We start from the raw sequence: 55,467 nt of genomic DNA on the forward strand, positions 1-55,467 counted from the left end.
CTGCTCGAGCGAAGCCGAGAGCTTGGGGGAGGGTGGGCACACGGGACGGCGCCTTCTCGCGGCGCCTCCGCGTTCCGCGCCTGGACCCGCACCACCAGGTGCCGTCACCAGCGGTGCGGGTTCAGGCGGTACAGCCTCTGGCGCCGGCAAAGGGCGCCGTCCGTTGTGCCCACCCGTTCCGCCCCAGCGGAACGATTGCCCACAACGGGGCGGGCGCGGGGTCAGACGTGCCCCGTCATGCGGACCCCGTTCCGCGCGGTACCTTCGGGCCCCGGGCACCGACGTCCGGGAACGACCGCCCGCAGAGTGGAGTCAGACGTGAGCGTCAGCGTCCGGACGACGACCGACGGAACCGACCCCTTCGGCACCGCACGGCTGCGCAGGGGCGTGCTCGACGCCTGGGGTGCGAGTCCCGCCCGGTTCCGTGAGGACGCCAACGCCGAGGAGGACCTGGCCCTCGGCGGCTACCGCGACCGCCTCGTCGTGGAGCTGGCCCAGAACGCCTCCGACGCCGCCCACCGCGCCGGCGTCACCGGCCGCCTCCGCCTGACCCTGCACCCGGCGGACCACGAGGGCCCCGCGGTCCTCGCCGCCGCGAACACCGGCGCCCCGCTGGACGCCGCGGGCGCCGAGTCGCTGTCCACGCTCCGCGCGTCCGCGAAGCGCGAGCAGACCCAGGGCGCGGTGGGCCGCTTCGGTGTCGGTTTCGCCGCGGTCCTCGCCGTCACCGACGAGCCCGCGGTCCTGGGCCGGCACGGCGGCGTCCGCTGGTCGCTGGCGGAGGCGCGCGAACTGGCCGCCGAGGCCGCCCGGTACAGCCCGGGCCTCGGCGACGAACTGCGCCGCCGCGACGGCCACGTACCGCTGCTGCGTCTCCCGCTGCCCGCCGAGGGCACGGCTCCCGACGGGTACGACACCGTCGTCGTCCTCCCGCTGCGGGACACCGCCGCCGAGGACCTGGCCGAGCGGCTGCTCACGTCCGTCGACGACGCGCTGCTCCTCACCCTTCCGGGTCTCGCCGAGATCGTCGTGGAGACCCCCGGGGGAGGCGTACGGACCCTCCGCCGCTCCGAGGACGACGGCTACGTCCGCATCGACGACACGGCCACCGGCGGCCACCGCTGGCGGACCGTCACGCACGGCGGCCCGCTCGACGCCGGGCTCCTGAAGGACCGTCCGGTCGAGGAGCGGCTCCGCCCGCACTGGTCGGTGACCTGGGCCGTACCGGTGGACGCGGAGGGGGCCCCGAAGTACCCCCGTACGACCCCCGTCGTGCACGCCCCGACGCCCACCGACGAGCCGCTGGGGATCCCCGCCCTGCTCATCGCGTCCCTCCCGCTCGACACGGCCCGGCGGCATCCGGCGCCGGGGCCGCTCACCGACTTCCTGGTGCAGCGGGCGGCCGACGCGTACGCCGAACTCCTCGCGGAGTGGCACCCGGTGACGACCGCGACGCTCGACCTCGTGCCGGGGCCGCTCGGCAAGGGCCCGCTCGACGGGGCGCTGCGCGAGGCGATCCTGGACCGGCTGCCGAGGGTCGCGTTCCTGGCGCCGGCCGCGCCGTCCGAGGAGCTGCCCGCGCTCCGCCCGATCGAGGCGGAGGTCGCGGAGGGCGCGGGCGCGGAGACCGTCGACGTCCTCGCGGAGGTCTTCCCGACGCTCCTCCCCGCCGGTCTGGAGCGCCGTCCCGAGCTCCGCACCCTGGGCGTGGGCCGCGTCCCCCTGACGGAGGCGATCGACCGCCTGGCCGGTGTGGACAGGGCGCCGACGTGGTGGTGGCGGCTCTACGACTCGCTGGCCGGCGTCGACCCGGACCGTCTCACGGGCCTCCCGGTGCCGCTCGCGGACCCTGCCGACGGCACCCGGGTCCGGGCGACGATCGGCCCCCGCCAGGTCCTCCTCCCGCAGGACCGCACGCCCGCCGAACTGACCCGGCTCGGCCTGAAGGTGGCGCACCCGGAGGCGGCCCACCCGCTCCTGGAGAAGCTGGGCGCCCTCCCGGCCACGCCGCGCGCGGTCCTGACGACCCCGCAGGTCAGGGCGGCGGTCGCGGCGTCGCTGGACGCGGGGGAGATCTGGGACGAGGACGCGGACGCGCTGGACGCGGAGGAGCTCGCGGACACGGTCCTCGCGCTGGTCCGGGACGCGGAGCTCGACCCGGGCGAGGAGCCGTGGCTGGGTGCGCTGGCGCTCCCCGACGAGGACGGCGAGCTCTCCCCGGCGGGCGAGCTGGTCCTCCCGGGCTCGGCGTTCGCGGCGGTGATGCGCGAGGACGAACTGGCCTTCGTGGACGCGGAACTGGCGGCCCGCTGGGGCGAGCAGCCGCTCGCCGCGTGCGGGGTCCTGGCGAACTTCGCCCTGGTCCGGGCGACCGACCTGGTGCTCGACCCGGACGAGGTGGAGCCCCGCGAGGGCGACTACCCGGAGCCGGACGACGCGGGGCTGCTCGACGCGGTCGACGTGTGGTGCGAGGACGTCCTGGACCGCCTCCCGGAGACCCCGGTGCCGCCGGTGGCGACGGAGATCGTGGCGGTGCGGGACCTGGACCTGGTCGACGACGGCGCCTGGCCGCAGGCCCTCGCGCTCCTCGCGCAGCCGCCGCTCAGGGACGCCCTGACCCAGCCCGTGCGGATCCTCCTCCCGGACGGCACGACGGAGACCGTCCGTTCGTACACGGCGTGGTGGCTGCGCGACCACCCGGTCCTGGACGGCCGCCGCCCGGCGGGCCTGCGCGCGGAGGGGTCGGACCCGCTCCTCGCCGGCCTGTACGACTCCGCCGACGCGACCGGCTTCGAGGACGAGCAGGTCCTCCGGGCCCTGGGCGTCCGCACCTCGGTCGCGGCGCTCCTCGACGAGCCGGGCGGGGCGGCGGAGCTCCTGACCCGCCTGGCGGACCCGTCGCGGGAGGTGACGGCGGTCCAGCTGCACGCCCTGTACACGGCGCTCGCGGACCTGGATCCCGAGCAGGTGACGCTCCCCGACGAACTGCGTGCGGTGGTGGACGGCACCCTGGTCGTGGTCGACGCGGCGGAGGCGCTGGTGGCGGACGCGCCCGACCTCCTGCCGCTGGCGGGCGGCCTCCCGCTGCTGCCGGTGTCCCCGTCGCGCGCGGCGGACCTGGCCGAGCTCTTCCAGGTGCGCCGGTTGAGCGAGGCCGTCGAGGCCGAGGTGACGACGGTCGGCGAGGAGCACGAGGTCCCGCCGTCGGTCCACGCGCTCCTGGGCCCGGCGACCCCCGCCTCGTACGTCGAGCACGAGGAACTCCACGCGGGCGGCACCGAACTCGACTGGCGCCGCACTCCGGACGGCGTCGTCCACGCCGCCACCCTGGAGGGCGTGGCGGCGGGCCTGGCCTGGGCGGCCGCGCAGTGGCCCCGCCGCTTCGAGGTCGCGGCCCTCCTGGAGGATCCGTCCCGCACGGCGGAACTGGCCCGGGACCGCTGGTTCGACTGAGCCCTGGGCCGTCTCTTTCGGATCTTGCCGGGCTGATCCGAAGGTAACGGCCTAGTCCTCCGGCGCGGCCGGCGCCAGGCAGAGCGCGCGATGCGCGAGCCAGAGCTCGTGGCGGTCCGACGGCGAGCGGAGCAGGGAGCGTTGGAGGAGCGTCTCCGCGCGGGCCAGTCGTTTGCGGACGGCGGTGGTCGACAGGGACAGGGCGGCCGCGGTGGCTTCGACGTGGGCGTCGTGGTGAAGCCACACGGCCAGTGTCCGCGCGAGGGGGGACGCCTGAGCGCTCGCGGTCAGGGGCTGGAGCTGGGTGCCGGCCCACCGCGAGACGGCCGGTTGCGCGAGGAGGTCGTCGAGGCGGTGGCGCGGGCTCGTGCCGTGCTCCGGTGCCGCGCCGGGTGTTCGGCCGGTGTGCCCGGTGAGGTAGGGCGAGTCGAGGGCGCGCAGGGCGAGGGCGAGGGCGGACTGGTCGGCGAGCCGGTCGAGGTCGAGGTCGAGCCGGCGGGCGATGTGCCGGAGGCGTGCGGACAGGGTGTTGCGGTGGATCCCGAGGTGTTCCGTGGCCTGGGAGGGGGCGCTGAGCCAGGACGCCGCGGTGGCGAGCAGCTCCACGCTGCCCGGGTCCTGAGGCCTTCGGGCGCTGTGGGCGCGCAGCGGGGCCAGGAAGTGTTCGGCCCAGTCGCCGACGGCGGCGCCGATCGCGAGGACCAGGTCCGGGTTCGTGGCGAAGGCGGCGCTGCCGTTGGTGCGATGGCGGGCGGCGACCAGGGCGTGGAAGGCCTGTGCGTATCCCGTGGCCGCGTCCTCCAGTGCCACGACGTCGCTCACGCCCACCCGGCACACGCCCGTGGCCGTCCCGGCGCACTCCGGGGGCGGCGGGCCCGCGGTGGCCACCTGGGCGGGGGCCGGAGCGAGGACGATCAGCAGTCCGTCGTACCTCGTGCAGGGCACGACCCACGCGTTCGGGGAGGTGGCCCTCAGGCGGCGGGCGATCTCGCCGCGTGAGGCGGGTGATCCCTCGACGGCCCAGACGCGGATGGTCTCGGGCAGTTGGGGCTGCAGCGTCCCTGAAGCCTGCCGCGCCGCCGCGATGTGGCCGTGCGTCAGCAGGTGCAGGGCGGCCTCGCGCGCCCGCCCTTCGGCGAATTCGGCCCGGTCGCAGAGCCGTTCGGCGTTCTCGGCCTTCCAGCACAGGCTCAGCGTGGACACGGCGTCCGCGAGCAGCGACGCCAGCCCGGCCGTGGCCGACCGGGGTGCCACCGAGACGAGTACGGGTGTGGTCGGCCCCGACGGCTGGTCCAGGGGGTAGAGGAAGACCCTGTGCCCGTGCACGTCGAGGGCCATGGATCCCACCCGGCGTCGGACGAGCTCGCGCACCCCGCTCCGGACGGCCTCCAGGACGGCCCTGTCTGCCGTGTACCGCGGGCGCCGGCCCGAGGGCACGACCGCTCCGGTGCCGTCGATCAGCAGCGCCTCCGCGCCGCTGCGCTCGGCCAGCCAGCCGAGCACCGCGTCGGAACCCCCCTTGCGGGCCGCGCGCTGCAGGGCCAGTACGTCGTCGGCCCGCCGGGTCCGCCCCGGCGGGCCCCCCGCCGTGTGCGCCGTCCGGTCGGCCGCCGTTGCCGTCATGCATGTCCCGCCGGTCACGCCGGACACCCCCGTCCCCGTAAGAAAGCCGGATCCCGCCCGGGGAGCCCACCACCGGTCGGGCGGTCTGTTGCGCGCGTACCGGGCCAGCGTACCGATCCGGTCGGGGCCGATCGTCAGAGATTTCAGGGCCGTCCGTCCCGTTGGCCGCATGGCCCGCTGTGCGTTCGTCCACCGGAACCCCGCCGTCACTGTGCAGCGCGGCACCGGCCGCCGGGACGCCCTGTCCTACGTTCGTCGACGTGGCGACACCCGGTCCGTGGGCGGCGGACGCCGGTCACGGATCCGGGGCGGCTGCCGCACCGTTCCCCGTATGCGTTCCACGTCCCGACAAGGAAATGGCATGCCCATGCAAAAGAATGCGATAGCCAGGATGGTCGCGGTCGCCGTGGCCGCGCCGGCCCTCGCCCTGACGATGTCGACGTCGGCGTCGGCGGCGCCCCAGAGCAACACCGTCAGCTGGCAGAACGCGGCGACCGGCAAGTGCCTCAACTGGGGCAACGACGTCTTCGGCAACTACCGGCTGGACCCGCCGGGAGGCTGCGACAGGTCCTACCACGGCTGGTCGCAGTGGAAGGAGACGTCGGTGGACGGCACGTACTGGACGTTCCGGCCCGACGACACGGTGAACGGCCACCAGGCCAACCTGTGCCTCACGTCCTACAACACCCTCGTCTACCTGGAGACCTGCCAGGACGGCAACTGGTGGCAGCAGTGGGAGGAGGTCTGGACGTCCGCCGGCTGGAAGCTCAAGCACCGGGGCGCGGGCAACGTGGCCGGCTACTTCCTCGACAGCGACGGCAGGAGCACGTACACGGAGTCGCCCAACTCCGGCCCGTACCAGCTGTGGCACTGACCCACCGGCCGCACACCGACAGACGTCCGTACCGGAAGGAAATCCCATGAGCATCACGACCCTGTCCGCCCGGATCGGCGCCGTGGCCGCCGCCGGCGCGGCCCTCGCCGTCCTCGGCTCCGGCTCCGCGTTCGCCGGAGGCAACGGCCAGCAGCTGCGCTTCTACGACACGGCGGGCCGGACCTACTCCATCCAGGTCGCCGGATGGAACCAGAACGGCGAGTACACCACGGCCTGCTTCGGCACCCCCGTCAAGGACAACTACCTGGGCGGCTGGTGGTGGAAGGGGGACCTGCACTGGGTCGGCTACCGCAACGCGGGCTGCTCCGGCGAGGTCACGGTGTCGGAGCGGCAGGACTACGTCGAGCCGAACCAGGCCGACGACTGGTGGTTCCTCCACAGCTAGCACCGCACGGCGCCTCCGTGGTCCGGTGGCCGTCTACGCCGGGAACCGCCGGTCCACCCAGCGCCACGCGACCTCCAGGACCGCGGCGCCCGCGGCCGCGATGGCGACCGCCGCCCACGGCATCGTCACGCCCACCAGCTTCAGGGCGAAGAAGTCCTGGAGCCAGGGGACGGCGAGGACCAGGAGGAACGCGCCTCCCATGGCGGCCACCAGGGTCAGGCGCCACCACGTGTAGGGGCGGGCGATGATCGCGAGGACCCACATCGAGACGAGGAACAGCGTGAGGGTGGCCGCGCTGGTCTCGGCGGCCAGGGCGTCCTGGCCCGTGTAGTGGTGGCGGGCCAGCAGGTACGTGGTGAAGGTGGCCGCGCCCGCGACGACGCCGCCGGGGATGGCGTACCGCATGACCCGGCGGACGAAGTTCGGCCTCGCGCGTTCCTTGTTGGGGGCCAGCGCGAGGAAGAAGGCGGGGATGCCGATCGTGAGGGTGGACAGCAGCGTCAGGTGGCGGGGCAGGAACGGGTACTCCACCTGGGAGCAGACCACCAGCACGGCCAGGAGCACCGAGTAGACCGTCTTCACGAGGAAGAGGGTGGCCACCCGCGTGATGTTGCCGATCACCCGGCGGCCCTCGGCCACCACCGACGGGAGGGTGGCGAAGCTGTTGTTCAGCAGGACGATCTGGGCCACCGCCCGCGTCGCCTCCGAGCCGGAGCCCATCGAGACGCCGATGTCCGCGTCCTTCAGGGCCAGGACGTCGTTGACGCCGTCGCCGGTCATGGCGACGGTGTGGCCGTGGGACTGGAGCGCCGCGACCATGTCCCGCTTCTGCTGCGGGGTGACCCGGCCGAAGACCGCGTTCTCGTCGAGGACCTTCGCCATCTCCTCCCGGTCCGTGGGGAGCCGGCGGGCGTCCACCGTGTTCTCGGCGCCCGCCATGTCGAGCTTTGCGGCCACCGCGCCGACCGAGACCGCGTTGTCGCCCGAGATGACCTTGGTGGCGACGTTCTGGTCGGCGAAGTACGCGAGGGTGTCGGCCGCGTCGGGGCGCAGCCGCTGTTCGAGGACGACGAGGGCGGTGGGGTGCGCCCCGGCGGTGAGGTCGGCGGAGTCGAGGTCGTGGGCCGTACGGGCGAGGAGGAGGACCCGCAGGCCGTCCTCGTTGAGGTGGTCGATCTCGGGCAGGACCGGGTCGCCGGCCTTCAGGAGGACGTCCGGGGCGCCGAGGAGCCACGTCGAGTTCTCCCCGTTGCCCTCGCTGAACGACGCCCCGCTGTACTTGCGCGCCGAGGAGAACGGCAGGCTCTCCGTGCAGCGCCACTCCACCGTCTCCGGGTAGGCGTCGATGATCGCCTGGAGGGAGGCGTTGGGGCGCGGGTCGGACTCGCCCAGGGCGCCGAGGACCTTCCGTACGTACGTCTCGTCCGCGCCGTTCAGCGTGCGCAGACCGGTGACGTCCATGCCGCCTTCGGTGAGCGTGCCCGTCTTGTCGAGGCAGACCACGTCCACCCGGGCCAGGCCCTCGATCGCGGGGAGCTCCTGCACGAGGCACTGCTTGCGGCCGAGCCGGATCACGCCGATCGCGAAGGCGACGGAGGTGAGGAGGACGAGGCCCTCGGGGATCATCGGGACGATGCCGCCGACGGTGCGGGCGATCGCGTCCTTGACGTTGTCGTCCTTGACCACGAGCTGGCTGATGACGAGCCCGAGGGCGGTCGGGATCATCATCCACGTCACGTACTTGAGGATCGTGGAGATGCCGGTGCGCAGCTCGGAGTGGACCAGGGTGAAGCGGGACGCCTCCTCGGCGAGCTGGGCGGCGTAGGCCTCGCGGCCGACCTTGGTGGCGGTGAACGCGCCGCCGCCGGCGACCACGAACGAGCCGGACATCATGCGGTCGCCCGGCTTCTTCACCACGGGGTCCGCCTCGCCGGTGAGGAGCGATTCGTCGATCTCCAGGCTGTCGGCCTCGGCGACCTCGCCGTCGACGACGACCTTGTCGCCGGGGCCCAGCTCGATGAGGTCGCCGAGGACGATCTCGGAGGTGGAGATCTCGGCGGCCGTGCCGTCGCGCCGCACGGTGGGTTTCGCCTCGCCGATGACGGCGAGCCCGTCGAGGGTCTTCTTGGCGCGGAGCTCCTGGACGATGCCGATGCCGGTGTTCGCGACGATCACGAAGCCGAAGAGGCTGTCCTGGATCGGCGCGACGACGAGCATGATCACCCAGAGCACGCCGATGATCGCGTTGAAGCGGGTGAAGACGTTCGCGCGGACGATCTCCCTGGTCGAGCGGGAGCTCCGTACGGGGACGTCGTTGACCTCGCCGCGCGCGACGCGTTCGGCGACCTCGGCGGAGGTCAGTCCGGCGGGGCGGTGCACGACGGGTGGCCCGGTCGTCCCCGTTCCGCCGCCGTCCGTGTCGATCTGCGCCCGCTGAGTCATGGTTTCGACGGTACGGCCGGATTCGGCCGTTCACCTGCCGAGAAGGGCGAAGATCAGACCGGGGGAGGAGGGGAATCGTCCCCTGGTCCCACCTGCCCGGACGGTGTCGTCCACCGGGACGGTGTCACGTGCCCGGACGCGCCTCGGGGGTCCCCGGGGCCTGCGCCGGCCCGGCCGCCTGCGCCGCCGCGTGCCGCTTGATCGCCGCGTCCCGCTTCCGTACGTACCAGATGCCGATCAGGCCGAGTCCCGCTCCGGCCAGGCAGGTCCACACCCACCAGGTGAGGTCCCGGTCGTCGAACCAGCCGTAGAAGGGGACCTGGACGAGGAAGAGGACGAACCAGAGGATCGTTCCGCCGGTGATGGTGGCGACGACGGGCCCTTCGAGGGGCTCGGGTGCCTCGTGCTTCGGTGTCCACTTCGCCATGGGGCCCAGTCTAGGTGGCGTGTTTTCGGGTCTACGCGCGGAGATGGACTCCCGCTCGTTCATGTGTTCATACTGAAACGGTTTGCCTCTGGCGGGTTCCATTCGTATGAACCGCCAAAAAGGACTTCTCAGAACCTCCGAAGAGGAACCCCCATGAGCACGACGGCCACCGCCAAGGCCACGCCCCCGGAGAGCCCGATACACCCGGTCTCCGGCCTCGACCGCTACTTCAAGATCTCCGAGCGCGGCTCGACCGTCGCCCGCGAGGTCCGCGGCGGCTTCGCCACCTTCTTCGCGATGGCCTACATCATCGTGCTGAACCCGATCATCCTCGGCAGCGCCAAGGACATGTACGGGCACCAGCTCGACGGCGGCCAGCTCGTCACCGCGACCGTCCTCACGGCGGCGTTCTCGACGCTCCTCATGGGCGTCATCGGCAACGTCCCGATCGCCCTCGCCGCCGGCCTCGGCGTCAACACGGTCGTCGCGCTCCAGCTCGCGCCGAAGATGTCCTGGCCGGACGCCATGGGCATGGTCGTCCTCGCCGGCCTCGTCGTCATGCTGCTCGTCGCCACCGGCCTGCGCGAGCGCGTCATGAACGCGGTCCCGGTCGGCCTGCGCAAGGGCATCGCGATCGGCATCGGCCTCTTCATCATGCTGATCGGCCTCGTCGACTCGGGCTTCGTCTCCCGCATCCCCGACGCCGCGCACACCACCGTCCCGCTCCAGCTCGGCGGCTCGGGTCACCTCACCGGCTGGCCGGTCCTCGTCTTCATCCTGGGCACGCTCCTCACCCTCGCCCTGATCATCCGCAAGGTGCCGGGCGCGATCCTGATCTCGATCGTCGTCATGACGATCGTCGCCATGGTGATCAACGCGGTCGCGACCGTCCCGTCCTGGGGCCTCACGACCCCGGAGTGGCCCGGCAACCCCGTCGCCTCGCCCGACTTCGGCCTCGTCGGCCAGGTCAGCCTCTTCGGCGGCTTCGACAAGGTCGGCATGCTGACCGGCGTCCTCTTCGTCTTCACCGTCCTGCTGTCCTGCTTCTTCGACGCGATGGGCACGATCCTCGGCGTCGGCGACGAGGCCAAGCTGATGGACAAGGACGGCAACTTCCCCGGCATCAACAAGGTCCTCCTCGTCGACGGCCTCGCGGTCGCCTCCGGCGGCGCGACCTCCTCCTCCGCCACCACCTGCTTCGTGGAGTCCACGGCCGGTGTCGGCGAGGGCGCGCGCACGGGTCTCGCCTCGGTCGTGACCGGTGCCCTGTTCTCGGTGGCGCTGTTCCTCACGCCGCTCGCGACCATGGTGCCGTCGCAGGCGGCGACCCCCGCGCTGCTCGCGGTGGGCTTCCTGATCCTGGCCGGGTCGGTCAAGGAGATCGACTGGAGCGACTACACCATCGCGGTGCCGGCGTTCCTGGCCATGGTGATGATGCCGTTCACGTACTCGATCACGAACGGCATCGGCATCGGCTTCATCGCCTTCAGCGTGCTGCGTCTCGCGGCCGGCCGGGGCCGTGAGGTCCCGGTGGCCATGTACATCGTGTCGGCGGTCTTCGTCTTCTACTACGCGATGCCGGCGCTCGGCCTCACGTGATCGCCGGGTTCGGCCGCGGGGGAACCGCAGGCCGGACCGTAGAACCTCTCCGTCTCGTCGACCGCGGTCTTGAACCGCTCGTCGAAATCCTCGCGAATGAGCGTCCGGGCCACGTAGTCCTGGACGCTCATTCCTCTTTTCGCGGCGTGACTCCTGAGCCGGTCGAGCAGCTCACCGTCGATGCGCAGGCTGAGCACTGTCGATCCCATGCCGTTCAGGGTCGGGGCAGCCGGGGCTCCTTTGCGTCACTTTCCGGATCCGCCTCACTCGTTTGGGTGATACATGGATGCCGAAGCGTGATCTGGCGCGTGCCGTGCTGCCGCCCCGCACGGGAGGGAGGGGTGTGATGCGCGTGACGTCCGCCCGTTCCTGTTGGTATTTAGACAGAGTAATGAGTTAGGCTAACAAACATGCCAGATCTGTCCCACGGCACCGCCGACGACGCCGCGGCCGTGAACGCGCTCCGCTCCTCCGTCATGCGACTGGGCCGACGCCTCAAGCACCAGCGCGTCGACGAGTCGCTCAGCCCGACCGAGATGTCGGTGCTCGGCACCCTGTCGCTCTGCGGCTCCGCCACCCCCGGCGAGCTGGCGCGCAAGGAGCACGTCCAGCCGCCGTCGATGACCCGCATCGTCGCGCTGCTCGAAGCCAAGGGACTGGTCCGGCTGGAGCCGCACCCCGACGACCGCCGGCAGAAGGTCGTCAGCCAGACGGAGCAGGCCGAGGCCATGCTCGAGGAATCCCGCCGCAAGCGGAACGCCTGGCTGGCCACCCTCGCCGAAGGGCTGGACGAGGACGAATGGGCGAAGCTGCGCGCGGCCGCCCCGGTCCTGGAGAAGCTCGCCCACCTGTAATCCATGCGCCAAGGAGGCGACGCACTTTGAGTACGGGACCCGGAGCAGACTCCGCACCCGTCCACAAACCCACCCTCGACACCCGTGGGCGGGGGGGAACCTTCTCCTCGCTCAGGATCCGGAACTACCGGCTGTTCTTCACCGGAGCCATCGTCTCCAACACCGGTACGTGGATGGCCCGGATCACCCAGGACTGGCTGGTCCTGAGCCTCACCGGCTCGGCGGCCGCCGTCGGCATCACCACGGCCCTGCAGTTCCTGCCGATGCTGCTCTTCGGGCTGTACGGCGGCGTCATCGCCGACCGCTACCCGAAGCGGCGCCTGCTGCTCGTCAGCCAGGCCGCCCTCGGACTGTGCGGCCTCGCGCTCGCCGTCCTCACGCTCTCCGGGTCGATCCAGGTCTGGCACGTGTACCTGATCGCCTTCCTGCTGGGCATGGTCACCGTCGTCGACAACCCCGCCCGGCAGTCGTTCGTCTCCGAGATGGTCGGCCCCGACCAGCTCCGCAACGCCGTCTCCCTGAACTCCGCGAACTTCCAGTCCGCGCGGCTCATCGGTCCCGCCGTGGCCGGTGTCCTCATCGCCGGGGTCGGCAGCGGGTGGGCCTTCCTGCTCAACGGGCTCTTCTTCCTCGGCCCCATCGTCGGCCTGCTGCGCATGCGTCCCGCCGAGTTCCACCGGGTCGAGCGCGCACCGCGCGGCAAGGGCCAGCTGCGGGAGGGCCTGCGGTACGTGGCGGGGCGGCCCGATCTGATCTGGCCGATCGTCCTCGTGGGCTTCGTCGGGACCTTCGGGTTCAACTTCCCGATCTGGCTCACCGCCTTCTCCGGCGACGTCTTCCACGTCGGCGCCGGCGCGTACGGCTTCCTCAACACGCTCATGGCGGCCGGCTCCCTGGTGGGCGCCCTCGCCGCGGCCCGCCGCGGCTCCACCCGGCTGCGGATGCTGGTGATCGCCGCGGCCGTCTTCGGCGTCCTGGAGATCGCGGCGGCCCTGTCGCCCGCGTTCTGGCTGTTCGCGCTGCTGCTCGTGCCCATCGGCATGATCGGCCTCACGGTGAACATCACGGCGAACTCGGCCGTCCAGATGGCCACCGACCCGGCCATGCGGGGGCGCGTCATGAGCCTCTACATGATGGTCTTCGCCGGTGGCACGCCCATCGGCGCCCCGCTCCTCGGCTGGGTCACCGACACCTACGGCGCGCGCGTCGGCTTCGCCACGGGTGGCGTGATCTCGCTCGCGGCGGCGGTCGTGGTGGGCCTGGTCCTGGCCCGGGTCGGCGGCCTGAAGGTCGCGATGGGCTGGCACCGCGGACACCCGCAGGTCCGGTTCGTGGCGCGCGAACGGCTCGTGACCGCGGCCTGACGGCCGGGGCGGTGCGGGTACGGGGCGCGGCGAGCGCCCCGTACCCCCTCAGAACCGCCGTTCCAGCACCTGCCCCGGCCAGTCGCCGACCCGGAACGGTTCGGTGCGCGTGAAGCCCTGGCCCTCGTAGTACGCGATCAGGCGGCCCTCGCTGCCCGCGAAGCAGTCCACCCGGAGGAGCGAGACCCCCTGGCGCCGGGTCTCCGCCTCCGCGTGGGCCAGGAGGGCCGCGCCCACCCCGTGGCCGTGGAAGCGGGCGTCCGTCGCCAGGAGCCGGACGTACACCTCCGGCTCCCCGGCCGGTGCGACGTACTGGCCGGGGTGCGGCGTCAGCGTCATCGTGCCCGCCGGCACGCCGTCGATCTCGACGATCCACGGATCGCCCTCGGACATCGTCCGCTCGACCTGCTCCACCGCCTTGGCCCGCCCGGAGAACGGCTCCGTGCCCCACTGGGCGGTGATCCCCTTGCCGTTGAGCCACACCACGGCGCTGTCGAGTATCGCGAGTATCGCGGGGAGGTCCTCCGCCCCGCCCTTCCGGATCTTCATCCCGGTGAGATTAGTCGTACAACCCTTCGGCGCGAGCGGGAGTCGTAGAGGGCGCAAAGGGATCGTCAAGGGATCGCTGGGGGAGGACCACACCGTGCGTACCGCTCTGTCTCGTCGTCGTGTCCCGCTGGCGGTGGGGGTCGTCCTGGCCGTCGTCGCCTCCGGCCCGTTCCTCGTCCCGGCCGCCGCCGCCGCCGCGGCGCCCACGGCCGTGACCGCTCCGGCCGCCGCGGCCCCGGTCTCCGTCCCGTTCCTGGCTTCGGGCGGCCGGCTGGTCAACGCCGGGAAGACCGGCTTCCTCTCGGAGGACGCCGACGGCCGTGCCCGCTGGACCCGGTACGCGGACGGGGTGTCGAAGGTCATCGAGGAGCGCGCGGGCGACTACGTCCTCGGCGGCGGACCCGGCTCGGACGTCGTCGTGGTCGCGCACGAGGTGAACAACCCCGGGGACGAGGTGATCTACACCTCCACCGTGCAGGTGCACGACATGGCGACCGGCGCCGCGCCCGTCGTCCTCGACCTGTCGGCGGGCCGGGAGACGTTCGGGTTCCTCGGTGGCGCCGTGGGGTCGACGCTCCTGGTGTCGGACGGCCGGAAGCTGAAGCTGGTCGATGTGACCGGCGGGAGGAACACCGTCCGCGTGGTGGGCGACGGCTACTACGATCCCGCGTGGCTGCCCGGCACCCTGCCCGGCACGGCGCTCGCGCTGAGCTACCAGGAGTACGTGGTCGTCGACGTCGCCACCGGGCGGGAGACGGGCCGCTATCCGGTCGACCCCGGCTCCCGCTGGCCGTATGCCGGCTTCCTCTCCCCGACCCGGGTGGCCTGGACGGAGCGCACCGGCGGCGCGCTGCTCCTCGCCACGGCCGTGCGGGGGCAGGCCGACGTCGTGCGGACACCGCTCGGCGCCGACGACGCGGCCTCGATCACCGGCGGTCTGCTCGGTGACTGGTTCCTGTGGGGCGCCACCACCGGAAACGCGACTCCGTGGCACGCGTTCTCGGCCCGCTCCCTGAAGGACGGGTCGACGGTGAAGCTCCTCGACCACGCGACCGACGCCGTCCAGGGCCCCGACGGCACCTTCCTCGTCCTCGGTACCAGCGCCGCCCACGGGGCGGGCGTCTACCGGGTCGCGGCCTCCGCCGACGGGCAGCCGTCGGCGGAGCTGATCGCCTCCACCGGCGAACCCGGCGACGGCGCCACCCCCCTGGCGTACGTCGGGGGCGCCCCGGTCACCGTCGACCTGGACGGCGTCGCCAGGACGCGCCTGTCCTGGAAGTTCTCCACGGCGCGGGCGGACCTCACCGTCCGGCTGAAGCGGAAGGGCTCGTGGGAGGCGTTCGAGACGGTCGTCCGGCCCGCGTCCGGCTCCGGCGCCTTCCCGGACGGATCCCTCGGTCTCGACTGGGCCGGCGAGCTGGAGAAGTGGAGCCCGAGGCCCGCCCCCAACGGCGCGTACGACTGGACGGTCACCGCCCGGCCGTGGAACGGGATGCCGTCGGTCACCGTCTCCGGCACCCTCACCGTCACCCGGTCCCCCAAGGCGCACGACTTCGACGACGACGGCGCGCCCGACCTGGTCGCGCGGGACGGGAACGGCTACCTCGATCCGATCGGCACGCGCTGGGACGACGCCACGGCACGGCTCGTCCCCCTGGACAGGAACGTCTCCGGACTGCGCGGCTGGAACATCTACGACCAGGTGGAGGCCGTCGGCGACATCGCCGGTTCGAACGCCGCCGACCTGGTCGCCCGCGACCGTGACGGGGCCCTCTGGCTCCACCGCGGCACCGGCAGCCAGACCCGCGTCGGCTACGAGTCCCGGGTGCGGATCGGCGGTGGCTGGAACACGTACGTCCAGCTCACCGGCGGCAGCGACCTGACCGGTGACGGACGTCCCGATCTGGTCGCCACGGACAAGGCCGGCGACCTGTGGCTGTACAGGGCGACGGGTTCCACGACGGCGCCCTTCGAGGGGCGGAGGAAGATCGGTCACGGGTGGGGGATCTACAACCAGCTCACGGCCACGGGCGACATCGGCGGCGGCGCGGCCGGTGACCTCGTCGCCCGCGACAAGGGCGGGAAGCTCTGGCTGTACCTGGGCAAGGGCGACGGCACGTTCGCGCCCCGGACGGCGATCGGCGGCGGCTGGAACGTGTACGCCGACATCGTCGGCATCGGCGACGGCAACAAGGACGGCCGTCCGGACGTGTACGCCCGGACGGCGACGGGAGCGGCCTACTTCTACGCGGGTACGGGCGACTGGAAGGTGCCGCTCAGGCCCCGCTCCTCCACCGAGGCGGGCACGGGGCAGAGCTGGGGCGGCGGCACCGTCCGGCAGGTCTCCTGATCCGCCCGGCCGCCCCGCCCCCTGCCACACTGCTCCCATGAGGCTCTTCGCCGCCGTCGTGCCGCCCGGGGACCGTCTCGACGAGCTCGGACGCGTCGTCGACCGGCTGCACCGGCTGCCCGGCGCGGACGGGATCCGCTGGACCTCGCGGCCCGGCTGGCACCTCACCCTGGCCTTCATGGGGGAGGTGGGGGACGAGCTGCTGCCCGAGCTGCGGGTGCGTCTGGAGCGGGCCGCGCACCGGACGCCGGCGTTCTCGCTGCGGCTGCACGGGGGTGGTCACTTCGGGCGGCGGGCGCTGTGGGCCGGGGTCGCCGGGGACCTGGACACGCTGCGGCTGCTCGCCGAGCGGTCGGACGCCGCCGCGCGCCGGGCCGGGGTCCCGATGGACGAGCACCGCGGCTACCGGGCGCACCTGACCGTCGGCCGGGCGCGGGGCGAGGGCGTGCCGCTGGGCTCCTTCGTGGAGGAGCTGGATGCCGTCGAGGGCGCGCGCTGGCAGGTGACCGAGCTGGCGCTCGTCCGGTCGAACCTCCCGGTGAGCGGGGTGCGGGGCGAGCGGCCCCGGTACGAGACGGTCGCCGCCTGGCCCCTTGAGGGGCGGGAGGGGCGCTCGGGTTAACCTCGTGGGGTGGACCCGAAGACCCGAAACCGGATCATGGCCGGTGTGCTCGTACTGATGTTCGCGATCATCGCGGTGGCCTCGCTGGCAGGCCAGTAACCCCCAGTACCCGCCCAGCCCATGCTGTGGGAAGCCTCTTGCTTCGAGTGCGCTCGAAGCAGTTGGCTTGACGTCCATGGAGTACACGCAGCTCGGACGCACCGGACTCAAGGTCAGCCGACTCGTCCTCGGGACGATGAACTTCGGACCGCAGACGGACGAAGCCACCAGTCACGCCATCATGGACACCGCCCTCGACGCGGGGCTCAACTTCTTCGACACCGCCAATGTGTACGGCTGGGCGGAGAACAAGGGGCGGACGGAGTCGATCATCGGCTCCTGGTTCGCCCAGGGCGACGGCCGTCGTGACCGCACGGTCCTCGCCACCAAGGTCTACGGGAACATGGGCCCCGACGGTGAGGCCTGGCCCAACCACGACAAGCTCTCGGCGCTCAACATCCGCCGGGCCGTCGAGGCCAGCCTGAAGCGGCTGGGGACGGACTACATCGACGTCTACCAGTTCCACCACGTCGACCGGGCCACTCCCTTCGAGGAGATCTGGCAGGCCGTCGACGTGCTGATCCAGCAGGGCAAGGTCCTGTACGCCGGTTCCTCCAACTTCCCCGGCTACAAGATCGCCCAGGCCAACGAGATCGCCGCCCGCCGCGGCTCGGTCGGGCTGGTCAGCGAGCAGTGCCTCTACAACCTCTTCGAGCGGCGCGCGGAGATGGAGGTCGTTCCGGCCGCGCAGGAGTACGGCCTCGGGGTCATCCCCTGGTCGCCGCTGCACGGCGGTCTGCTCGGCGGCGTCCTGAAGAAGGAGGCCGAGGGCAAGCGGCGCACCGAGGGGCGCGCGGCGGCCACGCTCGCCGACCCGGCGGCGCGGGCGCAGCTCCAGGCGTACGAGGACCTGCTCGACAAGCACGGTCTCCAGCCGGGCGAGACGGCGCTGGCCTGGCTGCTCACCCGTCCGGGTGTCACGGGTCCGATCGTCGGGCCGCGCACCCCGGAGCAGCTGGCCGGGGCGCTGCGCGCGCTGGAGCTGGAGCTGAGCGAGGAGCTGCTCGCCGGCCTGGACGAGATCTTCCCCGGGCCGGGTCCGTCCCCGGAGGCCTTCGCCTGGTGACGGGCGGCCGCGGCGGGCCGGTCGCGGTCCGCCGACGGCGGGCGGGGCGGCGCCCGGTCAGGGTCCGCCCAGCCAGCTGGTGGCGTCCAGGCGGAACGCCGTCTCCGCGGGGACGACGTTCCGCAGGGCCGCCTCCATGTCCCGGACGCGGTCCGCGCCGAGGGCCGCGGCCCATTCCGCCCGCAGCTCGTCGAAGATCGCCGCGGAGCGGGCGAGGGCGTCGTGTCCGCGCGGGGTGAGGCGGACGAGTTTGCGGCGGGCGTCCTCGGGGTCGTCGGTGCGTTCGGCGTAGCCGGCGGCGAGCAGCCGGTCGACGGTCTTGCCGGCGGCCTGCTTGGAGACGCCGAGGCGGCGTCCGATGTCGCTGGCGGTGGCGCCCCGGGCGCCGACGGCCTGCATGGCGAAGCCGAAGGCGGGGCGCAGGTCGGGGTGGCCCTCGTCGGCGAGGCGGGCGTGGAGCCGGTCGATGAGGGTGCGGAAGCCGCCGAAGAGGAGCAGGGGGAGTTCGTACCCGGGCGTGTCGTGCACGGGCACCCCCTTGCCCATATCGACAACCTGGTTTACGTTTTCCCCCACGACATGGTCAACCATGTTGTCCATTCTAGTCCGTCCGTACCGGGGGAATCGCCTTGTCCGCACCGCTCGACATGTCCAGCCGCACCGCCGCCGCCGTCGCCCTCCTCAAGGAGTCCCCGGAGACCCTCGACGGCTTCCTCAGGCTCAGCGCGATCTTCGAGTCCACCACCCTCGACCCGCACTCCCGCGAGACCGTCGTCCTCACCGTCGCCGAGCGCCACCAGTGCCACCTCTGCGTCGACATGCACGAGGCGAAGCTCGCCGGCCTCGGCCCGGCCCCCGACGCCGAACGCCTCGCCGCAGTAAGGACGTTCACCCTCCGGGTGCTCGCCTCCTCCGGCGCCGTGAGCGACGAGGACCTCGCCGCCTTCGAGAAGGCCGGACACACCCGCCGCAACGCCCTGGAAGTCGTCCTCGGCATCGGCGCGTACACCCTGTCGACCTTCGCGAACCGCCTCACCCGCGCCGCCTGACCCGTCACACGGCGCAGGCGTACGGGCCGCCCAGCCCCCACGCCTGGTGCATCGCGCCGGCGAACGCGGCGGCCAGCTTCCGCTCCCCGGACGGACCGGGGTGCGTGCCGTCGTAGGTGTCCGCCCGGAGGTCGTACGACTCCGGAACGGACGCGAGCAGCAGCGGCGAGGCGGCCGTGTCCAGGTCCGCGACCGCCTTCGCGAGGAGTTCGTTGAAGCGGGCGCACTCGGCGGCGAACGCGGCGTCGTAACCGGCCCGGACGTTCGGGATGACCGGCAGGAGGACGGCCCGGACGCGGGGGTTCGCGGCCCGGGCCGCCGCCACGAACGCCCGGACGTTCTCCTCGGTCTGGTCGCAGTTCGTGTAGAAGCCCAGGTCGATCAGGCCCAGCGAGACCAGGAGGACCTCCGCCCCCGTGGCCGCCACCGTCTCCCCGATCACCGGCGCCATGTGCAGCCAGCCCTCGCCCCAGCCCGCCAGATGCCGCCGGGCCGCGGCGGGGAACGCCGGGTCCGGATACGCCTCCGAGGCCGGCGCGTCGACGGCCGGGTCGTACAGGCCGGAGCGCGGGCCGACGATCTCGTACCCGCCGGGAAGCGTCGCCTCCAGGTGCTCCCACATGCGGTAACGCCAGGTCCAGTCGCCGGCGCGTCCGATGGTCATGCTGTCGCCGACGAACAGAAAACGCATGGTCATATCATCGCGGACCGGGTCCCGGACCTGCGACGTGATCCGGGACACGGGACACCGTCAGCGGTCCAGGAACGCGCCGACCGTCGACGTGACCCACTCCGCGTCGTCGTGCCACGGGAAGTGCCCCGCGCCCGCCAGGACCGCGCACTCGGCCTCCGGGAACAGACCCGCGTACGCGGTGGCCGTCGGCACCGGCGTGTTCGCGTCGCCCTCCCCGGCCACCACGAGCACCGGACGGCCGAACTCCGCGAACACCGCGCGCGTGGCCTCCGGTTCGAAGGCGCCCTCGCTCGCGTAGACCCCGGCGGCCTCCACGTTCCGCTGCCGGTCCATCTCCGCGTTCCGCTCCCGCGCGGCCTCGTCCCAGGTCCCGTGGAAGAACGGCGCCACCGCCTTGAACGTCTCCGCCGTCCCCCGGCCCGCCGTCAGGTCCTCCAGGGCCACGTACGCCTCCGCGAACCACGGCTCCCCGGTCCGCAGCCGTGCCGCCGCGAGCCGCTCCTCCCCGTCCGTCTCCAGGCCGACCGCCGCCGTGCCCGGCGTCAGCAGCACGAGCCGGGCCACCCGCTCCGGATGCCGGGCCGTGTACAGCGCGGCCAGGTTCGCGCCCGCCGAGTGCCCGAGGAGGTCGACCGTGTCCAGACCGAGGTGCGCGCGGAGCGCCTCCACGTCCTCCACGAGCCGGTCGCAGCGGTACGAGGCCGGGTCCTCCGGCACCGCCGAGGCACCCGTGCCCCGCAGGTCCAGCCGGATCAGGGTGCGGTGCGCGTCGAGCCCCCCGAGGTCGCCGAGGTAGACGGAGTCCTGCATGGGGCCGCCGGGCAGGCAGACCAGCGGATCGCCGGAACCGGACACGTGGTACGCGAGCAGGGTCCCGTCGGGAGCGGAGAAAGAAGGCATGGGCGCGACCATGGCAGCGCCTTCCCCGCAGGTCAAGCGGGATTCCCTCGGGCCGTGGCGCGCTCGGTCCCCGGCGTTTCCGGGGGCCGTGGCACGCTTGATCCCATGCGATCTGCTCTGTGCGCCCTCGGCGCGGCCGCCGCCCTGGTGCTGCTCCCGGCCGCCCACGCCCATGCCGAAGGACAGCAGCCCGACCGGGACTTCACGATCGAGGACTCCCGGATCACCGAGTCCAGCGGCCTCGCCGCGAGCCGCGCCCACCCGGGGATCTACTGGACGCACAACGACCAGGACGCGCCCCTGATCTACGGCATCGACTCCCGTACGGGAAAGACCGTCGCGACCCTGACCATGGCCGGCGTCGGCACCCCCCGCGACATGGAGGCGATCGCCGTCGGCCCGGACGGCGACCTCTACGTCGGCGACATCGGCGACAACCTCGACGGCTCCTGGGACCACGTCTGGATCTACCGCTTCCCCGAGCCGGAGATCCTCAAGGACCAGACCGTACGGGCCGAGCAGTACGTCGTGAAGTACGCCGACGGAGCCCGCAACGCCGAGGCCCTGATGGTCCATCCGAAGACCGGCCGGGTGTACATCGCCAGCAAGAACGAGGACGGCGGCGGCCTGTACGCCGGCCCCGAGCGGCTCTCCACGTCCGGCACGAACGTCTTCCGGCGCGTCGACGAGGTGCCGTGGGTGACCGACGGCGCCTTCTCGCCGGACGGCGACCGGATCGTCCTGCGCGGCTACTTCAGCGCCAAGGAGTACGCCTGGAAGGACGGCCGCCTCGGCGACGGCGGCACGGCCGTCGGCGCCCCCTTCCAGGGCCAGGCGGAATCGGTGACCTACACCCCGGACGGCTCGGCCTTCATGTTCGGCTCGGAGGGGAGGAACAGCCGGGTGGTGCGGGTGGACCGCACCTCCGGGACCCCCTCGGGGAAGCCGACGGACACACCGGGAGGCGCGCCGAAGTCCCCCTCCGCGCCCGCCGCCGGGGGCGACCAGGGCAACGTCACCACCGGCTTCCTCGTCCTCGCCGGCGCCACCGTCCTCGTGGTCGGCGTCAAACGCCTGCTGAGGAAGGGATAGCCGAAGGGCCCGGCACCGGATGCGTCCGGTGCCGGGCCCTCCCTGCGACCGCAGGGGTCAGAGCTTCTCGATGACGTGGTCGATGCAGGCCGTCAGGGCCCGCACGTCCGCCGGGTCGATCGCCGGGAACATCGCGATCCGCAGCTGGTTGCGGCCCAGCTTGCGGTACGGCTCGGTGTCCACGATCCCGTTGGCGCGCAGCACCTTCGCGACCGCCGCCGCGTCGACCTCGTCCGCGAAGTCGATCGTGCCGATGACCTGCGAGCGCTTCGCCGCGTCCGTCACGAACGGCGAGGCGTACTTGGACTCCTCGGCCCAGCCGTACAGCGCGTCCGAGGACTCCTTCGTCCGGGCCACGGCCCAGTCGAGACCACCCTGGCCGTTGATCCACTTCAGCTGCTCGTTGAGCAGGAACAGGGTCGAGAGCGCCGGGGTGTTGTACGTCTGGTTCTTCAGCGAGTTGTCGATCGCCGTCGGCAGCGAGAAGAACTCCGGGACGTGACGGCCGGACGCGTGAATCCGCTGCGCCCGCTCCAGGGCGGCCGGGGAGAAGGCCGCGAGCCACAGGCCGCCCTCGGCGGCGAAGGACTTCTGCGGGGCGAAGTAGTAGACGTCCGTCTCGGTGATGTCGACCGGGAGGCCGCCCGCGCCGGAGGTCGCGTCGACCAGGACGAGCGCGCCCTCGTCGGCGCCCGCGACCCGCTTCAGCGGGGCGGCGACACCGGTGGAGGTCTCGTTGTGGGTGTACGCGTAGACGTCGACGCCCGCCTCGGCCACCGGCTCCGGGTGGGTGCCCGGGTCGGAGGAGATCACGGTCGGCTCGGCAAGCCAGGGAGCCAGCTTGGCGGCCTTCGCGAACTTGGAGGAGAACTCGCCGAAGGTGAGGTGCTGCGACTTGTTCTCGATCAGACCGTGGGTCGCGACGTCCCAGAAGGCGGTCGAGCCGCCGTTGCCCAGGATCACCTCGTAGCCCTCGGGCAGCGAGAACAGGTCGGAGATGCCGGTACGTACCTCGCCGACCAGGTTCTTGACCGGAGCCTGGCGGTGGGACGTGCCGAGGAGGGAAGTGCCGGTGGCGGCCAGGGCGTCCAGCGCCTCCGTACGCACCTTGGAGGGGCCCGCGCCGAAACGGCCGTCGGCGGGCTTGATGTCAGCGGGAATCCGGATCTCAGCCACGAGGCGGAGAGTATCGGGTCGGGGAGGGGCCGGTCGCCGGATGTCCGCCCGATGAGACGAGGACTGAGACATCCTGGGCTTGTGGGAAGACACCAGGAAGACCCGTCCGGACTGGCATCCGACCTGCGCGCCGCCGTCGCCGGAGACGTCGACTTCTCCGCCACCGCGAGAGCCCTGACGACCATGGACGCCTCCAACTACCGCCGCGTCCCGGCCGGTACGGTCGCACCGCGCGACGCCGCCGACGTCGCGGCCGCCCTGGAGGTGTGCCGGGCGCACGGCACCACCCCCGTCGTCGCACGCGGCGCCGGGACCTCGATCGGAGGCCAGGCCACCGGCACCGGCGTCGTGCTCGACCTCACACGGCACATGGGCGGGATCGTCTCCCTGGACCCCGCCGCGCGGACGGCCGTCGTCCGCCCCGGACTCGTCCTGGACCGGCTGCGGGCGGCGGCCCGCCCGCACGGACTGACCTTCGGACCCGACCCGTCCACGCACAGCCGCTGCACCCTCGGCGGCATGATCGGCAACAACGCCTGCGGGGCGCACTCGGTCGCCTGGGGCACCACGGCGGACAACGTGCGCTCGCTCGACGTGGTGACGTACGGAGGCACGGCGTTGACGCTGGGGCGCGGAGGGCAGGGCGCCCCCGCCGGACTCCTCGGCCTCGTCGACCGCAACCTCGCCCTCCTGCGGACCGGCTACCCGGCCGGACTGCCGCGCCGCATCTCCGGCTACGCCCTCGACGCGCTGCTCCCCGAGCGGGGCGTGGACGTGGTCCGCTCCTTCTGCGGCAGCGAGGGGACGCTCGGGGTGGTGACGGAGGCGACCGTGGCCCTCGTCCCGCTGCCCGCCGAGCCGGTCCTCGTGGTCCTCGGGTACGCGGACGAGAGCGCCGCGGCGGACGCCGCGGCGGGACTCCTGCCGTACGGGCCGCTGACGGTCGAGGGCATGGCCGCCGATCTCGTACGGGGCGCGTCCGGACTGCCCCGGGGCGGGGCGTGGCTGTTCTGCGAGACCGACGGCCCGGGGGAGGCCTCCCGCCTGGTCCGGGCGGCGGACGCGCTGGACGCCGCCGTCGTGCGGGACCCGGCCGGGCAGCGGGCGCTGTGGCGGATCCGGGAGGACGCGGCGGGGACGGCGACGCGGATGCCCGGGGGCGGGGACGCCTGGCCGGGATGGGAGGACTGCGCGGTGCCGCCGGCGCGGCTCGGCGCGTACCTCCGCGCATTCCGGTCGCTCCTTGCGGACTTCGGCCTCCGGGGAGTCCCGTACGGGCACTTCGGAGACGGCTGCGTGCACGTGCGGATCGACTTCGACCTGTGGACGGGTAAGGGCGTACGGGACTTCCGCCGCTTCTCGGAGGCCGTCGCCGACCTCGTGGTCGCCCACGGCGGCTCGCTCTCCGGGGAGCACGGCGACGGGCAGGCGCGGGCCGAACTGCTGCCCCGGATGTACGGGGACGAGCTGGTCGGGCTCTTCGGCGCGGTCAAGGACGTGTGGGACCCGGACGGGGGCCTGAACCCGGGGATGCTGGTCCGGCCGAAGCCGCTGGACTCGGGACTCCGCTTCGCGGGGCTGCCGCTGGTCGGGGCGGCGGCCGGAGAGGGCCTCGGCGTGGGAGCCGGCCTCGGCGGGGCCGCCGCGCGATGCGTGGGCGTCGCGAAGTGCCGGGTGGAGGGGCCGAGCAGCGGCCCGGGCGTGATGTGCCCCTCGTACCGGGCGACCGGGGAGGAGAAGCACTCCACCCGGGGCCGGGCGCGGCTCCTGCACGAGATGGCACTCGGCGAGGTGATCACCGACGGCTGGCGCTCGGAGGAGGTCAGGGACGCGCTCGACCTGTGCCTGTCCTGCAAGGGCTGCCGCAGCGACTGCCCGGTGGGCGTCGACATGGCGGCGTACAAGGCGGAGTTCCTGGACCGGCACTACGCCCGACGGCCCTTCGCGCGCCCCCGCTCGCACTGGACCATGGGGCGGCTCCCCGGGTGGCTGGCGCGGTTCGGGCGGGGACTGAACGCGGCGATGGCACTGCCGTTCGCGGCGCGCCTCGCCGGGGTGACGCCGGAGCGGACGATGCCGAGGGTGGCGGAACGGTCCTTCGTGTCCTGGTTCGCCGAACGCGCCTCGAACCGCCCGCCGGCGCTCACCCTGTGGCCGGACACCTTCACGAACCACCTGGCGCCCGAGGTGGGCGAGGCGGCCGTCCGCGTCCTGGAGGACGCGGGCCTCGGCGTGGAACTGCCGCCGGGGCGGGTCTGCTGCGGGCTGACGTACGTGTCGACGGGGCAGCTGGCGGCGGCGCGGAAGGTGATGCTGCGGACGCTCGACGTGACGGGGGAGATGACGGGCCCGGTGGTCGTCCTGGAACCCTCGTGCGCGGCGACGCTCAGGACCGACCTGCCGGAACTGCTGCCCGACGACCCCCGGGCGGCGCGCCTGGCGTCGTCGGTGGTCACCTTCGCGGAGGGGCTGGAGACGCTGGCGCCCGACTGGACCCCGCCGCGCCTGGACCGGCCGGTGACCGGCCAGACGCACTGCCACCAGCACGCGGTCCTGGGCGACGCGGCGGACCGCCGCCTGCGGGAGCGGGCGGGCCTGGCGGGCGAGCTGGCGGGCGGCTGCTGCGGCCTGGCGGGCAACTTCGGCTTCGAACCGGGCCACTACGAGGTGTCGGTCGCCTGCGCGGAGGACCAGCTCCTGCCGGCCCTCCGGGCGGCGGAGCACCCGACGGTCCTGGCGGACGGCTTCTCGTGCCGCACCCAGATCGCGGACCTGACGGAACACCGGGGACGACACGTGGCGGAACTGCTGGCGGAGGGGCTGGGGGAGGGGCGGTAGGAGGGGCTGTAGGTCCTACTCCGCCTCCCTCACGATCTCCCGCGCCATCGTGACCAGTTCCCCCGTCGCCGGGTGCGGGAAGGCGTCGCGCCAGGCCAGGACCAGGGGGAGCGGGGGTGCGTCGGGCAGGGGGCGGTAGGTGACCCCCGGGTGCGGGTGGAGCGCGGCGGTCGAGGCGGAGGAGACGCCGATGCCGCGGCCGGCGGCGATCGCCGTGAGCCAGTCGTCCGTGTTGGCGACCGTGAGCGTGGCCGCCGGGCGGGCGTCCGGCGGCCAGAGCGCGAGGGTGGTCGTGCCGGAGACGGTGTTGAGGACGACCGTCTCGGCCGCGAGCGCGCCGAGCGTGAGCCGGGGGCGGTCCGCGAGCGGGTGGTCGCCGGGCAGCGCGGCCACCCGGTGTTCGGTGGCGAGCTCCTCCGTGACCAGGCCGGGCGCGTCCACCGGCCCCCTGAGCAGGGCGGCGTCGACCTCGCCGCGGGCGAGACCGGCGGTGCGGTCGTCGATGCGGAGGAGTTCGAGCGGGGTCTCGGGGTGGGTGCGCTGCCAGCGCCGGAGCAGCGGCGTGGTGTACGGCCCGAAGGCCGACCAGGCGTGCCCGAGGCGCAGCGGCCGGTGGCGCAGCCGTGCCGGGTCGACGGCGGCGTCGAAGGCGGCGAGGGCGGCGGCGGCCCGGTCCTGGAAGGCGCGGCCTTCGGCGGTGAGCGCGAGGTGGTGGGTGGACCGGTCGACGAGCCGGGCGCCGAGGTGCTGTTCCAGGGCGGCGAGGGTGCGGGACACGGCGGGCTGGGTGAGGTGGAGCCGGGCGGCCGCCTTGGTGAGGCTGGCTTCCTCGGCGATGGCGAGGAAGCAGCGGAGGTGGCGCAGCTCGATGCTCATGCGTCTGGAGCATAACCGCAGCGCAATCGGCATTTCCGGTGCCGCGCGGGGGCTCGTAGCGTGGGAGGGGAAACCGGGCTGTGGTCCGGACGGGGGTGCATTATTCTGGACTGGGGGTCCAACTCAGTGAACTTGCGCGTGTGAAGGAGCCGTCGGTGGACAGTCCGGTCAAGGAGATGGCCCCGGCCGCCGCGGCGGTCGCCGCGCCCGAGGCCGCCGCGGCGGGGCCGGGGGCGGCCCGGGCCGCGTCCGGCCATCGGCTCGGGCCCGTCGCGCTCGTGGTCACCGGCGGGCTGTCCGTGCAGTTCGGCTCCGCCGTCGCCGTCCTCCTGATGCCCCGCGCGGGCGCGCTCGGGGTCGTCACGCTGCGGCTGGTGCTCGCGGCCCTGGTCCTGCTGATCGTCTGCCGGCCGAAGGTCCGGGGATACGGGCGGGCGGACTGGGGGACGATCGTCGCGTTCGGTGCGGCCATGGCCGGCATGAACATCCTCTTCTACCAGGCCGCCGACCGGATTCCGCTGGGTGCGGCCGTGACGCTGGAGGTCCTCGGCCCGCTGATCCTCTCGGTGGTCGCCTCGCGCCGGCTGATGAACCTCCTCTGGGCCGGGCTCGCCCTCGGCGGCGTGGTGCTCCTCGGGGGCGGCGGCTTCGACCGCCTGGACCCGGTCGGCGCGGCCTTCGCGCTGGCGGCGGGCGCGATGTGGGCGGCGTACATCGTCTTCAGCGCGCGGACGGGCCGTCGTTTCCCGCAGGCGGACGGGCTCGCGCTGGCGATGGCCTTCGGTGCCGTCCTCAGTCTGCCGCTCGGCATCGCGGAGGCGGGCGACAAGCTCCTCGTACCGTCGACGATCGGCCTGGGCCTCGCGGTCGCGCTGATGTCCTCGGTCCTTCCGTACACCCTGGAACTCCTCGCCCTGCGCCGCCTGCCCGCGCCGACCTTCGCGATCCTGATGAGCCTGGAGCCGGCCATCGCGGCGGCGGCCGGCTTCCTCGTCCTCAGCCAGGCGCTGTCGGTCACGGACGCCCTCGCGATCGCCCTGGTCATCGGCGCCAGCATGGGCGCGGTCCGCACCCAGTCCCGCCGGGCCGGGGCGGAGGCCTCCTAGGCCTGCCCTTCCGGTCGGGCCGGGCGCCGTCCGGCCCGACCGGTCGGATGTCCGCCGGTCCCTGGGCGACCGGCGCGTCGCCGGCCACCGCCCGCCGACGTGGCCCGATCCCGCGGGGCATCCGTTCTGCCTGGTCAGGCGCTGACCCGATCCGTTCGATCGTTGGCCGCCGGGCTGTTGAGGGGGGCGCCGGGCGGTGTGGATCATGGTGGCGTTCCAGCCGTACGAGGAGGGGGAGCCGACCGTGGCCCTGGAGATGCGAGACCGGTGTGAGCGCTGCGAGACGGCCGTCCTGACGGTGGACGGGCCCGCGCGGATCTGTACGTACGAGTGCTCCTTCTGCGTGCCCTGCGCCGACGCCATGGAGGGCGTCTGCCCCAACTGCGGTGGCGAGCTCGTCCCCCGCCCCCGCCGGGCCGCCGCCTAGCCGCGCCGTCATCGCCGCCGGTCGGCCCGGGGGTCCCGCCCGTGGTGCGACCCGTTCACCGGCGGCGCGCGCGGCCTCCGGGCGGGCGGCCGCGGGGTCTGTCGAGGGGTCTGTCGAGGGGTCTGTCGAGGGGTCTATACACACTGCGTATACAGCGTGCGTATAGTCAGGACGCATGGCACCGTCCGCACCCACTCCCCTCGGCCCCCGGCTCCTCAAGGCCCTGATCGTCTCGACCCTCGGAGTCGCCGCCGCGCACCTGATCCTGTCCGACACGCTCTACCTGTCGTTCGCCGGTCAGGCGGCCTCGACGCTCGGGGCCGGGCCGGGCTACTCCGCCGACCAGGCGTTCACCACGGCGCTCATCAACACCTTCCTGGTCATGCCCCTGGTCCTGTGGATCGGGATGCTCGTCGCCGGGGAGCGCCGGGTGGGGCCGATGGTGCTCGTGGGGACGGTCGCCTGGATCACGGCCGTCGGGAACGGCATCGACCTGATCGACGACGCCCCCGACACCCTCCTCCCCTTCCGCTCCCTCCTCCTCGTCGTCGCCGTGACGGCCCTGGCCTCGCTCGTACGGAGGAGGAAGAAGGCCTGAGCCCTCAGCCGCGGCCCTGGCCCTAAGCCGCCTGGAGCGCGTCCACGACCACCATCCTGCGGACCCGGCGGGCCGGCAGGACCGAGGCCGCGACGCCCGTGAGGACCGTGGCCGCGAGGATGCCGAGGATCGTGAGTGCCGTGCCGCCCGAGGAGGCCAGCACCTCCAGGGGCGAGACGTGGCCCGCCAGGACGGAGCGGGCGGCCAGCGTCCCGTAGACCAGGCCGAGGAGCGTTCCGCCGAGCGCCCCGGTGAGGGCGAGCAGCACCGACTCCAGGGTCAGCATCCGGCGCAGCTGCTCGCCCGCGAGGCCGATCGCGCGGAGCGTCCCGAACTCACGGGTGCGCTCCTCCACCGTCAGCATCAGGGTGGCGGCGACGCCGAGCGCGGCGATCGCGATCGAGAAGCCGAGCAGGACGGTGACGACCAGCATCATCCGGCCGAGCAGGGAGCGGATGAGGTCGGCGTCGGACCCGGTGTCGGCGATCCGGATCTCCGGGTGCGCGGTGAGCGCGCGGTCGACGGCCGCGCGGGCCGTGTCGTGGTCGGTGTCCCCGGCGGGGTTGAGGAGCACGGTGGCGACGGCGGCGTCCGGCGCGAGCCGGTCGAGGGTGGCCCCGGTGACGTAGACCGTGGCCTCCGGGTACAGGGACAGGGGGAGGGCCGCGGCGCCGGTCACGGTCGTGAGCCGGGTGCCCGCGACGTTCAGCTCCGGTCCTCGCGAGAGGCCGATCGCCTCCCCGTCCCGGAGCGCGCGGGCCGCGCCGACGCCCTCGGCGTCAGGGTTGAGCCCGGCGGGGTCGGCGGCGGCGACGACGGTCCTGCGGCCGTCGACGGTGAGGGTCGCGGTACGGACGGGGGTGACGGTCAGGCCGTGTGCGGCGCGCAGTGCGGCGATCGCGTCGTCGGGCACCCGGGCGGCGTCCGTGTCGAGGGCGAAGACGGCCGGCATGCGGTCGGCGAGCATGCGGTCGAGGCCGCCCTGGGTCGCCCCGATCGCGGTCACGGCGGACACGGCGACGGTCACGCCGACGAGCATCGCGGAGGAGGCGGCCGCGGTCCGGCGGGCGTTGGCCCGCAGCTGCTGCACCGACAGTCTGCCGACGGTGCCGAAGGGGCGCCGGAGCGCGAGCCCGAGCAGGCCGACGAGCGGCGGCAACAGGTGCTGGGCGTACCGGAGTACGGCGAAGAACGTGAGGATCGCGCCGAGCGTCACGGCCAGGAGCGCGAGCGGCGAGCCGCCGAGCGCGCCGAGCGCGAGGAGCCCGGCGCCGGCGACGAGCATCAGCACCGACACCGCCTCCCGGACGGCCCGGCTGCCCGGCTCCGGCAGCGTCGCGGACCCGCTCGCTGCGAGCGCGGCGACCGGCGGCACGGCGGCCGCCGCGCGCGCCGGCTTGCGGACGGCCCACAGGGTGAGCAGCACCCCGAACGCCCCGGCGAGGCCGAAGGTCCAGGGGCCGGGCAGGAGGGAGACCTCGATCGGTCCGAGGCCGGCGAACCCGTTGACGACCGCCGTGCCGAGCGCGCAGGCCGCCGCACCCGCCGCGAGTCCGCCCGCGGAGGCGAGCGCGCCGAGCAGGAGGCCTTGGCGGCGGATGATCCGGAGGAGCTGGTCGCGGTCGGTGCCGACGCAGCGCAACAGGGCCAGCTGGCGGGCCCGTTGGGCGAGGACCACGGAGAAGGTGTGGGTGACGACCATGCGGGCCACGGCCATCGCGATGAGGACGAAGGAGAGGGCGGCGGTCAGGACGATCGCGTACATCGTCCTGCCGCTCCGCAGGGCGTTGTCCACGGCTCCGTCGTGGGTGTACGCGGACACCCCGCCGCCCAGGGACTTCTTGGCCGCCTTCGCCACCGCGAGCGCGTCCGCGCCCGGTGCGACGGAGAGGTCGAGGCTGGTGGCCCGCACCCCGGTGGCGTACGTCCTCACCTGCGCGTACGGCACGCCGATCGCGGGCTGTGAGCCGAGCGCCTGCGAGGCGGAGGTGTCGAGGAGTCCGGTGAGCCGGACGTCCGCCGTGCCGCCGTCGGCCTTCGTCACCCGCACGGTGCCGCCGGGCCGGGCGCCGGCGCGTCGCGCGCTCTCCCGGTCGAGGACGACCTCGCCGGGGCCCTCGGGCCAGCGCCCGGAGTCGAGGCGCTGCCAGCGCAGGGCGGGGTCGGCGGCGATCGAGGTGACGAGGGCGCGGTCGTCGAGGGGGCGGCCGGAGGGGGCGATCACGTGGGCGCGGCCCGCCAGCCGCTCCGCCACGGACGTCACCTTCGGCACCCGTGCGGCGGCCGAAGCCGCGCCGGTGGGCAGCGTGCCCTCGGCGCCGTCCGGGACGACCTGGACGGCGGCGTCACCGACGTCGGCGGCGGCGGACTGCTCGTACGACTGGACGAGGGCGCCCGCGCCGCCGACGGAGAGGACGAGGAAGGCCACGCCGACGGCGACGGCCGAACCGGTCAGCACGAGACGGCGCAGCTGCGCCCTGAAGTCCTTGAGGGTGAAGGTGAGCAGTGACGACATGGCCTCCACGCTAGGAGGGGGGACGGGTCCCACACGGCCCCGCGCAGCACGATTTCCCGTCATCCCGAAGGCGCCCCCGAGGGCCCCGCCGTACCTCTCCGGGATGACCCCCGGTGCGGGCCGCGCCCGGACGAGCCCACGCGGCGGTGGGCGCCGCTCGCGACGGACGGCGGAACGTCGCCAGGACCCGGCAAAACTAAAGCAAGCACGCTTGATTGTTTCTGGTCGCGCTGGCATGCTCCTCCGCGAAGGCCCGTGACCGCCCGTCCCCCGAGGGGAGCGCCCCGTGTCCGACCCCGTCGTCGTCCTCGACGACCTGCGTGACGAGAGTGCGGAACTCGACTGTCTCGTAGGAGAGTTGAGTGAGGAGCAGTGGGGCGCCCCGACCCCCGCGCCCGGCTGGACCCTCGCCCACCAGATCGCCCACCTCGCCTGGACCGACCGGGCCGCCCTCCTCGCCGCCACCGACGCGGAGGCCTTCGCCGCCGAGACGGAGAAGGCCCTCGCCGCGCCCGACCGCTTCGTCGACGAGGGTGCCGAGGAGGGCGCGAAGCTGCCGCCCGCCGAGCTCCTCGCCCACTGGCGCACCGGCCGCGAGCGGCTCCAGGAGGCCCTGCGCGCGGTCCCGCCCGGGGTCAGGTTCCCCTGGTACGGGCCGCCGATGAGCGCTCAGGCCATGGCCACCGCACGGCTGATGGAGACGTGGGCGCACGGCCAGGACGTCGCCGACGCCCTGGGGATCGTCCGGACGCCCACGGCCCGGCTCCGGCACGTCGCCTGGATCGGTCACCGCGCCCGCGACTACGCCTTCCTCGTCCGGGGCGTCCCGGCACCCGCCGAGCCCTTCCGGGTCGAACTCGACGCCCCCGACGGCACGGTGTGGGCGTACGGCCCCGAGGACGCCGCCCAGCGGGTGACGGGCCCGGCCCTCGACTTCTGCCTCCTCGTCACCCAGCGCGTCCACCGCGACGACACGGCCCTGGTCGCCGAGGGCGAGGACGCCGGGCGCTGGCTCGGCATCGCCCAGGCCTTCGCGGGTCCGGCGGGTGCGGGCCGCGCCCCCGAGGGGGCCCGGTGACCCTCCGCATCGGGAACGCGTCCGGCTTCTACGGCGACCGTTTCGACGCCGTCCGCGAGATGCTCACCGGCGGTGAACTCGACGTCCTCACCGGCGACTACCTCGCCGAGCTGACCATGCTCATCCTCGGCCGCGACCAGCTCAAGGACCCGGCGGCCGGGTACGCGAAGACGTTCCTGCGGCAGATGGAGGAGGGGCTCGGCCTCGCCCACGAGCGCGGGGTCCGCATCGTCACCAACGCGGGCGGGCTCAACCCCGCGGGGCTCGCCGACGCCCTGCGCGCCCTGGCCGCGAAGCTCGGTCTGCCGACCCGGGTCGCCCACGTGGAGGGCGACCGGCTGCCCGCCCGCGACGGCGCCCTCGCCGCGAACGCGTACCTCGGCGGCGCCGGCATCGCCGCCTGCCTGACCGCCGGCGCCGATGTCGTCGTCACCGGCCGGGTCACCGACGCGGCCCTGGTCACCGGGCCCGCGCAGTGGCACTTCGGCTGGGGCCCGGAGGCGTACGACGAGCTGGCGGGCGCGGTCGTCGCCGGGCACGTCCTGGAGTGCGGCACCCAGGCCACCGGCGGCAACTACGCCTTCTTCCGCGGCCATGACGTGCGCCGCCCCGGCTTCCCCGTCGCCGAACTCCACGCCGACGGCAGCGCGGTCATCACCAAGCACCCCGGCACCGGGGGCCTCGTCGACACGGGAACGGTCACCGCCCAGCTGCTCTACGAGACCGCGGGCGCCCGCTACCCGGGCCCCGACGTGACCGCCCGGCTGGACACCGTCCGCCTCACCCAGGAGGGCCCCGACCGGGTCCGGATCGACGGCGTGCGGGGAGAGGCCCCGCCGCCGACCCTCAAGGTCGGCCTCAGCAGGCTCGGCGGCTTCCGCAACGAGGTCGTCTTCGTCCTCACCGGCCTCGACGTCGAGGCCAAGGCGGAGCTCCTCCGGGAGCAGGTCCTCGACGCCCTCGCGAAGGACCCGCCCGCCGGGATCCGCTGGGAGCTGGTCCGCACCGACCGCCCCGACGCGGCCACCGAGGAGACCGCGAGCGCCCTGCTCCGCCTCGTCGTCCGCGACCGGGACCCGGAGAAGGTCGGCCGCGCCGTCACGGGGGCCGCCATCGAACTGGCGCTGGCGAGCTACCCCGGATTCCATGTGACCGCCCCGCCCGGCAAGGGCGCTCCGTACGGCGTCTTCGAGACGGCGTACGCAGCGGCCGGAGAGGTCCCGCACACGGCGGTCCTCCCCGACGGGACCCGCCGGGAGCTCCCCGCGCCCCCGAGGACCCGCGCCCTGGAACCCGTACCCGACCCGGAGCTTCCGCCGCCGCTCCCCGGGGGCGTGACCAGGAGGGCGCCGCTCGGTCTGATCGCCGGGGCCCGCAGCGGGGACAAGGGCGGCGACGCCAACGTCGGCGTGTGGGTCCGCACGGAGGAGGAGTGGCGCTGGCTGGCGCACGCCCTCACGGTGGAGAAGGTCAGGGAACTCCTCCCCGAGACGGCCGGCCTGACCGTCACCCGGCACCTGCTCCCGCACCTGCGCGCGGTGAACTTCACGATCGCCGGGATCCTCGGCGAGGGAGTCGCCTCCCAGGCCCGCTTCGACCCGCAGGCCAAGGCCCTCGGCGAATGGCTCCGCTCCCGACACGTGGACGTACCGGAGGCCCTGCTGCCCGACGTACCGGAGGCCCCGCTGCCCGACGCCAGGACCTCCGAGGTGTCCGACGCCCCGACGGCCGAGCTGCCCCACGCCCCGACCACCCTCCCGTCCGACGCCCCGGAGGAATTCCAGTGACCGTCCTCGCCTCCGCCCTCGACACCGGCGGACCCGACCACGCCTCCCACCGGGCGGCCATGCTGGAGAAGCTCGCCGCCCTCGACGCCGAGCACGCCAAGGCCCTCGCGGGGGGCGGCGAGAAGTACACGGCCCGGCACCGGGCGCGCGGCAAGCTCCTCGCGCGCGAGCGCATCGAGCTGCTCGTCGACCCCGACAGCCCGTTCCTGGAGCTGTCGCCGCTCGCCGCCTGGGGCAGCGACTACACGGTGGGCGCCTCGCTCGTCACCGGCATCGGGGTCGTCGAGGGCGTGGAGTGTCTGATCACCGCCAACGACCCGACCGTGCGCGGCGGCGCCTCCAACCCGTGGACGCTGAAGAAGGCGCTGCGCGCCAACGAGATCGCGTTCGCCAACCGGCTGCCCGTCATCTCGCTCGTCGAGTCCGGCGGCGCGGACCTGCCCTCCCAGAAGGAGATCTTCATCCCGGGCGGGGCGCTCTTCCGCGACCTCACGCGCCTCTCCGCCGCCGGCATCCCCACGGTCGCCGTGGTCTTCGGGAACTCGACGGCGGGCGGCGCGTACGTCCCCGGCATGTCCGACCACGCCGTGATGATCAGGGAGCGGTCGAAGGTCTTCCTGGGCGGCCCGCCGCTCGTCAAGATGGCGACCGGGGAGGAGAGCGACGACGAGTCCCTCGGCGGTGCCGAGATGCACGCGCGGACCTCGGGGCTCGCCGACCACTACGCCGTCGACGAGGCCGACGCGATCCGCCAGGCCCGCCGGATCGTCGCCCGTCTCAACCACCGCAAGCACCACGGCGACCCGGGTCCCGCCGAGCCCCCGAAGTACGACCCCGAGGAGCTGCTCGGGGTCGTGCCCGGCGATCTGAAGACCCCCTTCGACCCGCGCGAGGTGATCGCCCGGATCGTCGACGGCTCGGACTTCGACGAGTTCAAGCCGCTGTACGGGACCTCGCTGACCACGGGCTGGGCGCGGCTGCACGGCTACCCGGTCGGCATCCTCGCCAACGCGCAGGGCGTCCTGTTCTCCGCGGAGTCGCAGAAGGCCGCCCAGTTCATCCAGCTCGCCAACCAGCGCGACATCCCGCTGGTCTTCCTGCACAACACCACCGGCTACATGGTCGGCAGGGAGTACGAGCAGGGCGGCATCATCAAGCACGGCGCCATGATGATCAACGCGGTGTCGAACTCGAAGGTCCCGCACCTCTCCGTCCTCATGGGCGCCTCGTACGGCGCCGGGCACTACGGCATGTGCGGCCGGGCGTACGACCCGCGTTTCCTCTTCGCGTGGCCGAGCGCCAAGTCCGCCGTCATGGGGCCGCAGCAGCTCGCCGGCGTCCTGTCGATCGTGGCCCGCGCGAGCGCCGCCGCGAAGGGGCAGCCGTACGACGACGAGGCCGACGCCGGGCTGCGCGCCCTGGTGGAGGCGCAGATCGAGTCCGAGTCGCTGCCGATGTTCCTGTCGGGGCGGCTCTACGACGACGGCGTCATCGACCCCCGCGACACCCGCACGGTCCTCGGACTGTGCCTCTCCGCGATCCACACGGCACCGGTCGAGGGCGCGCGCGGCGGCTTCGGCGTCTTCCGAATGTGAGGCACTGATGATTCTGACCGTACTGGTCGCGAACCGGGGCGAGATCGCCTGCCGGGTCTTCCGCACCTGCCGTGAGCTGGGCATCTCCACCGTCGCCGTGTACTCCGACGCGGACGCGGACGCGCTGCACGTCCGGGAGGCCGACGCGGCGGTACGGCTGCCGGGGGCGACGCCCTCGGAGACGTACCTGCGCGGCGACCTGGTGGTGGCGGCGGCGCTCGCGGCGGGCGCCGACGCCGTCCACCCCGGCTACGGCTTCCTCTCCGAGAACGCCGACTTCGCGCGCGCCGTGACCGACGCGGGCCTGGTCTGGATCGGCCCGCCGCCGGCGGCGATCGAGGCGATGGCGTCGAAGACCCGCGCGAAGGAGCTCCTCGGCATCGCGCCCCTCCGGGCGGAGGACGTCACCGTGGCCGACCTGCCCGTCCTGGTGAAGGCGGCGGCGGGCGGCGGCGGCCGCGGCATGCGCATCGTCCGCGACATGGCTGATCTGGAAGGGGAGTTGCGGGCGGCGTCGGCGGAGGCGGCGAGCGCGTTCGGTGACGGCGAGGTGTTCGTCGAGCCGTACGTGGAGAACGGCCGGCACGTCGAGGTGCAGCTCCTGTGCGACGCGCACGGCACGGTCTGGGCGCTCGGCACCCGTGACTGCTCGCTCCAGCGCCGGCACCAGAAGGTCATCGAGGAGGCCCCGGCGCCCGGCCTGCCCGCCGCGCTCGAGGCGAGTCTCCTCGACACGGCCGTCCGCGCCGCGAAGTCCGTCGGCTACGTCGGCGCGGGCACGGTCGAGTTCCTGGTCGCCGACGCCCCCGAGGCTCTCGGCTCCGCCCCCACGGCGCACTTCCTGGAGATGAACACCCGCCTCCAGGTCGAGCACCCGGTGACCGAGGAGGTGTACGGCGTCGACCTCGTGGCTCTCCAGCTGGCCGTCGCCGAGGGCCGGGCCCTGCCGCCCGAGCCCCCGGCCCCCCGGGGCCACGCGGTCGAGGCCCGGCTCTACGCCGAGGACCCGGCGCGGGACTGGGCGCCGCAGACGGGCGTCCTGCACCGCTTCGAGACCCCCGCGGGCGTGCGGGTCGATTCCGGGTACGCCTCCGGGGACACGATCGGCGTCCACTACGACCCGATGCTCGCGAAGGTGATCGTCCACGCCGGGACCAGGGAGGAGGCGCTGCGCCGCCTCGCCCACGCCCTGGAGCGGGCCGTCGTGCACGGCCCCGTCACCAACCGGGACCTGCTGGTCGCCTCCCTGAAACACCCCGAGTACGCCGGGACGGAAGCCCTCGACACGGGCTTCTACGACCGGAACCTGACCGCGCTGACCGCGCCCGCGCCGGGCGGCGCGTACGCCGCGGTGGCCGCCGCCCTGGCCGGGGCGTCCGCCGCCACGAGCCGGTTCGGCGGCGGCTGGCGCAACGTGCGCTCGCAGGACGAGACGAGGACGTACGGCGACCACGAGGTCCGCTACCGGCCGGCCGGGGGCGGCGGCTACGAGGTCACGTCCCCGGAGGGCGTGCGGGTGGTGGCGGCGGCACCGGACCGCGTGAGCCTGGAAGTCGCGGGCGTGGTCCGGCACTTCGACGTCACCGCGTACGGGGACACGGTCCACGCCGGGGCCCACCGCCTCACCGTCCGCCCCCGCTTCACCGACCCCGCCGATCTCCAGGAGCCCGGCTCCCTGCTCGCCCCGATGCCCGGCACCGTCGTCCGGGTCGCGGACGGCCTCGCCGTCGGCGACCGGGTCACCGCCGGACAGCCGCTGCTCTGGCTGGAGGCCATGAAGATGGAGCACCGCGTCATCGCCCCCGCCTCCGGCACGCTCACCGCGCTCCACGCCGCCCCCGGCCGCCAGGTCGAGGTCGGAGCCCTGCTCGCCGTCGTACAGACCGAAGCACAGGAGGAAGTCCCCGCATGAGCACCCTCATCGAGACCGAAGAGCTCAGCGCGCTCCGCGCCGCCGTCTCCGCGCTGGGACACCGGCACGGCCCCGGCTTCGACCGGGCCGCGCTGTGGGCGGAGGCCGGCAAGCTCGGCTACCTGGGCGTGAACCTGCCCGAGGAGTACGGGGGCGGGGGCGGTGGCATGGCCGAGCTGTCGGTCGTCCTGGAGGAGGCGGGCGCGGCGGGAGCGCCGCTGCTCATGATGGTCGTCTCGCCCGCGATCTGCGGCACGGTCATCGCCCGCTTCGGCACGGAGGAGCAGAAGCGGGCCTGGCTGCCGGGGCTCGCGGACGGGTCGAGGACGATGGCGTTCGGGATCACGGAGCCCGACGCGGGCTCCAACTCGCACCGCATCACGACGACCGCGACCCGCACCGAGGAGGGCTGGGTCCTCAACGGCCGGAAGGTGTTCGTCTCGGGCGTGGACATCGCCGACGCGACGCTGATCGTCGGCCGCACCTCGGACGCCCGCACGGGCAGCCTCAAGCCGTGCCTGTTCGTCGTCCCGCGCGACGCGCCCGGCTTCGGGCGGCGGCACATCGAGATGGAACTCGACGCGAACGAGAAGCAGTTCGAGCTGACCCTCGACGACGTCCATCTGCCCTTCGAGGCGCTGGTGGGCGACGAGGACGCGGGCCTCCTCCAGCTGTTCGCGGGCCTGAACCCCGAGCGGATCATGACGGCGGCCTTCGCGATCGGCATGGGCCGGTACGCCCTCGCGCAGGCGGTGAAGTACGCGAAGGAGCGCCAGGTGTGGAAGGCCCCGATCGGTGCCCACCAGGCCATCGCGCATCCGCTGGCCCAGGCGCACATCGAGCTCGAACTGGCCCGGCTGATGATGGCGAAGGCCGCGAACCTCTACGACGCGGGGGACGACATGGGCGCGGGCGAGGCCGCGAACATGGCGAAGTACGCGGCGGCGGAGGCCTGTGTGAGGGCCGTCGACACCTCGGTCCACACCCTCGGCGGCAACGGCCTCACGAAGGAGTTCGGCCTGGCCCGGCTGGTCACGGCGGCCCGGGTGGCCCGGATCGCCCCGGTCAGCCGGGAGATGATCCTGAACTTCGTCTCCCACCAGACGCTGGGCCTGCCCAAGTCGTACTGAGCGGGGCGGCCCGCCGCGGCCACGTCAGCCGCCGGGGTCGCCCTTCCGTCGCCCCGGCGCGTCGTGTCAGTCCTCGTAGTCGCTGGTCGGGTGGCTGCCGTCGGTGCGGCCGACCTCGTCGATCCACTGCCGGACCGCCTCGCCGAAGTCCACCCGGCCGAGGTCGTGGTGGGCGGCGACGAAGCGGCGGGCCGGGGGCTTGTCCTTCCAGTACCGCTCGTCGATCTTCGCCTCGCGGAGGAAGATCTCGCAGCCGACCGCGTTGGTGTGGAAGTGCAGCTCCAACTGTCGGGGACGGCCCTGTCCGGGCCGCTCGTCGACGAGCAGGAGCCCCTGGGCGCGGTAGACGTGGTACTCGGTGCGGGGGATGTTCCCGTTGTGGATGCGTGAGCCCCGGAGGGCGTATCCCTCGGCCGCGAAGGCGTCGAGGACGGCCTCGTGGAGCGGCAGGGCGGTGATGTGCACGAGGTCGTCGTCCGTCTGCGCCTTGACGCCCTCGGCCTCGACCTCGGTGTGGATGCCCAGGTGGACGCCGAGCCGCTGCCCCTTCACCTCGGTGAGCGGGGTCTCCCACTTGAGCCGGTGGCGGAGGGGGAGCCGTCGCTCCTCGCCCTTCTCCAGCGTGAAGTGCCCGCTCACGGTGGGGTAGTCGAAGACGTCGCCGCTCGCGCCGTCGCCGTCGCCCTTGTGGGCCACCGGTGCGTCGGTCACGAGCCGCAGCCAGATCGACTTGACCTCGATGCGGCGGTCGGGCGCGCGGAGGACCAGCTCCCCGGTCAGCACACCACCCGGCCGAGCGGGGCCGGACTGCACGAGGGTGTCGATTTCGAGCGGTATGCCGCCCATGCCCAGAAGGCGCTTGAAGACCATGATCGCAGGCTAACCGCCGAACGGCGGTGCGGGGAGCGGAAATCCGGGCTCCGGAACCCGCCGCGGCGCCTCGCCGGGAGGGCCCGTTCATAACATGCAGGCATGCTTGATTGTTTTACGGGTGCCTGACAGGGTCTCCCCAAGTCGTTCCCCTCCGCGCGATCCTGGCGACCGTCTTCCACCACTCCCACCTCTCTCCAGGGGGCTTGCATGGTGTTCCACAGCGCGTACGAAGCCGTCCCGACCGTCTCCCTCCCCATCCACGACGCCGTCCTCGGGCGGGCCGCCGAGTGGGGTGACGCGCCCGCCCTGGTCGACGGCGCCGGGGAGCTCGCCCTCAGCTACGGACAGGTCGACGCGTTCCACCGGCGCGTCGCCGCCGGACTCGCCGGGGCCGGGGTGCGGAAGGGGGACGTGCTCGCCCTGCACAGCCCCAACACCGTGCTCTTCCCGGTCGCCTTCTACGCCGCCACCCGCGCCGGCGCCTCCGTGACCACCGTGCACCCGCTCGCGACGCCCGAGGAGTTCGCGAAACAGCTGAGGGACTCGTCCGCGCGGTGGATCGTGACCGTCTCCCCGCTGCTCGCCGCCGCGCGCGCGGCGGCCGAACTCGCGGGCGGGATCGTGGAGATCCTCGTCTGCGACCGGGCCGGGGACGGCGAGGGCGTCCGGTCGCTCCAGGACTTCCTCGGCTCCACCGACCCCGTGCCGGAGATCGACGTCGACCCCGACCGGGACGTCGCCGCCCTCCCGTACTCCTCCGGCACCACCGGCGCCCCCAAGGGCGTGATGCTCACCCACGCCTCCATCGCCACCAACCTGGCGCAGCTGGAGCCCGTCGTCCCCATGGGCCCGGGCGACCGGATCCTCGCGGTCCTTCCCTTCTTTCACATCTACGGGCTCACGGCCCTCATGAACGCCCCCCTCCGCTCCGGCGCCACCGTCGTCGTCCTGCCCCGCTTCGAGCTCGACACCTTCCTCGGCGCCATCCAGAAGCACCGCATCAACGGCCTCTACGTGGCCCCGCCGATCGTCCTCGCCCTCGCCAAGCACCCGCTCGTCGCCGACTACGACCTGTCCTCCCTGGAATACATCGTCAGCGCCGCCGCCCCCCTCGACGCCGCCCTCGCCGCGGCCTGCTCGAAGCGGCTCGGCCTCCCGCCGGTCAGCCAGGCGTACGGGATGACGGAACTGTCCCCGGGCACCCACGTCGTCCCCCTCGACGCCCCCGCGCCCCCGCCCGGCACCGTCGGCCGGCTGCTGCCCTCCACCGAGATGCGGATCCTGTCCCTCGACGACCCCGCGCAGGACGCCGCTCCGGGCGAGGAGGGCGAGATCGCCATCCGGGGGCCGCAGGTCATGAAGGGCTACCTCGGGCGGCCCGACGCCACCGCGGCCATGATCGACGCCGACGGCTGGGTGCACACCGGCGACGTCGGCCGCGTCGACGAGGACGGCTGGCTCTTCGTCGTCGACCGCGTCAAGGAACTCATCAAGTACAAGGGATTCCAGGTCGCCCCCGCCGAACTGGAGGCGCTCCTCCTCGCCCACGAGGGCATCGCCGACGCCGCCGTCATCGGCGTCACCGACGCCGACGGCACCGAGATCCCCAAGGCCTTCGTGGTCCGCCGGCCCACCGCGCCCGGCCTCACCGCCGAGGAGGTCGTCGCGCACGTCGCCGCGCGCGTCTCCCCGTACAAGAAGGTCCGCAGCGTGGAGTTCGTCGACGCCGTCCCCCGGGCAGCGTCAGGGAAGATCCTCCGAAGGGAACTGAGGGAGCGCGCATGAGCCTGGTCGACGTCACCGAGGAGCGGGGCATCAGCACGCTCGCCCTGAACTCCCCGGCCACCCGCAACGCGCTCTCCGCGCCGCTCGTCACCGAGCTCGCCGACGCGCTCACCGCCTGCGGCAAGGACCCCGCGGTCCGCGCGGTCGTCCTCGGCCACACCGGGTCCACGTTCAGCGCGGGCGCCGACCTGAAGGCCCCGCCCAGCCCGTACGCCTTCGTCGACCTGCTCCGGCAGATCGTCGAGCTGCCGAAGCCGGTCGTCGCCCACGTCACCGCCGGCAGCCACACCCGCGCGGGCGGCCTCGGCCTGCTCGGCGCCGCCGACCTCGTGGTCGCGGGGGAGGGGGCCGACTTCGCCCTCACCGAGGTACGGATCGGGGTCGCGCCCGCCGTCGTCTCCCTCACCCTGCTCCCCCGGCTGGAACCGCGCCCGGCCGCCCGGTACTACCTGACGGGCGAGCGGTTCGGCGTCGCCGAGGCGGTCGCCCTGGGCCTCGTGACGGCCGGCGACGAGGAGCTCCCCGGCATCCTCGACTCCCTCCGCGCCGCCTCCCCGCAGGGCCTGCGCGAGGCGAAACGACTGGTCACCGCTAGAGTCCTGGAGACCTTCGATCGCGACGCGGAGGACCTGGTGCAGAGGTCGGCCACGCTCTTCGCCTCCGCCGAGGCGCGCGAGGGGATGACGGCCTTCCTCGAACGACGGGACCCCGCATGGCGGCTCTGACCGCGCCCAAGCCCGACCGGAACCCCAAGCAGGACCGGAGCCGCGCCACCCGGCAGCGGCTCCTGGAGGCCGCCGTGTCCTGCCTGGCCGAGCACGGCTGGGCGGGCTCCACGGTCTCGGTCGTCGCCGAGCGGGCCGGTGTCTCCCGGGGCGCCGCCCAGCACCACTTCCCCACCCGCGAGGACCTGTTCACGGCCGCCGTCGAGTACGTCGCGGAGGAACGCTCACAGGCTCTCCGGGCGGTCCGCACGGACGACCGCGAGCAGGCCGTCGCCGCCCTCGTCGGCCTCTACACCGGGCCCCTCTTCCGGGCCGCGCTCCACCTGTGGGTCGCGGCCTCCGGCGAGGAGCAGCTCCGCGAGCGGGTCACCGAGCTGGAGGCCCGCGTCGGGCGCGAGTCCCACCGCATCGCCGTCGAGGTCCTGGGCGCCGACGAATCCCGCCCGGGCGTCCGGGAGACCGTCCAGGGCCTCCTCGACATGGCCCGCGGTCTGGGCCTCGCCACCCTCCTGACGGACGACCGCGCCCGCCGGGAACGGGTGGTGTCCCAGTGGGCGCGTCTGGTGAACGAGGCGCTGAGCGCCCCGACGCCGGGGAGCGACTAGCCGCCCGGTGGCGCCCGGACGCCCGGAGCGGCCGCCCGCCCGCGGGCGCCCCGCGAGGTGCGGCGGGGCAGGGACATCCTCCTGCGAGGGGATGCCGCGACGAGAAGGTCGGCGCGTACTGGCCGCCCGCGGCGGCGATCTTCGCGCGCACGCCACTTCGAACAGACTTTGAGCCATCCCCGCCAGGACGTGACGCGCACCACAGTCGCCCGCGCGGCGCCGCAGTACGCTGACTCCATGCTCCTGCTCGTACGCCGTCGCCACGTGGACTTCGTCCGCGTCACGAGCATGGGCTGTCGCCGCTCCGCCTGACCTTCCGGGGTACCACTCCACACCCCTGCGGTCCCTCGTCCGAGCCCCAGCCGACCGGCACCCGTGGCCCCCGCCCCACCCTTGGCGGCCGCCCCGGGCACCCGTACACCCCGCGGATGCACCCATGACGAACAGCTCGTACCCCTCGCAGCTCCCGATCGTCGATCTCTCGGCGGCCGACCGGGATCCCCAGGCCCGGAGGCTGCTCCACGCGCAGCTCCACTCGGCCGCCCACGACGTGGGCTTCTTCCAGCTCATCGGGCACGGCATCACCGAGGCCGAGACCCAGGCCCTCACCTCGGCCATGCACGCCTTCTTCGCCCTGCCCGAGGCCGACCGGCTCGCCCTCGACAACATCAACTCGCCGCACTTCCGCGGCTACACGCGCATCGGCGACGAGCGCACCGCGGGCGCCCGCGACTGGCGCGACCAGCTCGACATCGGCGCCGAGCGCCCCGCGCGCGAACCGGCCCCCTGGGAAGCCCCGTACTGGTGGCTCGAAGGCCCCAACCAGTGGCCCGCCGCGCTCCCGGAGCTCCGCACGGCCGCCCTGCACTGGATCGACCGCCTCAGCGGCGTCGCCGAGCGCCTCCTGCGCGAGCTGCTCACCTCCATCGGCGCGCCCGCGGACTTCTACGACGACATCTTCGGCCCCCGCGCCCACCCGCACCTCAAGCTGGTGCGCTACCCGGGCAGCAGCGGCGAGGGCGACGACCAGGGCGTCGGCGCGCACAAGGACTACGGCTTCCTCACCCTGCTGCTCCAGGACCAGGTCGGCGGGCTCCAGGTGCAGCGCGAGGACGGGGACTTCCACGACGTGCCGCCGCTGCCGGGCGCCTTCGTCGTGAACCTGGGCGAGCTCCTGGAGGTCGCCACGAACGGGTACCTGGTCGCCACGAACCACCGGGTGGTCTCGCCGCCCGGAGCGACGGAGCGGTTCTCCGTGCCGTTCTTCTACAACCCGCGCCTCGACGCCCGGATCGCACCGCTGGAGTTCCCGTTCGCGGACCGCGCGCCCGGCGTCACGACCGACCCGGCGAACCCGCTGTTCGCCGAGTACGGCCGCAACGAGCTCAAGGGCAAGCTCCGCGCCCACCCGCTGACGACGGCCCGCCACCACGCGGACCTGCTGCTCGCCCAGGACCAGCAGGCCCAGCTGGTCTAGCGGCCGGGGGCCCGGACGCGCCGGTGGCGCCTGGCGGGGCTGTGCGGGCCCGCCAGGCGCCACCGGCTGCCGGAACTAGCCGGTGATGTCCTCGTAGCCCTCGATCTCGCGCGGGTTCCGCTGGCCCGGGCCCGTGTAGAGCGCCGAGGGGCGCACCAGGCGGCCGGTCCGCTTCTGCTCCAGGATGTGCGCGGACCAGCCGGCCGTCCGCGCGCACGTGAACATCGACGTGAACATGTGGGCCGGGACCTCGGCGAAGTCCAGGACGATCGCGGCCCAGAACTCGACGTTCGTCGCGAGCACCCGGTCGGGGCGGCGGTTGTGCAGCTCCTCCAGGGCGGCCTTCTCCAGGGCCTCGGCGACCTCGAAGCGCGGCGCGGCCAGCTCCCTGGCCGTACGGCGCAGCACGCGCGCGCGGGGGTCCTCGGCGCGGTAGACGCGGTGGCCGAAGCCCATGAGGCGCTCGCCCTTGTCGAGGGCCTGCTTCACGTACGCGGTGGCGTCGCCGGTCCGCTCGATCTCCTCGATCATGCCGAGGACACGGGAGGGCGCGCCGCCGTGCAGCGGGCCGGACATGGCGCCGACGGCTCCGGAGAGCGAGGCGGCCACGTCGGCACCGGTGGAGGCGATGACGCGCGCGGTGAACGTGGAGGCGTTCATGCCGTGCTCGGCTGCGGAGGTCCAGTAGGCGTCGACGGCCTTGACGTGCTTCGGGTCCGGCTCGCCGCGCCAGCGGATCATGAAGCGCTCGACGACGGACTCGGCCTTGTCGATCTCGCTCTGCGGGACCATCGGGAGGCCCTGGCCGCGCGCGGACTGCGCGACGTACGACAGGGCCATGACGGCGGCGCGGGCGAGGTCGTCGCGGGCCTGCTCGGCGGAGATGTCGAGGAGCGGCTTGAGGCCCCACACGGGCGCGAGCATCGCGAGCGCGGACTGCACGTCGACCCGGATGTCACCGGAGTGCACGGGGATCGGGAAGGGTTCGGCGGCCGGCAGGCCCGGGTTGAACGCGCCGTCGACGAGCAGGCCCCAGACGTTCCCGAAGGAGACGTGGCCGACGAGGTCCTCGATGTCGACCCCGCGGTAGCGGAGGGCGCCGCCCTCCTTGTCGGGTTCGGCGATCTCCGTCTCGAACGCGACGACTCCCTCGAGCCCGGGTACGAAGTCGGACATCAGGCGGCTCCTCTATCGATGATCGATCAACCGTGTTGGTCGATGGTGGAGAATCAACAGTCATCCAGCCGAAGAGTCTGTACGGTTCCGATGATGCGGGGAAGCGTGACATCCGGCACACTGCGCTGATTCGGCGAGAGAGGGTTAGCGCCCCGTGGTGCCGGGCAGACTGGGCTGCTGCGGCAGGATGGCCCTGTGACCGACGCCCTGGATCCCGCCGACATGCGCGAGCAGTACCGCACCACGGAGCTGTCCGCGGCCGAGCTCGCGCCCGAACCGATCGGCCAGTTCGCCCGCTGGTTCAAGGAGACCGCCGCGAACCCGGCGATCCACGAGCCGAACGCGATGATCGTCTCGACCGCGACCCCGGACGGCCGCCCGTCCTCCCGGACGGTCCTCCTGAAGCACTACGACGAGGCCGGTTTCGTCTTCTTCACCAACTACGCGTCCCGCAAGGGCAAGGAGCTGGCGGCCAACCCGTACGCCGCGCTGCTCTTCCCCTGGCATCCGCTGGCCCGCCAGGTCATCGTCACCGGCCGCGCGGTCCGCGTCGGCCGTGAGGAGACGGTCGCCTACTTCCGCACCCGCCCGCACGGCTCCCAGCTGGGCGCCTGGGCCAGCCCCCAGTCCGAGGTGATCCCGTCCCGCGCGGACCTCCTGGCCCGCTACGAGGCACTGGCCGCCCGCTACCCGGAGGCCGAACAGGTCCCGGTCCCGCCGGAATGGGGCGGCATCCGCGTCGTCCCGGAGACGGTCGAGTTCTGGCAGGGCCACGAGAACCGCCTCCACGACCGCCTGCGCTACGTCCACGACCCGTCCGGAACCTGGCACGTGGAACGCCTGGCGCCCTGACGGAGCCCGGAAACGCAGGCGACCCGTGAGTCTTGGCACCGTCCGCCTAGGTTCGGACGGAGCCTGCCGGCCGGACTGCCGGCGACTCACGGGTCGGGTGACTGCGTTGGTGTTCGGCAGAAGGCCTGCCGAGGTGCACAGAGTGCGACTGGCAGGCCTTAGCCCGCAGTCACCTCACGAGTCCGAAAAGAAATCATGTTTTCGGATCACCTCCTTTCGCGTGTACCCCCACCCTAGGAAGCGCCCGCACGGGCCTCAACCCATTTATTCGGTCCGCGGAACTTCACGGAACTTCGCGGAACGGGGGTGTGCCCTGCGTCACGTTCCAGTTGAATGGTCCCAGCATGGGGGGTGCCTGGATGAGTGCATTCACGGGGGCCACGAGCGACGCCGTGTCCGTCCCGGGGGCGGGGGCCGATCTGCTGGCCGCGCTGCTCGACGGGATGGACGCCGCGCTCTGCGCGTTCGACGCCGACGGGACGGTCACGCACTGGAACCGGGAGGCCGAGCGGATCCTCGGCTGGTCCGCCGGGGAGGCGGTCGGGCGGCGCGGGTTCGAGGGGTGGGCGGCGCGCAGCGCCGACGCCGAGGAGACCCTGGGGCGGCTGATGGGCGCCATGAAGGGCCCCGGGCGGCAGGTCCACGAGTTCGTGCTGCTGCGCAAGGACGGCGGGCGGGTCCTCGTGCGGAGCCAGGCCGCCGGTGTGCGCGGCGCGGACGGCGGCCCGGCGGGGGTGTACTGCGCGTTCAGCGAGGTCCACGTCCAGCTGGACCTGGAGCGTTCGGTGGCCCTCAGCGAGGCCCTGTTCGACGACGCCTCCTGGGGCGTCGTCCTCGTCGACGCCGATCTGCGTCCCGCCATGGTCAACGCCCACGCGGCCCGTGCCTTCGGGACCGGGCGCACGGCCCTGCTCGGGCGGCCGCTGGGTGACGTCGTCACGCACGGCGCCGAGGAGCTGGAGGCGGCCCTCCAGCACGTCCTGGCGGAGGGCACGCCGCCCGCGCCCGCCGAGGTGTGGGTGACGCTCGGTGCGGCCGGGGAGGAGCGGCGCCGGTGCTGGCGCAGCGGCTTCCTGCTGCTGTCGTCGCCGATGGCGGAGGAGCCGGTGCCGCTGGGCGTGGCCTGGCTGTTCCAGGACGTCACCGAGGAGCGGCTCGCGGCGCGCGCGGCGGACCGGCTGCGGTTCCGGTGGAGCCAGCTGCACCGGGCAGGCGCGGCGGCCGCGGAGTGCGAGGACGCGGTGGAGGCGGCGACGGTCCTGCTCGACTTCGTCCTGGCCGGGTTCGCCGACCACGCCCTGGTGGACCGTCCGGCGGGGGAGCGGCGCCTCACCCGGGCCCTGGCCACCCCGGCGGGCGGCGCCCCCGGCCCGTCCTCGCCCGTCGTGGGCGGTGGCATCCCGCTGCGGTACGGGCCGAGGCATCCGGCGCTCCAGGCCTGGGACCGGGTGGGCACGGTGCGGGCGAGCGCGGGCCGGACCGCCGAGGTGTGGGCGGAGGCCCACCAGTGGCCGGGGGACGCGGCGCACGCCCTGTGCGTGGTCCTGCGTTCCCGGGGCCGGACGCTGGGCGTCCTGACGTTCCTGCGCGCGGCCTGCCGCAAGCCCTTCGAGCGCGAGGACGTGGTGTACGCGGAGGCGGTGGCGTCCCGGGTGGCGGCGGAGCTGGCCCTCGGCCCGGCAGAGCCCGCCTAGGGCCCCGGCCCCCCCGTACACCCACTTTTTTGTGGGTACTTGTCGGGGCCCGGCGCCCGGGAGAACCTGGTGGTGGCCCGGGACGGAGAGGGAGCGACAGGGCCTCAGGAGGCGGCCCGCGTCTCCGTCAGCCGGTCGATCCGGCGGTGGCCCCAGTCCGACAAGGGGCCGAGCAGTTCGGAGAGTTCACGCCCGAACGCCGTCAGCGAGTAGACGGTCTTCGGTGGCAGCACGTCGTGCACCTCGCGGTGCACGAGCCCGTCGGTCTCCATCTCCCGCAGCGCCTGGGTCAGCACCTTCTCGCTGATCTCGGGGATCCTGCGGCGCAGTTCGCCGGGCCGGTGCGGGCCGGATTCCAGCAGCCACAGCAGCGACGTCTTCCACTTGCCGTCGATCACGGCGATCGCGGCGGTGACGCCGCAGACGTCCGTGTCCTGGGCCTTCAGGCGTGTCATGCGCGGTCCCTCTCCTTCTCCGGTCATCTCTGTATCTCACGTATGCGCAAGGGAGTTCCCTCATGTCTTCTTCCGACGGGCGTCTTTCGGTCACCGTTCTCGGGCTCGGGCCGATGGGCCGGGCCCTGGCCGGCGCGTTCCTGGACGCCGGGGTCCGGACCACCGTGTGGAACCGCACGCCGGGCCGGGAGGGCGACCTCGTCGAGCGGGGCGCGGTCCTGGCCGCGAGCGCGGAGGAGGCGGTCGCCGCGAGCCCGCTCACGGTGATCTGCATGGTCAACTACGACGCGACGGACTCCGTGCTGCGCCGGCCGGCCGTCGCGGACGCGCTCAAGGGCCGGGCCCTGGTGAACCTGAGCGCCGACGTCCCGGAGCGGGCCCGGGACACCGGCCGCTGGGCGGCGGAGCACGGCGTCGGCTACCTGGACGGCGCGATCATGACGCCGACGCCGACGATCGGGACGCCCGCCGGGGTGTTCCTGCACAGCGGGCCGACGGCACTGTACGGCGAGCACCGCCGGGTGCTCGACGCGCTGGGCGGCACGCACACGCACCTCGGCGAGGACGTCGGCAGGGCGGCGGCGTACGACGTGGCGCTGCTCGACATCTTCTGGACGTCGATGACGGGGTACGTGCACGCGCTCGCGGTGGCCCGCGCGGAGGGGATCCCGGCGCGGGAGCTCGCGCCGTTCGCCCAGGGCATCGGGGCGATCCTGCCGCCGCTGTTCCAGGAGTGGGCCGAGGACGTGGACGGCGGCTCGTACTCGGGCGAGGGCAATCCGCTGACCTCGGCGGTGTCGACGATGGACCACGTGGTGCACGCGTCGGAGGCGCACGGCATCGACGCGAGCGTGATGCGCGCGGCCCGGGCGCTGGCGGCGCGGGCGGTGGACCGGGGGCACGGCGCGGACGGCTTCACCCGCGTCACCCAGGTCATGGACCGCGCCTGACCGGCAGGGAAGGGGGCCGATCGTTGCCGGGTTCCGGCATGGCCGGCCCCCGGCGCCGGGGCGACGATGGACCCACGTTCGAGAGACCTGGGGGGTCGTCGTGCTGGCGTGGATTCTGGGAGCGCTCGTGCCGCTGGGTGTGGCGATGACCGTGCTGGGCGTGATCGCGTTCCGTACGGGGTGGGTGATGCGCCCTACGCGCCGGTGGGTGCGCCGACCCCGGCTGTACGGCGTCGGCGCCGCGCTGGCCGGCGTGGGGCTCCTGTACATGGCAGCCACCTACTTCGTCCTGGCCGGCCGCCCCGACGGCCTGTCGAGCCACCCCTGGCCGGCCCTCGCCGGGAACGGCGTGGAGTTCGCCGGCATCGTGCTCATCGGGGTGAGCCAGCTGCGCCCGAGGCGCGGGCGGCGGGCCCACCCCGTGGCGTAGGGGCGCCGTTCGACGGCACCGCCTAGTGCCGGAAGAAGATCCGGTCGGCGTACTCGCTCATCACGCGGCCGTTCCATTCGTGCCCGCCGTCGACGTTGCCCGAGCGCAGCAGCGGCGGCTCGATGCCGAGGCGTACGAGCTCCTCGGCGGCGGCGGCCATGGTGGCCTGCATGAGGGCGCTGGTGACGACGGTGGAGGCGGGCGCGAAGGGCGCCTCGATGCCCTCGTGGGTGAGCTCCGCGTCCCCGATGGCGATCTTCGAGTCGAGGACGATGTCGCAGTGGTCCTTGAGGTACGTCCCCGAGACGTGGCGTGACTTCGTCTCGGTGGCGTACGCCAGCGAGGTGACGCCGATGACGGTGAGGCCGAGCGCGCGGGCGTTCATGGCCATCTCGACGGGCAGGGCGTTGCGCCCGGACAGCGAGATGATGATCAGGACGTCGCCGGCCTTGGCGGGGGAGGAGTCGAGGACGGCTCCGGCGAGGCCGTCGACCCGCTCCAGGGCGGAGCCGAGGGTGGCGGGCATGACGTCGACGCCGACGACGCCGGGGACGGCGAGCAGGTTCATCAGCGCGAGGCCGCCGGCCCGGTAGACGACGTCCTGGGCGGCGAGCGAGGAGTGTCCCGCGCCGAAGGCGAAGAGCCGGTTGCCGTGCGCGACGGCTTCGGCGATCGCGGCGCCGGCGGCGGCGATCTCGGCGGAGTCCCCGTCGCGGACCTGCTGGAGCAGGCCGATCGCGGCGTCGAAGAACTGTCCGGCCAGCTTGCTCTCGCCCATCGCGGGGGCTCCTTCTCGTCGTGCTCCGGTGGTGGCTCTCGTCGCGGTCGCCGATCACGGTGCGGTCTGGACCATTGCTCTGTCAATACCGCCTCACCCCGGCGCGGCCCGCTTGTCGGTCCGATGCGTCAGAATTGGGGCAGGGCCAGCGCACGACTCATCGAGGGGCACGTATGTCCGGACTGATCGACACAACGGAGATGTATCTCCGCACCATCCTCGAGCTCGAGGAAGAAGGTGTGGTCCCCATGCGTGCCCGGATCGCCGAGCGGCTCGACCAGAGCGGCCCCACGGTGAGCCAGACGGTGGCGCGGATGGAGCGCGACGGCCTGGTGGCCGTGGCGAGCGACCGCCACCTGGAGCTCACGGAGGAGGGCCGCCGCCTCGCCACCCGGGTCATGCGCAAGCACCGCCTCGCGGAGTGCCTGCTCGTCGACGTGATCGGCCTGGAGTGGGAGCAGGTCCACGCCGAGGCCTGTCGCTGGGAGCACGTGATGAGCGAGGCCGTGGAGCGGCGGGTCCTGGAGCTGCTGCGTCACCCGACGGAGTCGCCGTACGGGAACCCGATCCCGGGTCTGGAGGAGCTGGGCGAGAAGGCGGAGGCCGAGGCCTTCCTCGACGACTCGATGGTGTCGCTCGCCGACCTGGACGCGAGCGGCGGCAAGACGGTGGTCGTGCGGCGGATCGGCGAGCCGATCCAGACGGACGCCCAGCTGATGTACACGCTGCGGAGGGCGGGCGTGCAGCCCGGCTCGGTGGTGTCGGTGTCGGAGTCGCCGGGCGGTGTCCTGGTGGGCAGCAGCGGCGAGGCGGCCGAGCTGGACGCGGAGGTCGCGGCGCACGTGTTCGTCGCGAAGCGCTGAGCAGTGCGGAAGGAAGGGGCGCCCGGGAGGGCGCCCCTTCCGGCGTTCCGGGGCAGGGGCAGGGGCAGGGGCAGGGGGCGAGGGCGCCCCACAGGCCGAGCGGCTGCGGGGTGACAGCGCGCCCGTGGACCCGTGCGGGCGTGATCCGGTTGTACGGCTCCGGATCACGAAGCCGCATCGGATCGGCCTCGGCGGCCCAACAACCTGTCGTGCGCCCCGCTTTACGCCGGAATCGCCACGCCCGCGCCCTCGTCGTGCCACGCTGGTGGGAGCCGGGCGTGGAGGGGGTGGGGCCATGAGGGCTACGGACGACAGAGGGCCCCGGCGCCTTCCGGCGCCGGGGCCTGTCCTCCCCTGTGCTGACCTGGAGCCCCGAGCTCTCAAGGTCATTCCCTTCGGACCCCTTTTCCCCGAGTGGTCCGCCTCCCGCTCAAGATCTCCCCTCGGCAGCGCGCGTCAATCCTTGAGCCCTGTCACTCGAACGAGGGGTGTTGTGCGGCAGGAGCGCATTTTCGAATGCGAGTTCGATAGTCTGGCGAGGTTCGACGGAAGAGAGGGGGTGCCGGATCCATGGCGCGACGACTCGACCTCACCGGGGCCGACGGCGTCCGGCTGACGGCCTGGGACCACACGGCCGGGCCCGGCAGCCGAGCAACCGGGGAGCGCCCGTCCGGGCCCGCCGGCCGCGGGATCGTTCCCCAGCCCGGCCCGGACGCCGCCCGCCCGGGCGCCCGGACCGGCCAGGACGTGGCGGCGCGCCCCGGCGCCCGGCCCGGCCCCGACGCCGTCCCCCGTCCCGCACGGGCCCCGCAGGCGGCCCCCCAGGCCCCGGCGCCCGGAGTGTTACTCCTCCACGGTCTGATGGGCCACGCCGGGCACTGGGCCCCCGCCGTGCGCCGCCTCACCGGCGGCCACCGGATCGTCGCCCTCGACCAGCGCGGCCACGGCGCCAGCGAGAAGCCCGCGGCCGGGCCCTTCACCCGCGAGGCGTACGTGGCGGACGCGGCCGCCGTCGTCGAGCAGCTCGGCCTCGGCCCGGTCACCCTCGTCGGCCACTCCATGGGCGCCCTCACCGCCTGGCAGCTGGCCGCCGAGCGCCCCGACCTGGTCCGCGCCCTCGTCATCTGCGACATGCGCGCCTCGGCCCTCGGCGCGGCCTCGCAGCGGGCCTGGCAGGACTGGTTCCGCCGCTGGCCCGCGCCCTTCCCGTCCCTGGAGGCCGTCCACCGCTGGTTCGGCGACGAGGACCCCTGGGTGGAGACCCCGAACCCGGCGCGCGGCGCGTTCTACGCCGAGGTGATGACCGAGCACCCCGACGGCTGGCGTCCGGTCTTCGACCCGGAGCAGATGCTGACCTCGCGCGAGACCTGGGTCCACGACGCCCACTGGGACTCCCTCGCGCAGGTCCGCTGCCCCACCCTCGTGGTCCGCGGCCTCGACGGCGAGCTGGGCCGCGCGGAGGCCCAGGAGATGGTCCGGGTCCTGCCCCACGGGGCGTACGCGGAGATCCCCGACGCCGGCCACCTCCTCCACTACACCCACCCGGAGGCCTGGAGCGAGGCCGTGGAGCCCTTCCTGAACGGCGTTCTCACCCCCTGACGGCACGGAATCGGACACGGCGCGATACGGTCCCTCCCACGGCGCGTCGAGCAGCAGGTCTCCGCGCCGTGGGGAGGGAACTCGATGCGCAATTCCATGCTGCGGCGCGTGGCCACGGTGGCCACGACGCTGGGGCTCACCACGCTCGGCCTCTTCGGCACGGGCGCGGCACCGGCGCAGGCAGCGATCCGCGACTGCCCGTCCGGCTACTTCTGTGCCTGGAAGTCCGACAACGGCACCGGCACGATGTACAAGACGAACGTGAACCGGGCGACGCTCGGGACGTGGGACAACACGTTCCGTTCGGTCGTGAACCGCACGAACAAGTACGCCTGCCTGTACGACGGCGCGAACTACGGCGACGACGCCGGCGCCGCCGTGCTTCCCCCGGACCCGGCGGGCACCGAGTGGGGCGGCCCGGGCGGCAACTCCGTCAGCTCGGTGAAGTTCGTCCCGACCGAGCGCGAGTGCGTCCTGCCGCCCTACCCCGCGTGGGCGGCGTACACCGCGCCCAAGGCGGCGGGCTTCGGCGACATGAACGCCGACAGGAAGTCGGACGTCATCGTCCGCGACGAGGCCGGACGCCTCTGGTTCCTGCCCGGCGACAACACCGGCCGCCTGGTCGGCACCGGCGGCTGGAACGCCATGAGCACCCTCACCCGGCACGGTGACTTCAGCGGCGACGGCCGCGAGGACGTCGTCGCCCGCGAGAAGGCGACGGGCAAGCTGTGGCTCTACCCGGGCACGGGTACGGGAGCCCTCGGCAGCCGCAAGCTGATCGGTTCCGGCGGCTGGAACGCGATGAACCACGTCACCGCCTTCGGCAACCTGACCGGCGACGGCCGCTCCGACCTCCTCGCCGTCGAGAAGTCCACGGGCAAGCTGTGGCTCTACCCGGGCACGGCCGGCGGCCTCGGCGCCCGCAAGCTCATCGGCAGCGGCGGCTGGAACACCATGAACGCGCTGGTCGGCCCCGGCGACATGAACGGCGACAACCGGCCCGACCTGATCGCCCGCGAGGCCGCCAACGGCAGGCTCTGGTTCTACCCGGGCACCGCCGCCGGCGGCGTCGGCGCGCGCGTGCTGATCGGCTCCGGCGGCTGGAACGCGATGGCCTCGTTCCTCCCCCTGGGCGACCTCAACGCCGACGGCCGGAACGACCTCGCGACCCTCTCCAACAGCAGCTACGTCGGCGAGGGATGCCGGGGCGTGGGCTGTCTCGTCCTCTACCCCGGCAAGGGCACGGGCGCGCTCTACGCGGGCGCCCCGGAGGACGAGAACTGGATGCGCCTGAACGCGTTCTGATCCTTGGGCAAGGAGGGCCTCCACCCCGGCGGGTGGAGGCCCTTCGCGCGTCAGACGGCCGAGACGAAGGCGTCCCAGGCGGCGGGGGAGACCTCGAAGGAGGGGAGGGCGGTGTCTTTGGAGTCGCGGATGTGGATGGCGTCGGGGCGGGTGGCGACCTCAATGCAGTTGCCGCCCTGGTCGCCGCTGTAGCTGCTCTTGAACCAGTCGAGGTCGGTGCTCATAGCTCTCGTGCCACCTGTTCGATGAGTTGTACTGAGTCCTCCGGACTGAAGGCCTGCGCCCGCAGGGTGCTGTATCGGGCGAAGACATCCCCCACGTCCGGTTGTTCGCTGAGAAAGTACCTGCCGCCCTGTCCCTCGACATAGACGAGTTGGTTACGGCGCTGCTCGGTCTCCAGGAGGATGAAGGGCCCATTGAGCCCGGCGTGGGTCCACCGGTCCTCCGGCATCACCTGAATGGTGACGTTCCGCAGGTCAGCGCGCTCGCGGATGTGGAGCAGGTTCTTCCTGAGCACCTCCTCCCCGCCCAGCGGCTTGGTGAGCGCCGCCTTCTCAAGGACGAATGTCACCAGGGGAGCTGGTCTGCGGAAGAAGAGCTCGTGCCGTTTGAGGCGTGCGGCTACGGACGCCTCTATGTCGTCGTCCTCCAGAGCCGGTACGGCGCTGTGGAAGACGGCTCGCGCGTAGTCCTCGATCTGCAACGGCCCGGGGATCAGGTGGTTCTCGTACATGTGGATGCCCGCCGCCTTGGCCTCTTCCTCAAGGTAGTCCTCGAACCAGGCGGCCACACCACTCGTTGTCGCTTCCTCCGCCACCTTCAGAAGTGCACCTTGTGCACCGAGCATCCCGTCCGCCAGCTCGACGAATCTGCCCCTCGGACGCCGCTGCCCGCGCTCGATCATGGCCACCTGGGACTTGGAATATCCGGTCCTCTGGCCCAGAGCATCCTGCGAGACGCCCGCCCGTTCTCGGTAGAAGCGCAGCAGGGTGCCGAAGGCCTTGGCGGCGCCCACGTTGCCCGTGTTCTCTTTGTTCACACTCGACCTCCCCGAGTGCACAGTCCTGCACAACCCGACTGTGTCCCTGGTCACAGAACACCACGCCCCGTCACGCTGAGCGCATGAATCAGCGCAACTCGTTTGGTGACGCGCCCTCTTGGGTACCCGCGTCCGGTCATGCCCTCCGACACGCCGGGGTGCACTTCGACGCCGTGCGGATCGGGGGCTTCCTCGGTGAGGACGTGGCGTACCGGCTGATGTCGTTCACGGACTTCCAGGCCGGGCCGATCGTCCGGGCGGCGACGGGGGAGCGGAACCACTACTTCCTGCTCCCGCCGCAGACCGCCGCCGCGCACGCGTGGCCGGCCCCCGCGCGGGCGTTGAGCCGGAACGGGCGGG

50 protein-coding genes (1 of these 50 only partly in view) are annotated in these 55,467 nt (G+C 73.4%); 33 read left to right on the forward strand and 17 right to left on the reverse strand.

The features are described 5' to 3' along the window. Positions 1–306: 306 nt before the first annotated feature. Positions 307–3,453 (forward strand): sacsin N-terminal ATP-binding-like domain-containing protein, encoded by a 3,147-nt coding sequence (locus ACFV2S_RS25505; protein ID WP_385563425.1) that lies wholly within the window; start codon positions 307–309, stop codon positions 3,451–3,453. 51 nt (positions 3,454–3,504) lie between these two features. Here ACFV2S_RS25505 and ACFV2S_RS25510 read toward each other — a convergent pair whose 3' ends face one another. Next, positions 3,505–5,076, reverse strand: a complete 1,572-nt coding sequence (locus ACFV2S_RS25510; RefSeq protein WP_385563428.1) for a helix-turn-helix domain-containing protein — start codon at positions 5,074–5,076, stop codon at positions 3,505–3,507. 361 nt (positions 5,077–5,437) lie between these two features. Between ACFV2S_RS25510 and ACFV2S_RS25515 the strand changes: the two genes are divergently transcribed. Next, positions 5,438–5,950, forward strand: coding sequence for a hypothetical protein (locus ACFV2S_RS25515; RefSeq protein WP_385563431.1), 513 nt, complete (start codon positions 5,438–5,440; stop codon positions 5,948–5,950). Positions 5,951–5,996: 46 nt separating this feature from the next. Further along, positions 5,997–6,356: a hypothetical protein gene (locus tag ACFV2S_RS25520; protein ID WP_385563434.1), complete on the forward strand. Its 360-nt coding sequence runs from the start codon at positions 5,997–5,999 to the stop codon at positions 6,354–6,356. 33 nt (positions 6,357–6,389) lie between these two features. Here ACFV2S_RS25520 and ACFV2S_RS25525 read toward each other — a convergent pair whose 3' ends face one another. Both ACFV2S_RS25525 and ACFV2S_RS25530 read right to left on the reverse strand, forming a co-directional pair. Further along, on the reverse strand, positions 6,390–8,798 hold the full coding sequence (locus tag ACFV2S_RS25525) for an HAD-IC family P-type ATPase (RefSeq protein WP_385563437.1): 2,409 nt from the start codon (positions 8,796–8,798) through the stop codon (positions 6,390–6,392). Between the two features lie 124 nt (positions 8,799–8,922). Further along, positions 8,923–9,225, reverse strand: coding sequence for a DUF2530 domain-containing protein (locus tag ACFV2S_RS25530; protein WP_383795351.1), 303 nt, complete (start codon positions 9,223–9,225; stop codon positions 8,923–8,925). A gap of 153 nt (positions 9,226–9,378) precedes the next feature. Here ACFV2S_RS25530 and ACFV2S_RS25535 point away from each other — a divergent pair, with 153 nt between their 5' ends. Beyond that, positions 9,379–10,824, forward strand: coding sequence for an NCS2 family permease (locus ACFV2S_RS25535; protein ID WP_383795348.1), 1,446 nt, complete (start codon positions 9,379–9,381; stop codon positions 10,822–10,824). On the opposite strand, the gene ACFV2S_RS25540 is transcribed toward ACFV2S_RS25535, so the two are convergent. Continuing rightward, positions 10,794–11,033 carry a hypothetical protein gene (locus tag ACFV2S_RS25540; protein WP_383795345.1) on the reverse strand — a complete coding sequence of 80 codons (240 nt, stop codon included), beginning with the start codon at positions 11,031–11,033 and terminating at the stop codon, positions 10,794–10,796. The genes ACFV2S_RS25535 and ACFV2S_RS25540 overlap by 31 nt on opposite strands. A gap of 201 nt (positions 11,034–11,234) precedes the next feature. On the opposite strand from ACFV2S_RS25540, the gene ACFV2S_RS25545 reads away from it, so the two are divergent. Further along, on the forward strand, positions 11,235–11,678 hold the full coding sequence (locus tag ACFV2S_RS25545) for a MarR family winged helix-turn-helix transcriptional regulator (protein ID WP_123457423.1): 444 nt from the start codon (positions 11,235–11,237) through the stop codon (positions 11,676–11,678). Between the two features lie 26 nt (positions 11,679–11,704). Next, positions 11,705–13,042, forward strand: coding sequence for an MFS transporter (locus ACFV2S_RS25550; protein ID WP_385563443.1), 1,338 nt, complete (start codon positions 11,705–11,707; stop codon positions 13,040–13,042). Between the two features lie 48 nt (positions 13,043–13,090). On the opposite strand, the gene ACFV2S_RS25555 is transcribed toward ACFV2S_RS25550, so the two are convergent. Then, positions 13,091–13,591, reverse strand: coding sequence for a GNAT family N-acetyltransferase (locus tag ACFV2S_RS25555; RefSeq protein ID WP_385563447.1), 501 nt, complete (start codon positions 13,589–13,591; stop codon positions 13,091–13,093). Between the two features lie 94 nt (positions 13,592–13,685). On the opposite strand from ACFV2S_RS25555, the gene ACFV2S_RS25560 reads away from it, so the two are divergent. From ACFV2S_RS25560 to ACFV2S_RS25570, 3 genes are all read left to right on the forward strand, one after another. After that, positions 13,686–15,941: an FG-GAP repeat domain-containing protein gene (locus tag ACFV2S_RS25560; RefSeq protein WP_385563450.1), complete on the forward strand. Its 2,256-nt coding sequence runs from the start codon at positions 13,686–13,688 to the stop codon at positions 15,939–15,941. Between the two features lie 37 nt (positions 15,942–15,978). After that, on the forward strand, positions 15,979–16,563 hold the full coding sequence (gene thpR / locus ACFV2S_RS25565; protein WP_385563453.1) for an RNA 2',3'-cyclic phosphodiesterase: 585 nt from the start codon (positions 15,979–15,981) through the stop codon (positions 16,561–16,563). A 175-nt stretch (positions 16,564–16,738) separates the two neighbouring features. Next, positions 16,739–17,728 carry an aldo/keto reductase gene (locus ACFV2S_RS25570; protein WP_385563456.1) on the forward strand — a complete coding sequence of 330 codons (990 nt, stop codon included), beginning with the start codon at positions 16,739–16,741 and terminating at the stop codon, positions 17,726–17,728. A 57-nt stretch (positions 17,729–17,785) separates the two neighbouring features. Here the strand turns inward: ACFV2S_RS25570 and ACFV2S_RS25575 are convergent, their stop codons facing one another. Further along, complete coding sequence (locus ACFV2S_RS25575) at positions 17,786–18,319, reverse strand: MarR family winged helix-turn-helix transcriptional regulator (protein ID WP_385563459.1); 534 nt, start codon at positions 18,317–18,319, stop codon at positions 17,786–17,788. A gap of 56 nt (positions 18,320–18,375) precedes the next feature. On the opposite strand from ACFV2S_RS25575, the gene ACFV2S_RS25580 reads away from it, so the two are divergent. After that, complete coding sequence (locus ACFV2S_RS25580) at positions 18,376–18,777, forward strand: carboxymuconolactone decarboxylase family protein (protein WP_385563763.1); 402 nt, start codon at positions 18,376–18,378, stop codon at positions 18,775–18,777. Positions 18,778–18,781: 4 nt separating this feature from the next. Here ACFV2S_RS25580 and ACFV2S_RS25585 read toward each other — a convergent pair whose 3' ends face one another. Together ACFV2S_RS25585 and ACFV2S_RS25590 are read right to left on the reverse strand one after the other, a co-directional pair. Beyond that, positions 18,782–19,468 carry a GDSL-type esterase/lipase family protein gene (locus tag ACFV2S_RS25585; RefSeq protein ID WP_385563462.1) on the reverse strand — a complete coding sequence of 229 codons (687 nt, stop codon included), beginning with the start codon at positions 19,466–19,468 and terminating at the stop codon, positions 18,782–18,784. 60 nt (positions 19,469–19,528) lie between these two features. After that, positions 19,529–20,371 carry an alpha/beta fold hydrolase gene (locus ACFV2S_RS25590; protein WP_385563465.1) on the reverse strand — a complete coding sequence of 281 codons (843 nt, stop codon included), beginning with the start codon at positions 20,369–20,371 and terminating at the stop codon, positions 19,529–19,531. Positions 20,372–20,476: 105 nt separating this feature from the next. Here ACFV2S_RS25590 and ACFV2S_RS25595 point away from each other — a divergent pair, with 105 nt between their 5' ends. Next, a complete protein-coding gene (locus tag ACFV2S_RS25595) occupies positions 20,477–21,463 on the forward strand; it encodes a WD40 repeat domain-containing protein (RefSeq protein ID WP_385563468.1) in 987 nt (328 codons plus the stop codon). A 57-nt stretch (positions 21,464–21,520) separates the two neighbouring features. On the opposite strand, the gene serC is transcribed toward ACFV2S_RS25595, so the two are convergent. Continuing rightward, complete coding sequence (serC, locus tag ACFV2S_RS25600) at positions 21,521–22,639, reverse strand: phosphoserine transaminase (RefSeq protein WP_385563471.1); 1,119 nt, start codon at positions 22,637–22,639, stop codon at positions 21,521–21,523. A 51-nt stretch (positions 22,640–22,690) separates the two neighbouring features. Here serC and ACFV2S_RS25605 point away from each other — a divergent pair, with 51 nt between their 5' ends. Further along, entirely contained in the window at positions 22,691–25,477 is a 2,787-nt protein-coding gene (locus tag ACFV2S_RS25605; RefSeq protein ID WP_385563474.1) for an FAD-binding and (Fe-S)-binding domain-containing protein, read from the forward strand. 15 nt (positions 25,478–25,492) lie between these two features. Here the strand turns inward: ACFV2S_RS25605 and ACFV2S_RS25610 are convergent, their stop codons facing one another. After that, entirely contained in the window at positions 25,493–26,353 is an 861-nt protein-coding gene (locus tag ACFV2S_RS25610) for a LysR family transcriptional regulator (RefSeq protein WP_385563477.1), read from the reverse strand. Between the two features lie 176 nt (positions 26,354–26,529). Here ACFV2S_RS25610 and ACFV2S_RS25615 point away from each other — a divergent pair, with 176 nt between their 5' ends. The 3 genes from ACFV2S_RS25615 to ACFV2S_RS25625 all read left to right on the forward strand — a co-directional run bounded on the left by ACFV2S_RS25615 (position 26,530) and on the right by ACFV2S_RS25625 (position 28,484). Next, positions 26,530–27,459: a DMT family transporter gene (locus ACFV2S_RS25615; protein WP_385563766.1), complete on the forward strand. Its 930-nt coding sequence runs from the start codon at positions 26,530–26,532 to the stop codon at positions 27,457–27,459. 244 nt (positions 27,460–27,703) lie between these two features. Continuing rightward, positions 27,704–27,886 carry a DUF1272 domain-containing protein gene (locus tag ACFV2S_RS25620; protein ID WP_383797381.1) on the forward strand — a complete coding sequence of 61 codons (183 nt, stop codon included), beginning with the start codon at positions 27,704–27,706 and terminating at the stop codon, positions 27,884–27,886. A 175-nt stretch (positions 27,887–28,061) separates the two neighbouring features. After that, the gene (locus tag ACFV2S_RS25625; protein ID WP_385563480.1) at positions 28,062–28,484 is read left to right on the forward strand and encodes a hypothetical protein; all 423 of its coding nucleotides are present in this window, start codon (positions 28,062–28,064) and stop codon (positions 28,482–28,484) included. Positions 28,485–28,506: 22 nt separating this feature from the next. Here the strand turns inward: ACFV2S_RS25625 and ACFV2S_RS25630 are convergent, their stop codons facing one another. Next, positions 28,507–30,999 (reverse strand): FtsX-like permease family protein, encoded by a 2,493-nt coding sequence (locus ACFV2S_RS25630; RefSeq protein WP_385563483.1) that lies wholly within the window; start codon positions 30,997–30,999, stop codon positions 28,507–28,509. Positions 31,000–31,285: 286 nt separating this feature from the next. Between ACFV2S_RS25630 and ACFV2S_RS25635 the strand changes: the two genes are divergently transcribed. From ACFV2S_RS25635 to ACFV2S_RS25655, 5 genes are read left to right on the forward strand one after another with little or no spacing between them, the layout of a single operon-like run. Further along, positions 31,286–32,077: a TIGR03084 family metal-binding protein gene (locus ACFV2S_RS25635; RefSeq protein ID WP_385563485.1), complete on the forward strand. Its 792-nt coding sequence runs from the start codon at positions 31,286–31,288 to the stop codon at positions 32,075–32,077. Continuing rightward, positions 32,074–33,864: an acyclic terpene utilization AtuA family protein gene (locus ACFV2S_RS25640; RefSeq protein WP_385563488.1), complete on the forward strand. Its 1,791-nt coding sequence runs from the start codon at positions 32,074–32,076 to the stop codon at positions 33,862–33,864. The genes ACFV2S_RS25635 and ACFV2S_RS25640 overlap by 4 nt, the downstream gene beginning before the upstream one ends. Further along, positions 33,861–35,459: an acyl-CoA carboxylase subunit beta gene (locus tag ACFV2S_RS25645; RefSeq protein ID WP_385563491.1), complete on the forward strand. Its 1,599-nt coding sequence runs from the start codon at positions 33,861–33,863 to the stop codon at positions 35,457–35,459. Before ACFV2S_RS25640 ends, ACFV2S_RS25645 begins: the two co-directional genes overlap by 4 nt. A 7-nt stretch (positions 35,460–35,466) precedes the next feature. After that, positions 35,467–37,371, forward strand: coding sequence for a biotin carboxylase N-terminal domain-containing protein (locus ACFV2S_RS25650; RefSeq protein ID WP_385563494.1), 1,905 nt, complete (start codon positions 35,467–35,469; stop codon positions 37,369–37,371). Further along, entirely contained in the window at positions 37,368–38,501 is a 1,134-nt protein-coding gene (locus ACFV2S_RS25655; protein ID WP_385563497.1) for an acyl-CoA dehydrogenase family protein, read from the forward strand. The genes ACFV2S_RS25650 and ACFV2S_RS25655 overlap by 4 nt, the downstream gene beginning before the upstream one ends. Before the next feature lie 66 nt (positions 38,502–38,567). Here ACFV2S_RS25655 and ACFV2S_RS25660 read toward each other — a convergent pair whose 3' ends face one another. Then, positions 38,568–39,371 (reverse strand): sporulation protein, encoded by an 804-nt coding sequence (locus tag ACFV2S_RS25660; protein WP_385563500.1) that lies wholly within the window; start codon positions 39,369–39,371, stop codon positions 38,568–38,570. Between the two features lie 210 nt (positions 39,372–39,581). Between ACFV2S_RS25660 and ACFV2S_RS25665 the strand changes: the two genes are divergently transcribed. The 5 genes from ACFV2S_RS25665 to ACFV2S_RS25685 all read left to right on the forward strand — a co-directional run bounded on the left by ACFV2S_RS25665 (position 39,582) and on the right by ACFV2S_RS25685 (position 43,966). Further along, positions 39,582–41,159 (forward strand): AMP-binding protein, encoded by a 1,578-nt coding sequence (locus ACFV2S_RS25665; RefSeq protein WP_385563503.1) that lies wholly within the window; start codon positions 39,582–39,584, stop codon positions 41,157–41,159. After that, on the forward strand, positions 41,156–41,884 hold the full coding sequence (locus ACFV2S_RS25670; RefSeq protein ID WP_385563506.1) for an enoyl-CoA hydratase family protein: 729 nt from the start codon (positions 41,156–41,158) through the stop codon (positions 41,882–41,884). The genes ACFV2S_RS25665 and ACFV2S_RS25670 overlap by 4 nt, the downstream gene beginning before the upstream one ends. Next, a complete protein-coding gene (locus ACFV2S_RS25675) occupies positions 41,872–42,489 on the forward strand; it encodes a TetR/AcrR family transcriptional regulator (protein ID WP_385563509.1) in 618 nt (205 codons plus the stop codon). Before ACFV2S_RS25670 ends, ACFV2S_RS25675 begins: the two co-directional genes overlap by 13 nt. 189 nt (positions 42,490–42,678) lie before the next feature. Continuing rightward, on the forward strand, positions 42,679–42,801 hold the full coding sequence (locus ACFV2S_RS25680; protein ID WP_385563512.1) for a hypothetical protein: 123 nt from the start codon (positions 42,679–42,681) through the stop codon (positions 42,799–42,801). Between the two features lie 124 nt (positions 42,802–42,925). Next, complete coding sequence (locus tag ACFV2S_RS25685; protein WP_385563515.1) at positions 42,926–43,966, forward strand: isopenicillin N synthase family dioxygenase; 1,041 nt, start codon at positions 42,926–42,928, stop codon at positions 43,964–43,966. A 75-nt stretch (positions 43,967–44,041) separates the two neighbouring features. Here the strand turns inward: ACFV2S_RS25685 and ACFV2S_RS25690 are convergent, their stop codons facing one another. Next, a complete protein-coding gene (locus ACFV2S_RS25690) occupies positions 44,042–45,142 on the reverse strand; it encodes a citrate synthase 2 (RefSeq protein WP_383796570.1) in 1,101 nt (366 codons plus the stop codon). A gap of 222 nt (positions 45,143–45,364) precedes the next feature. On the opposite strand from ACFV2S_RS25690, the gene pdxH reads away from it, so the two are divergent. Together pdxH and ACFV2S_RS25700 are read left to right on the forward strand one after the other, a co-directional pair. Continuing rightward, complete coding sequence (gene pdxH, locus ACFV2S_RS25695; protein WP_385563770.1) at positions 45,365–45,994, forward strand: pyridoxamine 5'-phosphate oxidase; 630 nt, start codon at positions 45,365–45,367, stop codon at positions 45,992–45,994. A 359-nt stretch (positions 45,995–46,353) separates the two neighbouring features. Next, complete coding sequence (locus ACFV2S_RS25700) at positions 46,354–47,688, forward strand: PAS domain-containing protein (RefSeq protein WP_383796576.1); 1,335 nt, start codon at positions 46,354–46,356, stop codon at positions 47,686–47,688. A gap of 104 nt (positions 47,689–47,792) precedes the next feature. Here the strand turns inward: ACFV2S_RS25700 and ACFV2S_RS25705 are convergent, their stop codons facing one another. Then, on the reverse strand, positions 47,793–48,143 hold the full coding sequence (locus ACFV2S_RS25705) for a winged helix-turn-helix transcriptional regulator (RefSeq protein WP_383796579.1): 351 nt from the start codon (positions 48,141–48,143) through the stop codon (positions 47,793–47,795). Between the two features lie 62 nt (positions 48,144–48,205). On the opposite strand from ACFV2S_RS25705, the gene ACFV2S_RS25710 reads away from it, so the two are divergent. Both ACFV2S_RS25710 and ACFV2S_RS25715 read left to right on the forward strand, forming a co-directional pair. After that, positions 48,206–49,093 (forward strand): NAD(P)-dependent oxidoreductase, encoded by an 888-nt coding sequence (locus tag ACFV2S_RS25710; RefSeq protein WP_385563520.1) that lies wholly within the window; start codon positions 48,206–48,208, stop codon positions 49,091–49,093. A gap of 100 nt (positions 49,094–49,193) precedes the next feature. Further along, positions 49,194–49,523, forward strand: a complete 330-nt coding sequence (locus tag ACFV2S_RS25715) for a hypothetical protein (RefSeq protein WP_385563523.1) — start codon at positions 49,194–49,196, stop codon at positions 49,521–49,523. Between the two features lie 22 nt (positions 49,524–49,545). Here ACFV2S_RS25715 and ACFV2S_RS25720 read toward each other — a convergent pair whose 3' ends face one another. After that, the gene (locus tag ACFV2S_RS25720) at positions 49,546–50,301 is read right to left on the reverse strand and encodes an SIS domain-containing protein (RefSeq protein ID WP_383796588.1); all 756 of its coding nucleotides are present in this window, start codon (positions 50,299–50,301) and stop codon (positions 49,546–49,548) included. Between the two features lie 173 nt (positions 50,302–50,474). Here ACFV2S_RS25720 and ACFV2S_RS25725 point away from each other — a divergent pair, with 173 nt between their 5' ends. The 3 genes from ACFV2S_RS25725 to ACFV2S_RS25735 all read left to right on the forward strand — a co-directional run bounded on the left by ACFV2S_RS25725 (position 50,475) and on the right by ACFV2S_RS25735 (position 54,068). Next, entirely contained in the window at positions 50,475–51,164 is a 690-nt protein-coding gene (locus ACFV2S_RS25725) for a metal-dependent transcriptional regulator (RefSeq protein WP_383796591.1), read from the forward strand. A 570-nt stretch (positions 51,165–51,734) separates the two neighbouring features. After that, positions 51,735–52,763, forward strand: coding sequence for an alpha/beta fold hydrolase (locus ACFV2S_RS25730; RefSeq protein WP_385563527.1), 1,029 nt, complete (start codon positions 51,735–51,737; stop codon positions 52,761–52,763). Positions 52,764–52,847: 84 nt separating this feature from the next. Then, positions 52,848–54,068 carry a peptidase inhibitor family I36 protein gene (locus ACFV2S_RS25735; RefSeq protein ID WP_385563530.1) on the forward strand — a complete coding sequence of 407 codons (1,221 nt, stop codon included), beginning with the start codon at positions 52,848–52,850 and terminating at the stop codon, positions 54,066–54,068. A 50-nt stretch (positions 54,069–54,118) separates the two neighbouring features. Here the strand turns inward: ACFV2S_RS25735 and ACFV2S_RS25740 are convergent, their stop codons facing one another. Both ACFV2S_RS25740 and ACFV2S_RS25745 read right to left on the reverse strand, forming a co-directional pair. Beyond that, positions 54,119–54,292 carry a DUF397 domain-containing protein gene (locus ACFV2S_RS25740; protein ID WP_385563533.1) on the reverse strand — a complete coding sequence of 58 codons (174 nt, stop codon included), beginning with the start codon at positions 54,290–54,292 and terminating at the stop codon, positions 54,119–54,121. Next, entirely contained in the window at positions 54,289–55,107 is an 819-nt protein-coding gene (locus ACFV2S_RS25745) for a helix-turn-helix domain-containing protein (RefSeq protein ID WP_385563536.1), read from the reverse strand. Before ACFV2S_RS25745 ends, ACFV2S_RS25740 begins: the two co-directional genes overlap by 4 nt. A gap of 158 nt (positions 55,108–55,265) precedes the next feature. Between ACFV2S_RS25745 and ACFV2S_RS25750 the strand changes: the two genes are divergently transcribed. After that, positions 55,266–55,467, forward strand: the 5' portion of a protein-coding gene (locus ACFV2S_RS25750) for a hypothetical protein (protein WP_385563539.1). It continues 134 nt past the right edge of the window; only the first 202 of its 336 coding nucleotides appear in the window; the start codon lies at positions 55,266–55,268; the stop codon falls past the right edge of the window.

The organism is Streptomyces sp. NPDC059695 (genome assembly GCF_042733785.1).
Classification (GTDB): domain Bacteria; phylum Actinomycetota; class Actinomycetes; order Streptomycetales; family Streptomycetaceae; genus Streptomyces.

Coding starts and splice junctions, on each gene's coding strand:
- ACFV2S_RS25570 (WP_385563456.1), top strand. CDS start 16,739: ATGGAGTACACGCAGCTCGGACGCACCGGACTCAAGGTCAGCCGACTC.
- pdxH (WP_385563770.1), top strand. CDS start 45,365: ATGCGCGAGCAGTACCGCACCACGGAGCTGTCCGCGGCCGAGCTCGCG.
- ACFV2S_RS25510 (WP_385563428.1), bottom strand. CDS start 5,076: ATGACGGCAACGGCGGCCGACCGGACGGCGCACACGGCGGGGGGCCCG.
- thpR (WP_385563453.1), top strand. CDS start 15,979: ATGAGGCTCTTCGCCGCCGTCGTGCCGCCCGGGGACCGTCTCGACGAG.
- ACFV2S_RS25595 (WP_385563468.1), top strand. CDS start 20,477: ATGCGATCTGCTCTGTGCGCCCTCGGCGCGGCCGCCGCCCTGGTGCTG.
- ACFV2S_RS25525 (WP_385563437.1), bottom strand. CDS start 8,798: ATGACTCAGCGGGCGCAGATCGACACGGACGGCGGCGGAACGGGGACG.
- ACFV2S_RS25615 (WP_385563766.1), top strand. CDS start 26,530: ATGGCCCCGGCCGCCGCGGCGGTCGCCGCGCCCGAGGCCGCCGCGGCG.
- ACFV2S_RS25740 (WP_385563533.1), bottom strand. CDS start 54,292: ATGAGCACCGACCTCGACTGGTTCAAGAGCAGCTACAGCGGCGACCAG.
- ACFV2S_RS25530 (WP_383795351.1), bottom strand. CDS start 9,225: ATGGCGAAGTGGACACCGAAGCACGAGGCACCCGAGCCCCTCGAAGGG.
- ACFV2S_RS25555 (WP_385563447.1), bottom strand. CDS start 13,591: ATGAAGATCCGGAAGGGCGGGGCGGAGGACCTCCCCGCGATACTCGCG.
- ACFV2S_RS25650 (WP_385563494.1), top strand. CDS start 35,467: ATGATTCTGACCGTACTGGTCGCGAACCGGGGCGAGATCGCCTGCCGG.
- ACFV2S_RS25630 (WP_385563483.1), bottom strand. CDS start 30,999: ATGTCGTCACTGCTCACCTTCACCCTCAAGGACTTCAGGGCGCAGCTG.
- ACFV2S_RS25580 (WP_385563763.1), top strand. CDS start 18,376: ATGTCCAGCCGCACCGCCGCCGCCGTCGCCCTCCTCAAGGAGTCCCCG.
- ACFV2S_RS25675 (WP_385563509.1), top strand. CDS start 41,872: ATGGCGGCTCTGACCGCGCCCAAGCCCGACCGGAACCCCAAGCAGGAC.
- ACFV2S_RS25730 (WP_385563527.1), top strand. CDS start 51,735: ATGGCGCGACGACTCGACCTCACCGGGGCCGACGGCGTCCGGCTGACG.
- ACFV2S_RS25685 (WP_385563515.1), top strand. CDS start 42,926: ATGACGAACAGCTCGTACCCCTCGCAGCTCCCGATCGTCGATCTCTCG.
- ACFV2S_RS25705 (WP_383796579.1), bottom strand. CDS start 48,143: ATGACACGCCTGAAGGCCCAGGACACGGACGTCTGCGGCGTCACCGCC.
- ACFV2S_RS25545 (WP_123457423.1), top strand. CDS start 11,235: ATGCCAGATCTGTCCCACGGCACCGCCGACGACGCCGCGGCCGTGAAC.
- ACFV2S_RS25690 (WP_383796570.1), bottom strand. CDS start 45,142: ATGTCCGACTTCGTACCCGGGCTCGAGGGAGTCGTCGCGTTCGAGACG.
- ACFV2S_RS25605 (WP_385563474.1), top strand. CDS start 22,691: ATGAGACGAGGACTGAGACATCCTGGGCTTGTGGGAAGACACCAGGAA.
- ACFV2S_RS25670 (WP_385563506.1), top strand. CDS start 41,156: ATGAGCCTGGTCGACGTCACCGAGGAGCGGGGCATCAGCACGCTCGCC.
- ACFV2S_RS25590 (WP_385563465.1), bottom strand. CDS start 20,371: ATGCCTTCTTTCTCCGCTCCCGACGGGACCCTGCTCGCGTACCACGTG.
- ACFV2S_RS25540 (WP_383795345.1), bottom strand. CDS start 11,033: ATGGGATCGACAGTGCTCAGCCTGCGCATCGACGGTGAGCTGCTCGAC.
- ACFV2S_RS25735 (WP_385563530.1), top strand. CDS start 52,848: ATGCGCAATTCCATGCTGCGGCGCGTGGCCACGGTGGCCACGACGCTG.
- ACFV2S_RS25660 (WP_385563500.1), bottom strand. CDS start 39,371: ATGGTCTTCAAGCGCCTTCTGGGCATGGGCGGCATACCGCTCGAAATC.
- ACFV2S_RS25575 (WP_385563459.1), bottom strand. CDS start 18,319: ATGGTTGACCATGTCGTGGGGGAAAACGTAAACCAGGTTGTCGATATG.
- ACFV2S_RS25655 (WP_385563497.1), top strand. CDS start 37,368: ATGAGCACCCTCATCGAGACCGAAGAGCTCAGCGCGCTCCGCGCCGCC.
- ACFV2S_RS25665 (WP_385563503.1), top strand. CDS start 39,582: ATGGTGTTCCACAGCGCGTACGAAGCCGTCCCGACCGTCTCCCTCCCC.
- ACFV2S_RS25725 (WP_383796591.1), top strand. CDS start 50,475: ATGTCCGGACTGATCGACACAACGGAGATGTATCTCCGCACCATCCTC.
- ACFV2S_RS25585 (WP_385563462.1), bottom strand. CDS start 19,468: ATGCGTTTTCTGTTCGTCGGCGACAGCATGACCATCGGACGCGCCGGC.
- ACFV2S_RS25515 (WP_385563431.1), top strand. CDS start 5,438: ATGCCCATGCAAAAGAATGCGATAGCCAGGATGGTCGCGGTCGCCGTG.
- ACFV2S_RS25535 (WP_383795348.1), top strand. CDS start 9,379: ATGAGCACGACGGCCACCGCCAAGGCCACGCCCCCGGAGAGCCCGATA.
- ACFV2S_RS25625 (WP_385563480.1), top strand. CDS start 28,062: ATGGCACCGTCCGCACCCACTCCCCTCGGCCCCCGGCTCCTCAAGGCC.
- ACFV2S_RS25710 (WP_385563520.1), top strand. CDS start 48,206: ATGTCTTCTTCCGACGGGCGTCTTTCGGTCACCGTTCTCGGGCTCGGG.
- ACFV2S_RS25700 (WP_383796576.1), top strand. CDS start 46,354: ATGAGTGCATTCACGGGGGCCACGAGCGACGCCGTGTCCGTCCCGGGG.
- ACFV2S_RS25520 (WP_385563434.1), top strand. CDS start 5,997: ATGAGCATCACGACCCTGTCCGCCCGGATCGGCGCCGTGGCCGCCGCC.
- ACFV2S_RS25610 (WP_385563477.1), bottom strand. CDS start 26,353: ATGAGCATCGAGCTGCGCCACCTCCGCTGCTTCCTCGCCATCGCCGAG.
- ACFV2S_RS25720 (WP_383796588.1), bottom strand. CDS start 50,301: ATGGGCGAGAGCAAGCTGGCCGGACAGTTCTTCGACGCCGCGATCGGC.